The following is a 57,671-nucleotide window of genomic DNA, read 5'->3' on the forward strand; positions in this document are numbered from 1 at the left end:
ACGATAAATCCATTGGCCTGCAGCGCGGTCTCGTAATGGATCACATGATCCTTCGGAACGCCTGCATTGAAGAGCGCGGCGCTCAGGGCACTGACACCGCCGACTACAACCGCGCCTTCGAGCGCGGATACCACGATGGAGGCAAGATAACCCACTACGACGACCGGTCCGATGATCGGCAGCGTCAGGAAGACACCGCCGAACAGGGCGCCCCAAAGCGCTCCCCAGAAAGCACCGTACTTGCCCCATATCTTCATGCGGTCGCCGGTGTTGTAGAAACCGACCACTTTTTCTTCAGTGTGATAGCCCTTGCCGACCACACTGAAATGTTTCATGTCAAAACCGTTTTCAATGAGCTTTCGCACAGCCGCATCGGCTTCGGTGTGGTCATTGAACGTGGCGATCAGAACGTCGTTACCAGTCATTTGCTTCTCCTTTTAACGCGTTGAATAGGGTGCAGAAAGGTTCGCGGGTGCAAACCCTTCCGCGCCAGTGTGTTTCGATGGTACCCACATAGCCCGCACGCGCGCAGGCTCGGAAACTACTCAGTGCGTGCCGTGCGTAGTGCGGCGATAAACGCGCCAGCTGGTCCCTAGAGGTCGTGCAGGGCCTCGAAGGCCTTGAACAGGACGCGCGGATCGAACTTGCCTTTATAGACGGCCGGCGGCGACTGCGCGATGTCAAGAAGACGATAGACCGCTGCCTGCGCCGAGCGAATCGAATACTCGACGGTGAAGACAACGTCATCCGGCAATTCGCAAAACTGTCCGGTAAAAGCCAGATTCACCGATCCCTGCGGCACGACCTCCGGCCGGTCGCCGTGTTCGCGCGGCATGAACTGGCTGGTAATGAAGGGCATCAGACATGGGATGCACACGGCGTGGTCGAGAACCGGAGCCGCATTGCCAGCCCGCAGATGCCCGAGTACCTCGGTCATGATCTCGCGGCCTGTACACTCGACCATCGGTTTCTTCACGAAGTCGCCTGGGCGATCGATATAGAGGCCGTATCCCCAGAACACCTGCACGTCGCTTGGCTGATCGATGAAATGCGGTTGATGCGGCAGGACGATCGACATGAGCCAGTTCGAATCCGCGAAGGTGATGAGGCCACCTTCGCCGGGCACATTGCCGGTGAAATCTCGGACCAGCTTGAAGAACGCAGGATCATGCAAGGTGGTCGTGAACGACAGCCACTTTGATTCATCGACGTGATCGGCGAATACCTCCGGGTGGCCGAAAGCGGGGCGGTTCAGCGCGATTTTGTTCCAGAGTGCCCAGGAATCGGTGCCTGAGCTGCTGTCCCGCACGGCGGCGCGATCCATACCGCCGAGCGTCGAGCCTTCGGTCATTGAACCCAGCGTGACGATCACCGCATCGCGCGGCCCGACGGGGATTGAAACGCTACGCCCTTCGCGCTCGCAGACGATTCCTTCCACGCGCGTTTCGCCGTTGGCTTCGTTAAGCACCAGATCGTTCACACGCGTGCCGAACTGGAACTGGACACCATGGTCGTCGAGCCATTTGCTCAGCGGCCGGACCATCGAGTCGTGTTGGTTGTAGACCGTGCGCATGATCCCGTGCAACTGGTTGAATCCCGACACCATGTGCACGAACCGCAGCAGGTAACGTTTGAATTCGACCGCGCTATGCCATGGCTGGAATGCGAAGGTCGTGCACCACATCAGCCAGAAGTGGGTCTTGAAGAAGGCTGGGGCGAAGTGGTCCGCTATGCGGCTGCGGCCGAGCATGTGCTCCGGTTCGATCGCAAGGCGTTCGAGCGTGAGGATGTCGCTTTCAGTAAGCCCGAACTCGGGTTTGTCGATCCGGTGGCCGTCGCGTACCAGACGAGACTTCGACGAAGTCTTCATCGTTTCATTCCAGTCCAGGATTTCCTGCGTGACCGTCTTGCTTTCATCGAGCGTCGGGATCGATGAAAACAGGTCAAACGTACATACGTACTTGCTCTCGAGCATGCGGCCGCCCCGCAGTACATAACCTTCTTGCGCGGAGCCCGCTGCGTCCAGACTTCCGCCTGCTACGCCAAGCGCTTCAAGGATCGTGATATTACGGCCCGGAACATCGGCATCGCGGATCAGGAAAGCGGCCGCGGCCAGCGATGCAATGCCGCCGCCCACCAGATAGAACTTGCTGTCTTCGGAGGAGAACGGCTTGGCCGAGCCGCCCGTGTACGCACGTTGCATGGAATCACCCTCATTGAGGTTGTGTTGAGCGATGTTGACCGATGGGCAGGAAAGCACCGCTTTGAAAGGTAGCGGTCCCACTTAAACCCGAGTTGATACAGATCAACGAGCGGGGCCATGCGGTCCCTATGCTGAAACAGGTTCAACGTCGAAGAGCCTTGGCAAGCGTATGGACGCAACACTGACGGCACACCAGCAGCAGGGAGAAAAAGCCTCATGGACCAGACACATAGCAGTTTGCCGCTCAAGCCCGTTGCCGCCGATACGGTCATTGCTCAACCCGCTGCTCAACCCGGAGGCCGCAAGCTCAGCTTGCCACTTCTTACGGGTGTTGTGATCGCCTCGATGATCGGCGGGGGCGCCTTCAATCTGCCGCAGAACATGGCGCAGGGCGCAGGACTGGCGGCAATCGTGATTACATGGATGATTACGCTTGTCGGCATGTTCTTTCTTTCGAATACGTTCCGCACGCTTGCCGACAAACGCCCTGATCTGAAGGCGGGCATCTACTCGTATGCGAAAGAAGGTTTCGGCTCGTTAGCAGGCTTCGAGATGGCCTGGGGATACTGGCTGTCTGCCGCTTTCGGCAACGTTGCATTCGCCGTGCTGATCATGAAGACGGTCGGCTATTTCTTTCCCGTGTTCGCGGCGGGCAACACCTGGCCGTCGATCGTCGGCGCGTCGCTGCTGATCTGGGTCATGCATTTTGTCGTGCTGTATGGCGTAAAGCGGGCAGCAATCCTGAGCGTGATCTCGAGCGTATTGAATATTGGCACTATCACGGTGGCCCTGTGCGCGATGGCGGTAGCGATCAAGGGTGGCATGTTCTCCTACGACTTCTGGGGTGCTCAGGAGCATTTGGGTAGCCTCCTTGGGCAGGTCAAGAGCACGATGCTCGTTACCTTGTGGGTGTTCATCGGCATCGAGGGCGCTGTGGTGGTTTCCGACCGCGCCAGCAAGACCTCGCAAGTAGGGATCGCGACTTTTCTCGGCCTGACGGTTTGCACGATCCTCTATTTCCTGTTGTCGGCGCTGCCGTTCGGCGTGATGCATCAGGCGCAACTCGCGGGGCTCGCTTCACCGTCGGCAGCCTATGTGCTGAAGGCAGCGGTGGGCGACTGGGGCGCGGTGTTCATCGTTGTCTCGCTGCTGGTGTCGTTGCTGAGTTGCTGGCTTGCCTGGACCATCCTTGTCGCGGAGCTGCCGTTCGAAGGCGCGAAGGACGGCGTATTCCCGAAGTTCCTCGCTAAGGAAAACCGTCACCATGCCGCGGCGCCATCGCTGTGGGTATCGAGCGCGACCATGCAGCTCGTGATCTTCGTGGTGCTGTTCGCCAACGATGCCTGGATGTGGCTGATCTCGATCACCGGAATCATGATCTTGCCGCCATATCTAGCCAGCACCGTCTTCCTGTGGCGCTTCGCGACTCAGTCAAAGTACGCGCCGACCGCCGGCGAAACATCGAAAGAATCAATCTGGACCGGCGTGCTTGCGACCGTCTATTCCCTCTGGCTCGTCTATGCCGCAGGACTGCAGTTCCTCCTGATGTCCACCATTCTCTTTGCACTCGGCTTCCCCGTTTTCTGGTGGGCTCGGCGCGAACATGCGGCCGGAGAGCGCGTGTTTACGGGACGTGAGGCATCGGTCGCGGGCGTGCTCGTGGTCGTGGCGGGTGTGGCTATTGTCTTGTTCAGCCGGGGTGTAGTGAAGATCAGTTGAGGTCGCGAATGACGCAATACGATTCCCAATACAAGGATCAAGATGCTATATGACCAGATGTTCGGCTTCCTGTTTTGCTGCGCGTTGCCCTTGCCACCGGCGTTGCCATCGTCACGCTTTCAGCGCCTCGTCGATGAACTCGAACGCCTGCGGTACGCGACCAAGGTCACGGTCACGGTGGCGGAAGCATCCTCCGCGATCCGCAGCGAGGCTGCAGTTGGCTGTGTGATCGTGGAATGGTCGCTGACCGAGTCAGAGACGGACGTTGAGGCTTTCGTGCGCTTTGTCCGGGAGCGGGGTCTGGACGTACCCATCTTCATCCTGGTCGAGCGCCATCTGCTCGCGGAAATTCCGGTTGCAGTGCTGGGGCATGTGACGGGTTATGTGTTCATCGAAGAGGATACGCCTGAGTTCGTCGCCCGCAATCTAGTGAGCCATCTGCGGACGTACGCGGACTCGCTCAAGACGCCGTTCTTCGGTGCGATGGTCGACTATGCGGAGCAGGCAAACCAGATGTGGACCTGTCCGGGCCACAACGGCGGCGTGTTTTACCAGAAGAGTCCGATCGGCCGCGCGTTCATCAAGCATCTGGGCGAAGCGGTATTCCGTAATGACCTGGATAACTCCGTTGTCGAACTGGGTGACCTGCTGGTTCATGAAGGCCCCGCGCTCGCTGCGCAGAAAGCGGCAGCGCGGATCTTCGGCGCTGAGCGAACCTACTTCGTGCTGAACGGTACGTCCACGTCCAATAAGATTGCATTGACCGCACTCGTGACACCGGGTGACCTGGTGCTCTTCGATCGCAACAACCATAAGGCTGCACATCATGGCGCGCTGCTGCTCGGCGGGGGCATCCCCGTCTATTTGCAGACGCAACGCAACGCGCACGGGATGATCGGCCCGATCGATTTCGACGCGCTCGACGAAGACCGCATCCGCGACGGCATTCGTTACAACAAGCTCGTCACCGATCCCAAGGCGTGGCAGCGTGAGCGGCCGTTTCGTGTTGCGGTGATCGAGCAATGCACCTACGACGGCACGATCTACGACGCGCAAATGCTGATCGAGAAGATCGGGCATCTGTGCGAATACATTCTCTTCGACGAAGCCTGGGCCGGCTTCATGAAGTTCCATCCGTTGTTCAAGGGACGTTTCGCGATGGGCATCGAGGGACTGGATGCCAACGCGCCCGGCATCCTTGCCACGCAGTCGACACACAAGCAACTCGCTGGTTTCTCGCAGGCGTCGCAGATCCACGTGAAAGACGCGCACCTTGACGGCCAGCGTCGGCAGGTAAGTCACCGGCGCTTCAACGAGACCTTCATGCAGCACTCGTCCACGTCGCCGTTCTATCCGTTGTTCGCCTCGCTCGATGTGGGCGCGCAAATGATGAAGGGCCGCTCTGGCGAGGTGCTGTGGGACGACACGATCAAGCTCGGGATCGAGATGCGCAAGAAGATCCGCGCGCTGAAACACGACTACGAAGCGACGGAGACGGACCCCGCTCGGCGCTGGTTCTTCGATCCGTTCGTGCCTGACGAGGTCACAGCCACGGGCGGCATGCGACGCTGGGAAGACCTGTCGACAGATGAACTCGCGAGCAACCCACGTTACTGGGAGCTCGCGCCGGATGCGAAATGGCATGGCTTCGGCCACCTTGCTCCGGGCTATGCGATGACAGACCCGAACAAGCTGACGCTCATCACGCCCGGGTTTGATCGAACCACGGGCGAATACGCGCAGCGCGGCATTCCGGCGGCGGTGCTCGCCGAGTTCCTGCGCGAACGGCGCATCGTGCCTGAGAAGAACGACCTCAACAGCATCCTGTTCCTGCTGACGCCTGGGCTGGAGTCGAGCAAAGCGGGCACGCTGCTTTCGGCATTGGTGCGTTTCAAGCAATTGCACGACGAGAACGCGCTTCTCGACGATGTCATTCCCACCTTCGTCGCCGCGCATCACGAGCGTTACGCAGGAATCGGCTTGCGTGAACTTTGCGCCGACATGCATGCGTTCTATCGCGAGCGCAATGCGAGCCGCCTGCAGCGCGAGCAGTTTCGCGCAGCGCACTTTCCCGAGATGGCGATGACGCCGCAAGCCGCCATGCATGAACTGGTACGCAACAACGTGGAGCTGTTGCCGATCGACAAGATCGAGGGACGAATCGCGGCAACACTCGGTCTTGTCTATCCGCCGGGTATCGCGGTGGTGGTATCCGGCGAGCGTTACACCGAGCGCGCGATGCCGACGCTCGATTACTTCCGGATGTTCGAGGAAGGCGGCAACCGTTTCCCTGGTTTCGAGAACGAGATCCAGGGCATCTATCGAAAGAAGGAGACCGACGGCAGCGTGCGGCTCTATACCTACGTCGTTAGTGGTTGAAGAGCATGAAGACATGAAGGGGAATCACTGATGGCTCTGGGCGTTCATTCGGAAGCGGGCAAGCTGCGCACGGTGATGGTCTGCCGTCCTGGTCTTGCACACCGGCGGCTGACTCCCGCCAACGCGGCATCCCTCTTGTTCGACGATGTCATCTGGGTCGACAAGGCGATCGAGGACCACGATGTTTTCACGGGAGCGATGCGCGAACGGGGTATCGAGGTACTCGAGTTTCACGATCTGCTTGCAGCAATATGCAGCGACCCGGTCGCGCGGGGCTGGATTCTTGATCGACGAATTGTCGAGGAGGAAGTCGGCACGGGGATGCTGAAAGAGTTGCACGCGTGGCTCGAACAGATGCCGGCGGCACAGCTGGCCGAGGTGCTGGTCGGCGGCGTGGCAAAGGCCGAAATGCCCTTCGACGCCCGCGGCCTTTTTGGCGGCTATCTGGAGCAATCGGATTTTGTGATCCAGCCGCTCGTGAACCTGATATTCCAGCGCGACACCAGCGCGTGGATCTACGGCGGTGTGACCGTTCACCCCATGTATTGGCCGGCGCGCCGCAAGGAGGCATTGCTGGTCGCCGCCGTGTACCGCTTTCATCCGCGCTTCGCCGGCCGAGTGAATACATGGTGGGGTGACCCGGATCGCAACTTCGGCGTGGAAACCATGGAGGGCGGTGACGTCATGTCCATTGGCAACGGCGTGGTGCTGATCGGCATGGGCGAGCGCTCGAGTCCGCAAGCGGTGACGCAGGTCGCGCGGCATTTGTTTGCGGGCGGCGGCGCCAAGCGGGTGATTGCGTGTGAGTTCCCGAAGCGGCGCGCCTCGATGCACCTGGACACGGTGTTCTCATTTCTCGATATCGACTTCGTCAGCATCTATCCCGAGGTCGCCGACGAGATCCGCTGCACTAGCCTATATCCGGGTGATGCACCCGGCGAAATCCACTATGAACGCCATGACGCCAAATTCCTGACGGTCGTGAGCAATGCCCTCGGGGTGGGTTCGCTGCGCATCCTGACAACCGGCGGCGACGCATACGAAACCCAGCGTGAACAATGGGACGACGGCAACAACGTGCTGGCACTCGACCGGCGCGTGGTGGTTGCGTATGACCGCAACACTTACACCAATCGCAAGATGCGGCAGGCGGGCGTGGAGGTCATCGAGATCCCGGGCGGAGAACTTGGACGCGGACGTGGCGGCACGCACTGCCTCAGTTGCCCGGTCGAGCGAGACGCTATCGACGCCTGAAACACTCACCCGCCTTTCACCCATTCTCAACCGGATCTCATCGTGTTCAATGTACATAACCGCAGTTTCCTGACGCTGATCGAATACACGCCGCGTCAGATTCGCTACCTGCTGGATCTGTCGCGGGATCTTAAACGCGCCAAATATGCCGGCACGGAAATCGCGCGGCTAGTGGGCAAGAACATTGCGCTGATCTTCGAAAAGACCTCGACGCGTACGCGTTGCGCATTCGAAGTTGCGGCTCATGATCAGGGCGCCCATGTCACCTATATCGATCCAGGCGCATCCCAGATCGGTCATAAGGAGTCGATGAAAGATACCGCCCGCGTGCTTGGTCGCATGTACGACGCGATCGAATACCGGGGCTACGGCCAGGAGATTGTGGACGAACTCGCCAAGTACGCGGGGGTTCCCGTCTACAACGGGCTCACTGACGAGTTTCACCCGACCCAGATGCTCGCGGACGTGCTGACCATGCACGAATTCAGCGACAAGCCGATCCACGATATCAGCTACTGCTATATAGGCGATGCCCATAACAACACGGGCGACTCGTTGATGATCGTGGGCACGAAGCTCGGCATGGACGTACGCCTGTGTGCACCGCGCCGGTTGTGGCCGCACGACGACTTGATCGCGCAGTGCCGCACGTTCGCGGCGGCTAGCGGAGGTCGTTTGACGCTAACGGAAGCACCGGCGGAAGCGGTGAAGGGTGTCGATTTCATCTATACCGACGTCTGGGTATCGATGGGTGAGCCGTTCGAAAAATGGGGCGAACGGATCGAGGAGTTACTGCCCTTCCAGGTGAATGCGGCCTTGCTTGCGGCCAGCGGCAATCCGCGTGTGAGGTTCATGCATTGCCTGCCCGCGCTTCACGACACCAACACCGAGATCGGCAAGCAGATCGGCGATAAATACGGCTTGCTGAATGGCGTGGAAGTGACAGACGACGTATTCGAGTCGGACGCATCGATTGTCTTCGAGCAGGCAGAAAACCGCCTCCATACGATCAAGGCAATTCTTGTCGCCACGCTGGCCGAGTGAGGAGAACACAATGCTGATGGTAATCGCATTGGGCGGTAACGCATTGCTCAAGCGCGGTGAGGCGGTCAGCGCCGAAGCACAGCGCAACAATGTGCGGATCGCTGCCGCACAACTCGCGAAGGCAGCGGCCGGCAACGACCTCGTGATCGTGCATGGCAACGGACCACAGGTTGGCATGCTCGCGCTGCAGGCGGGTAGCTTCCCGCTTGATGTCCTCGATGCGGAAACTGAAGGCATGATCGGTTACATGATCGAGCAGGAAATGCGCAACCTGCTGCCTGCAGGACGGGCTTGCGTGACCTTGTTGACCATGGTTGAAGTGAGCGCGTCCGATCCGGCTTTCCAACACCCCGACAAACCGATCGGGTCCAGGTATACGGTCATCGAAGCGGCGGTGGCGTCGCAGGGGAAAGGCTGGACCCTGGCGGCACAGGGAGACAAGTTACAGCGTGTCGTACCGAGTCCAAAGCCGGTGCGTATGCTCGAGATAGAGCCTGTACGCTGGTTGCTTGAACACAGTTGTGTGGTCATCTGCGCCGGGGGTGGCGGGATTCCGGTAGTCGCTGACGCTGAAGGGCGGCATCGGGGTGTCGAGGCAGTGGTCGACAAGGACCGCAGCGCTGCGATGCTCGCGGCGGAGCTCAAGGCGGATCTGTTCGTCATCGCAACTGACGTGCAAGGGGTTTATCGCGACTGGGGCAAGCCGTCGTTGCGCTTGCTCGCGCGTGCGAATCCAGCAGCGCTTGGCGAGCTGGCTTTCTCGGCTGGATCAATGGCGCCAAAGGTCGAAGCGGCGTGCGACTTTGCAAGCCGCACGGGTCGACGCTCGGTCATCGGTGCGTTAAGCGACATCGAGGCAATGATCGCCGGCAATGCCGGGACATCTATCGATGCAACGGCAACCGGCATTGAAGAGGCGGTAGCTACGCAGCCGTCTTGATGAGCGGCTTGACCTCGGCACCGGGCAGATCATGTCCAGCGATCGCAAGCGCGAGCGGCGGATTCAGGCTGTCGACCATTGAGGTCGGCATGAGGATGGTCGCCCCGCGCTCCTTGGTCGTTTCGTAGATGATGTTCATCGCGCGCAACTGCAGCGCACCCGGTTGCGACTCATACACCTTTGCCGCCTCGACGAACTTGGCCGCAATTTCGGCTTCTGCCGAACCCAGGATCACGCGGGCTTGTTTTTCGCGTTCAGCCTGCGCCTGGCGCGACATCGCATCCTGCAATGCCACCGGGATTGCGACATCGCGAATCTCGACAGAGCCGACGGTCACGCCCCATTCAGCTGTCTTGGCGCCAATCTCGTCGCGCAATTGGGCATCCGCTGCTCGCCTGTCCGACAACAGTGCCGCAAGCATAGATGAACCAATCATCTCCCGCAGCGATGTTTGTGCTACCCGGTCGATCGCCTGCCGATAATCGGTGATAGCCAATGCCGCCTTTTGCGCATCGTGGATGTGCCAGAAGATGATCGCGTCGACATTCACGGGTACCGTGTCTTTCGTGAGCGCTTGTTCGGCATTGAACGAGGTGGTCTGGATCCGTTCATCGATGATAGCGACCACGTTATCGATGAACGGGATGATCATGAAGAACCCAGGTCCCCTGACACCCTGCAGCTTGCCAACACGCAACACCACGAATTTTTCCCATACGTTCGCGACCTTCACGGACAGGAAGACGAGTACGGCAGCAACAAAGAACAGCGGAGCCAGCCACACGCTTACAAATTGGCCGGTAGCGAGCCCGGCGAGCAACAGTACGACTGCAAGGAACAGGGTGATGGGATTCATGATGGTCACTTCCTGAAAGGCTACCGCCCACGACTATTAAATCAGAGCGAATTTTCGACGGATTCAACTGCAGCAGGCGCTGCGGCGTTGAGGGCACCTGGATGACCCGGATGCGGAGCGGGGACGAGCAGGACTGGACACGTTGCCATTCTGACGAAACGCTCGGCAACGCTTCCCAGCAAGAATCTCTGGAAGCCTCGGCGCCCGTGGGTACCCATCACCACAAGATCGGCTTTCAGCTCGTCTGCCGCAACCAGCAGGCGTTGTGCAATGCCGTCGCCATACAGGTCGACCTCGGCGATCCGCGCGACGCCTCTGGTTTTTTGCAGATGCATTTTCGCGAGCGCTTCGTTCGTTACTCGCGTTCCTTCTTTGGTCAACGCCGCGCGCAGGATCGACGGATCGTAGCCGGGTGCGTCGTAGGCCATCAACGGTGCGTCGATGATATAGACGGGCTGCAGTTCGGCGTCGGTATCGCGGGCGATCTGCAAAGCTGCGTCGAGCGCCAGGACGGACGTCTCGCTTCCGTCGATTGCAACCAGGATGCGCTTATACACGGTGTTCTCACTTGGGTAGTACACAATTCACGCAATGCTTGCAGCCGCGGTGTTCGATAGATGCGGGCTGGACGCGAACATTAGGTCTATGCTTCCATAGGCGAGGGTAGCGCTTCCATGCGACGCAGCGCCAGCCTCGGAAACTACTCAGACGACGCCTTGCGGGCGGCTGCGGTGGCACTGGATTCGTCTGGCGGAAGTCCTTCTTTGAGGTCCGAAAGCGCGACAGCGGTTTGATAGGCGAGTACGATGGTTAAATCGAATGCACGGACTGTTACGCGGATAACGCGCGCAAAAATCCATAAAGAAAACCGCTCCGGGACCGGTTCGTGCGCTGACTGAAGAGACGCCTAGAGAAACCCGGACAATTTCCCCGTTGGCCTCTTTATTCTTTGATCTTCACACCAAAGAATTTATTAACCGCTTTAATTATCCGTTGCTTACAAGCGAACCCGCTACGGCGTACTGCCGGGGTGATCCGGATGATCGTCGAATGCTTTTGATCTACCACGGGATCCACCAATTACGCTCGCTGACCGGCTTGCATTTGTAAGCCAGGAAGACTCGAGGAGCGCTGGCCGCTTCGAAGCAATTCTCTCCGGATGCACAAAATGCCTGCAAGTATCGTCCGTCAGGCTAGCCTTTCTCGACCCAGGTCGAAGCGCAAGCCACTTTCAGACGTTGGTCTCCCTTCTCCGAGTGACGAGCTTTTTGTCGTCGGAGTCGGCGCATCGGCGGGCGGGCTCGACGCGTGCCGCAAGCTTGTCGAAGCGTTGCCACCGACAACGGCCGCAGCATGGATCTTCGTCCAGCACCTCGATCCGGCTCACGAGAGCATGTTGGTGAGTTTGCTCGCCAGTCATACACGGATGACTGTCCTGCAAGCGGCAGACGGTATGTTGATTGAGCCGGAGCACCTTTACATTATTGCCCCGGGTACCTATTTATCCGTGGCCGACGGAGTGTTGCGCAGTTCCATTCCACAAGCGCGTCATGGTGCACGGCTGCCCTTTGACTTCCTGCTGCATTCACTCGCGAAAGAGTACGGCCCACAGGCAGCGTGCGTTGTCCTGTCCGGAACCGGTGCGGATGGCAGTCTCGGTTTGAAGGCGATCAAGGAGCAAGGCGGAATGATCATCGCCCAGGATCCGCACGAAGCAGCATCCGATGGAATGCCGCTGAGCGCGATTGCCACCGGCGCGGTGGACCGGGTGCTGCCGTTAGCAAAAATCCCGGAAGCGCTGATGGAGTACCGGCGGCGAATGCCAAGCCGGGATCTGGCTGGCGAGGAGTCAGGCCAGGGCGCCGGGCCGGCGTGGCTGGCTCCGATCATTGAGCTGTTACGCACCAGAACTGACCACGATTTCACACTCTACAAGCGCGGCACGCTGGAGCGTCGAATCGAGCGCCGCCGCGCGATGGCCGCAGTCGAGACGCGCAACATGGCGAGCTACATTGAGGTTCTTGTTAACGACCCTGTCGAACTGGAACTTCTCGCCAAAGACATTCTGATCAACGTCACGCAATTTTTTCGCGATCCAAAGGTTTTTGAATTACTGTCGAAAACCGTTGTGCCCGAGCTTGTTCGCCTTCATGCGCCGGGTCAGGATATCCGCATCTGGATCGCGGGGTGCAGCACGGGAGAGGAAACCTATTCGCTTGCCATGCTTTTTCTCGAGGAGATCGCAGCCTCGAGACGCGGCATCAAGCTGCAGGTCTTTGCTTCGGATGCCGATCCGGATGCGCTTTCCAAGGCTCGCGAAGGTCTGTATCCGGAGACCATTGAGGCCGATGTCTCACCAGTTCGTCTGGCCAATTACTTCATCAGGGAAGGGAGCAACTATAGGGTATTACCCGATCTCCGGTCGATGGTGGTGTTCACTGCCCATGATGTGCTCGTGGACCCGCCATTTTCCCGGCTTGACATGGTCTCGTGCCGCAACCTGCTTATTTACCTGAATCCTGAAGCCCAGACAAAGGTCGTGTCCCTTTTCCACTTCGCATTGCGCGACGGCGGCATTCTTCTGCTCGGTAGTGCAGAGACTGTCGGAAAACCTGACGGCCGTTTCGAGATACTTTCAAAGTCAGAGCGTATTTACCGGCATACGGGTCATGGCAGGTCGCACAACGTCGGCTTTTCGATGAACTCGACCAACGCGGTCCGCATCGCCTCCCGGCAAGAGCAGGGACACGCCATCTCTCGCCAGTCCGTCATGGCGGAGCTATGCCGGCGGCTGGTCATACAGTCGCATGCGCCGGCCACCGTCCTGATCAGCCGCAATCATGAGTGCATTTATTCCGTCGGACCCACCGACCGGTATCTGCATGTCGCGTCAGGCCCTCCCACTCAGGACATCCTGGCAATGGCCTCGCAGGATGTGCGCAGCAGGCTCAGGCTCGCCCTTCAGCGTGCGAGGCAGGGAAATGCGCGTGTCGTGGTGGTGGGGGGCACGACGGTGCAAAACGGTAACGTGGTGAGTTTCAAGCTGGATGTTCAGCCTGTCTCGAACGATGGCGAGGAGATGTTCCTGGTGTCCTTTGTCGATGACCCGCATCACGATCGTCAGATCAGGACGACCATCACCATCACGCCGGAGGACGTGCCTCGGGTTGCAGAACTTGAGAGTGAGCTCGAGGCGACGAAAGCGGAGCTCGCGAGTGCAATCCGAAGCCTCGAGATAATCAGCGAGGACCACAAGGTGGTCAACGAGGAGGCGTTGTCGGTTAACGAGGAATACCAATCGACCAACGAGGAGCTGCTGACATCAAAAGAGGAATTGCAGGCGTTGAACGAGGAGCTGACTGCCCTCAACAGCCAGCTGCAAGAGACCCTGGAACGGCAGCGCACGACGTCTAACGATCTTCAGAACGTCTTGTATAGCACTGAGGTAGCTACGCTCTTCCTGGATATGCAGCTCAATATCCGATTTTTCACCCCTGCGACAAGATCGCTGTTCAACGTCCTCCCGGGCGACATAGGCCGGCCATTGCGAGATCTTAGTTCGTTGGCCGCAGATGACGATCTTATTGCTGACACGCGAACCGTGCTGGCGACGTCCGTGGTGTCGGAGCGTGAGATACAGGCTCAAACCGGTATATGGTTTATCCGTCGGATCTTGCCGTACCGAACGGAGGACAACCGGGTGGAGGGCGTTGTCATAACGTTTACGGACATCACCGAGCGCAAGCTGGTAAAGAACTCGTTGAGGGAAGCCAAACGGCTTGCGGATCAGGCCAATAATGCGAAGTCGCGATTCCTGGCTGCGGCGAGTCACGACCTGCGCCAGCCGCTGCAAGCGCTTGTGCTGCTGCAAGGTTCCCTGGCGAACGCAGTGGAGGGCGACGTCGCCAAGAAGATGGTCGAGCGTCTCGAGCATATCCTGAGTTCAATGTCCGGCATGTTGAACGCGTTGCTGGACATCAACCAGATCGAAGCCGGAACCGTTCACGCGGAGCTCGTCAGTTTTCCGATTGGCGAGCTTCTCGATCAGATGAAAGATGAGTTCAGCGATCGTACGCTTCCGTCGAACCTCACCTTCCGTGTTGCCCCCTGTAGTCTCTTGATTAAAAGCGATCCGCATTTGCTGATGCAGGTGATTCGTAACCTGCTGTCCAACGCCTTCAAGTACACGAAGCGAGGGCGCGTGTTGTTGGGTTGCCGCCGCAAGGGCGATAGACTGCGCATCGAAATCTGGGACACAGGTATTGGCATTCCGAACGATGAGCTAAAAGCAATATTCGACGAGTACCACCAGTTGGACAACGCGGCGCGTGAACGCAGCCGGGGATTGGGTCTTGGTCTGTCGATAGCAAATCGCCTGGCCGATCTCCTGGGCGATCGGATAACCGTGCGTTCCCAGCCTGGCAAGGGCTCCGTTTTCTCGATCGAAGTCGCGCTTGCACCGGTCGAAACGAGTGCACCGACGAAGGGCGATGATGCGTGTATTGGCGAAGTTTCAATACCCGAGGCGAACGCACACAACGGCTCAATCCTCGTTATCGAGGACGACCCTGAGGTGCGAGACTTGATTGGATCGATACTCAAGGCGCAGGGTTATGACGCAGGGACGGCATCGGACGGTGTAGAGGGGTTGGAACTCGTGCTACAGCACACCATGCAACCCGACCTCATCCTGGCGGACTACAACCTGCCCGGCGGCATGAATGGGCTTCAGGTTGTCGCCGGCGTTCGCAAAATCGCCCAACGGGAGATCCCGGCGATCATCTTGACGGGTGACATATCGCTGGAGACACTGCGCGACATTGCCCAGGGGAAATGCCTTCACCTTAACAAACCGGTGAAAGTAGGTGATCTCATCAAGGCGATCGAAGGTCTCATGGATGCTTCCCGCGATTCAATCGCACAGCCGGCTTCAGCGCCTTCTGCGAGGCCGGCGGGATCGACGTCGTCCGTCGTATACTTAGTCGATGACGACCAGTTTGTCCGGGCGGAAATTCGGCAAACCCTTGAGGACGACGGACGCGCTGTTGAGGACTACGACTCCTGTGAGGCTTTTCTGGAAGCTTACAAACCGGGAAGAGAGGCATGTCTTCTGGTCGATGCCTATCTGCCGGGTATGAAAGGAGTCGATCTGCTTAAGCTACTGCATGGCAGGGGTGACCGCTTGCCTGCGATCATGATCACGGGGAATAGTGACGTCAGCGTGGCGGTACAGGCGATGAAGGAAGGTGCTTCAGATTTCATCGAAAAGCCGATAGGCACAGCCGAGTTGCTCGAAAGCGTGGGACGTGCGTTTGAACAGTTGGTAAATTCACAAAAACTGTATGCATGGCGTGAGGCTGCGGCGAATCACATCTCCGGCCTGACACCAAGACAACACCAGATAATGGATCTAGTGCTTGCGGGATGCCCTAGTAAAATTATTGCCGCGGACCTTGGTATTAGTCAGCGTACGGTCGAGAATCATCGGGCGTTGATCATGAAAAAAACCGGCTCAAGGTCTCTGCCGGCTCTGACTCGGCTCGCGCTTGCAGCGCAACTGGCGCAGACCAATGGGGTAGATGAACCGCCTTGCACTGGGTAGATGGGCCCGCTCGCGCGAGCGATAACCCACCCGCGAGTCTCATTTCGTGCCATTGCGCTTAAGCACTACTCTCCGAGGTTCCAGCATTTTCTGCCCACGCAAAAAAAGTGCTGCAAAAAATAGCGCTGTCATGCCACCCAAAACGCTCCAGATTGGTAGTGCCATGGCAATACTCCCAGTGTTATGACTTTAGGGTGACGCGTTCGCACGCTAATTCGCGCCCTACTAAGCCGCACGTCCGTCGACGAAAGGGTCAAAGGGTCAAAATCGATCCGTGATGATCGGCTCTTTTCAATGTACTCCGCAAAACAATGCTTTGGCAGGATCGGAAACTACTCAGTTAGCCAAGACCAGATCTTGTGGAAACCATCTACCCTGGCAGGCGAGGATAGTCGTTTCAGCCACCAACTCAAAAGATATTCGGCAATCAGATCCGCGCTCGAAAATCGTTCGTGCACGAGCGACGACGATATCTGCCTGAGTAGTTTCCGAGTCTGCCTTTGCCTTGCGCTCCGCGCTATTGTGACCATGAGCCGGAGACGTTCGCGGGATCGAAATTTCCACCACGGTTGGATCGGGACAAAGATCCGAAACCCGCAGAGAGAGCATGTCGCAGGAGCGCGTCGAAACGCAGGAGCGCGTCGACACCCGTATTCAGATTTACGCCGAGCAGCTGAGACGACACAACTGAGACGCAACGAGACAAACCATCACGCAGCGTGTGATCTAGCGAGACTGTCATGGAAAAGCGATCTTTTACCGCGGAACAAATTCGTCAGGAAGTGCTTAGGCGCTTGATTCAAGGAGCTCCCGTGCCCGGAGAGCATTCGGAGATGTCCGTCCCGTTGCCGATAGGCCATTCGCCCGATGCCGAGGAGCGGAACTGGGATATGAAGCACGAAGATCACGCCCAGCACAACGACTACGTTCGTCGGGTAATTAATGAGGCACGACGAGACTTTTTGTTATCGGATTCCGCCGAACGCGACGAGATACTGGGAGACTCCTTTGCTCATAGTTGAAGCCGGGGCCTTAGGGTCGCATCGAGAAGGTCGAAGGGACGTGTCGGCTTAAAAGCTTTGCGTTTCCGCTCTATCCGTGCTTTTTCATTGCGGTCGCCCGGCGCGACGGGCTCGCCTGCTCAGAATGCGCGGTGGGGCTGACCTCCGCCAGAATGGCAGCATGTCCATATTTAATCATTAGGATAACGATGATAATAATAAAATATTCACATGACGTGCGGTGATGCGCAGACGGTGCTTATCGGATGATCGAGGCGGTCAGCGGCCTGAATTTGCCTGCGGTCGCGTAAAACGCCATATACATTTAACCGAGGGAAGATCATGAAAAGCAAAATGCAGGCCGCTGTTGTCGAAGCGTTCGGCAAGCCACTGGTGCTGAAGGAAGTCGACATCCCAACGCCCGGGACGGGACAGGTGCTGGTCAGGACCGAGGCCTGCGGCGTTTGTCATACCGATTTGCATGCGGCAAACGGGGACTGGCCTTTGAAGCCGACGTTGCCTTTCATCCCGGGTCACGAGGGTATCGGCATAGTCACCGCCATCGGCGCGGGTGTCACGGCCGTGAATGAAGGGGACCGCGTTGGCGTGCCCTGGCTCTATTCCGCTTGTGGACATTGCGAATATTGCCTCGCGGCACGCGAACCCGTTTGTGCGGAAGCGCAGTTCGGCGGCTACACTAAAAACGGTGGCTTCGCCGAATACATCCTCGCGGACCCCAACTACGTAGCGCGCATACCGGCGCATCTCGCCGCCCGGGACGCGGCCCCGCTTATTTGCGCCGGCATCACGTCTTACAAGGGCATCAAGGAAACGCAGGCCCGTCCGGGCGAATGGGTCGTCATTTCAGGCGTCGGAGGCCTGGGACATTTAGGTATCCAGTACGCCAAGGCCATGGGTCTGCACGTGTGCGCGGTCGACATCGACGACGGCAAGCTCGCCCACGCCAAACGTCTGGGCGCGGACGTGATGGTCAATGCTCGGGACGAAGATCCGATCGCCGCCGTCAAGAAGGCCACCGGTGGTGGCGCTCATGGTGTGTTGATTACCGCACCATCGCTGGGAGCGTTCAAACAGGGTGTAGGCATGACCCGCAAGCACGGAACCTGTGTTTTGGTGGGCTTGCCGCCGGGCGAATTCCCGACCCCGTTGTTCGACGTGGTAGCCAACTGCATCACGATCAAGGGCTCGTTCGTCGGCACTCGCCGCGACATGGCCGAAGCACTCGCCTTTGCCGCCGACGGCAAGGTGAAGGCGGATATCGAGTTGCAGCCGCTATCGGCGATCAACGACGTGTTCCATCGGCTGGCCCATGGCGACGTTCCTTCGCGCGTGGTGCTAGAGTTTAATAGTCACTGAGTGCTGCGCATGGCGAAGCTCAGGCTTTGAATAGCCGTCAAACAGGGAAGGGGTCCACGCTGCGCTCGAGGTCGTGCAAAGGAGAGATCGATGCATGCAATGGTGCTCAACAAGGTCGGCGGTGCGCTTGAATGGACCGAGCTCGCCGACCGGGAACCTGGCCCGAACCAGATTCGCGTGAAGGTGGGCGCGTGCGGTGTTTGCCGCACGGACCTTCATGTTGTCGACGGTGAACTGGCGCACCCGCAGGTGCCCATCATTCCTGGCCACGAGATTGTTGGGCGCATCGATGCGCTTGGGGCGGATGTCGAAGGCCTGCAGTTGGGTGAGCGGGTCGGTATTGCGTGGCTGGGTCACACCTGTGGCGTCTGCCCGTTCTGCGCCGCGCATCGCGAGAACCTGTGCGATCAGCCGCTATTCACCGGGTACACACGCGACGGCGGTTTCGCCACCGCAACGATTGCAGACGCACGCTTTGCATTTCCGCTAGGCGAGTCCGACACCGACGAGTCGCTCGCTCCCTTTCTCTGTGCGGGACTCATCGGCTGGCGCTCATTGACCATTGCGGGCGACGGCAAGCACTTGGGGCTTTACGGCTTTGGGGCGGCTGCACACATTCTCGCCCAGGTCGCTAAATGGCAGGGCCGGTCGGTCTTTGCTTTTACCCGTCCTGGAGACCTGGCGACGCAAGCCTTCGCCCGTAGCCTTGGCGCAACCTGGGCGGGCGGCTCGGACGAAACGCCGCCACAAGAGCTCGACGCAGCCATCATCTTTGCACCCATAGGCAACCTGGTACCGAGCGCCCTGAAGGCCGTCCGCAAAGGCGGACGCGTGGTATGCGCGGGCATCCATATGAGCGACATTCCTGGGTTCCCCTATAGGTTGCTATGGGAAGAGCGGCAGTTGCTGTCGGTTGCCAACCTGACGCGGCAGGACGGGGTCGATTTCCTGCGTCTGGCGCCGCAGATCGGCATTGTCACCAAAACCACTCGATATCACTTGCAAGAGGCTAACCAGGCATTGGCCGACCTACGCGCTGGCCGCTTTGAAGGTGCCGCGGTTCTCGTCCCCTGAGTGACAAAGCTGGCGAGCCGGGCGTTTCGGTGGACGCTGCTACCCAGTGGCCGGTTGGGATCCAGTCGAAAAAGACGACCCCGCGCACAACTCGAAGTCGTCGAATTTCAAAGGAATATCTGTCGAACCAATAGCGCGAAACACTCGGAAGCTACGCCGGTCAATTTGACCCTGCGCGAACTCATTGGTCGAATAGATTAACGGCATCTGATCTTGATCTGGCGCAAGCCAAACACGCGTGTTGGGGATATTGTTGTTATCACGAACTTACACAAACCCGTGACCAGAAACTGAAAACACTGCCCAAATGCAAGCAACCACGGACGGGCCACTGTAAGGATGAACTGCGGAGTGGAATATGAACAGGCTCTATGGAAATGACCCCGTTCCGAAAGGGTTTTCACCCGAATCGATCGTGGGTACCCCTGCGCGCATCGCGGCCCATAAACGATCCTCAGGCGGTGGTCCGGTTTCACTAACCGAGGCCACGTTTGATCAGTATGTCGGTGCGTCCGGCCTGCCGATCGTCATTCATTTCTGGGCCCGATGGTGCAATGTGTCGAAGACGATGTTGCCCCATTTTTCCGTTGGAGCTCGTAAGCTCGCCGGGCGCGCATTGTTCGCAAAAGTGGAAACGGGCAAGGAGGCGTCGCTCGCCCGGCGCTACGGAATTGAATGCGTCCCCACGCTTGTTGTTTTCAAAAGTGGACAGGAAATAGAACGCCACTGCGGCGCGATGACCGCGGGGCAGCTCGATCTTTGGCTGCAACCGCATCTCCAGAAGACAACGTAGAAAAAGTGTCGTGTTGGCCTGGAAGAGCACTGTTGCCTGAAGATCATCGCGTCTCGATGGTGACGATCGACGACAGTGTCAGCGACGCGCGAAGCTTATTCTGGCCGTTTTCGCAACCTGGGACCGAGGTATTGCAAGCTCTAACTATGAGGGAGTATCGAACATGTTGAGAAGCATAGAGAGTCTTAAGGGTAGCGCGGTTGCTGCACGCGATGGAGTACTGGGTAGCGTCGATGAAGTCTATTTTGATGACGAGGCATGGGGTGTCCGTTATCTCGTCGTTGACACGGGAAACTGGCTCAATGGTCATCGCGTATTGATTTCACCCTATTCCGTCAAACATACGGATCCAGGCGCGAGCACGGTGTCTGTGGATCTGACGCGCGAACAGGTGAAGAACAGCCCCGGTATAAACACGCAACAACCCGTGTCTCGTCAGCATGAACAGGACTATCTCCGCTACTACGGTTATCCAGAGTACTGGGGCGGGCGCGACTCGTGGGGAATGGGCGGCTTCCCTATGCTCGGTCCAATGCAGATCGGTCCGGGTATCGAGCCAGAATCACTCGAACCGGATGAACTGGAGGCCGACGCGCTATCGCAGGATGTACATCTGCGAAGTTCCGAGGCTGTAACGGGTTATCACATCGAGGCGCGTGACGGAAGCATAGGCCACGTGTCGGGCTTCATCTTCGACGATGAATCGTGGATCATTCGTTACCTGACAGTCGACACCCGAAACTGGTGGCCTGGAGGGAAGACTGTGCTCTTGGCGACCGAATGGGTGGACACTGTCGATTGGTTCGGGTCCAGCATTGTCACCGACCTCACGCGTGAGGCAATCAAGAAGTGCCCGGACTACGACGATCTGGTGCCGCTGAGCCGTACCTATGAAACGGCGCTGCACACGTTTCATAGCAAAGACGGGTACTGGACGAAAGGCAACCGTGCTTCGCGGTGAGAAGACGCTTGACGCGACTCCCTACGGCCGGCGAACGAGACTGAAACTCTTGAAAATTTTGCGTGGTCGTTCGTTTCGGGGTATGGGTACGGTCCGGCAGAGGGCTGGTGGCTCGGTGAAGTCGCCGGGACCGTTCGCAGTTTGCGTAATCGGATCCGCATGATTTCCTACCCGGTCGTCACGCTATCGCCGCGCGATTACGACGCCGTCCTGTTCGATCTGGATGGAGTACTGGCAAAGACAGCAAGCTTGCACGCTTGTGCCTGGAAACAAGTGTTGGGAGATTTGCTTGGCGCGCGGGAAGTCTGTGCAGGTGCGCCATCCATTCCGTTTGACATCAATGCCGACTACGCGCGCTATGTGGACGGCAAGTCTCAACGCGACGGCGTTGCAGCGTTCCTTGCGGCGCACGAGATCCAGTTGCCGATCGGCGCATCGGGTGACGGGGCCGAGGTGAAAAGCCAACGCTCATTGGGTCCGCTCGAAAGCCGTTACTTCCTTCAGAATTTGAAAGCAGACGGCGTCGAGGTCTACGAAGCCACTATCGAGTTGGTGCGCAAACTACGCGCGCTGGGCATCAGGACAGTTGCTATATCCTTTACCGGCAACTGCGGGGTAGTGCTCGAAGCAGCAGGTATTGCTCAGTTGTTCGACGTGCGACTGGACTGTCTGGAATCTGATAACGGTGGCCCGAACTCAACGCCAGAATCAGATGCCTGGCGAGATGCAGTGCAGAACCTCGGCGCAGATATTTCAAGAGTGGCAGTTGTCAGCCAGTGGATCGCAGGAATAGACGCTAATCGTGCAGCCCGGTTCGGGTGTGTCATCGGCGTTGATCGAGGTGGGCGCACGCAGGAACTGCGCGATGCTGGCGCTGACGTCGTTGTCACCGACTCGTCCCAGGTGCAGGCGACGGCGGAGCCTCCTCCCGAATGGTCACTGGTATTCACGGGTTTCGAGCCCGCGCATGAAGGCGTCAGGGAGACCTTGTGTACCCTGGGCAACGGCTACTTCGCGACGCGTGCGGCCGCGCCATGGAGCATTGCCGACGACGTGCATTATCCCGGGACGTACCTCGCGTGCGGGTATAACCGGTTGCACACCGACATTGCCGGAAGAGTAGTTGAAAACGAAGACCTCGTTAATTTTCCCAACTGGCTCGAACTCAAATTTCGCATTGGCACAGAGGACTGGTTCGACATACGGGCCGTGACACTCTCGTCTTATCGCCAGGAGCTTGATCTTCGTCGCGGTTTGCTCCTGAGATCGATATCGTTTGAGGACGCCAACGGGCGCAAAAGCACGCTTGGCGAACGCCGCTTCATCTCGATGAGAGATATGCATCTCGGCGCGCTGGAGCTTACGCTGACCGCGCACGATTGGTCGGCGCCGGTCACCGTGCGCTCGGCCATCGACGCGCGTATTGTCAACAGCGGCGCCAAGCTATACCGCAAATTCAGCAACAAGCACATTGAATCGCTGGCGGCGGAGGTCGTCGTGAAGGATGGTGTCGCGATGACCGTACGCACGAGTCAGTCGCATGTGACTATGACGCAAGCCTCGCGTACCCAGGCAAAGCAGCACGGCAAGTTGCTGGACCTGCCACGGCGAGTGATCGAAGAGCCGGGGTATATCGGCCAGGAATTTTGCATGGATCTGGCTCCGGGCGAGTCGCTTGTCGTGAGCAAAATTGCCGCGCTCTATTCGTCGCGCGACCCGGCTATTTCCGAGTGCGGATTTGAAGCGCGCAAGGCTATCTCGCGGGCAGGGCCTTTCGATGAACTCGCAGCGGCTCACGCGTTGACATGGAAGCACCTGTGGCGGCGTTTCGACGTGCGCATTGAACCCGCGGACCCAAGCTTTAAGTTGAACGTGTCCATGTTATTACGCTTGAACATGTTTCACCTGCTGCAGGCGGTATCGCCCAATTCCATCGGCCTTGACATTGGTGTACCGGCACGGGGTTGGACCGGAGAAGGGTACCAAGGGCATATCTTTTGGGACGAGTTATTCATCTTTCCGTTCTTCAACTATCGCTTGCCGGAAATCACGCGGTCGCTGCTGATGTACCGCTACCGGCGCCTTGGGGAGGCTCGTGCGGCTGCTGCCGCGGCGGGCTACGCGGGGGCGATGTTCCCGTGGCAGAGCGGAAGCGATGGCAGCGAAGAAACCCAGGCGTTCAATCTCAACCCGCGCTCGCAACATTGGGTGCCCGACAACTCTTACTTGCAGCGTCACGTAGGCAGCGCTATCGCGTATAACGTCTGGCAATACTTTCAGGTAACGCACGACGTCGAATTCCTGTACGCCTACGGCGCGGAACTGATCCTCGATATTGCTAAATTCTGGTCGAGCATTGCGATGTTCAACCCTGCGCGTGGGCGCTTCGAGATCCACGGCGTTCTTGGACCAGACGAGTTCCACGACGGTTACCCCGGGTCCACAACGCCCGGCGTCAATAACAATGCTTACACGAACGTCATGGCGGTCTGGGTGCTGCGCCGAGCCCGGGACGTGCTCGATCTTTTGCCCGAGATACGGCGCGCCGAGCTCATGATCGACCTTGACTTGACGGCGAGCGAGATAGACCGCTGGGACGAGATCAGCCGGAAAATGGTCATTCCGTTTCATGATGAAGGGATCATCAGCCAGTTCGAGGGCTATGAAAAATTACGCGAACTTGACTGGGATGCCTACCGCGTTCGCTACTCAAATATTCAGCGGCTCGACCTGATCCTTGAAGGCGAGGGCGACAGCGCGAATGGCTACAAACTTTCGAAACAGCCTGATACGCTGATGTTGTTCTATTTGTTTTCCGCCGAAGAGCTCACTGAACTATTCCTCCACCTCGGCTACCCGTTTCCGAAGACCACTATTCCACGGAACGTTGACTACTATACGGACCGGTCATCGGATGGTTCCACGTTGAGCCGGGTCGTCAATGCCTGGGTACTCGCGCGATCGGACCGGCCACGGTCCATGCGGTTCTTCGCGCAGGCGCTGCAAAGCGACGTGGTTGACATTCAGGATGGCACGACGGCTGAGGGCGTCCATCTCGGGGCAATGGCCGGAACGGTCGATATCGTGCAGCGTGTCTGGACCGGTATCGAAATCAAGGATGACCTCTTGCGGTTCAACCCTCAATTGCCGGTTGATATTGAGCACCTCGAGTTGCGCATTCGCTACCGAGGGCACTCGATCGATCTAAGGCTCGATCACGACACATTGACGCTGCATGCCCATACGGGGACTACAGCGCCCATCGCTCTGCTTGTGGGCGAAGAAAAGTATGAATTGCAAAGCGGCACAACGCGGGAGTTTCCACTGACCGCAGCGGCAACGGACTGTACAACGGACGAGGCAGCCCAGTGAAACATGTCATTGTCTGGACTCGGATCGGCGCAGTTGTCCTGGCGGCAATCGCTGTTTTCACGGTTACCGAGAAAATCAACAGCGAAAGCAACGCGTGGCAAACAAGTATCGGGGATGCCCCGCTCGACGCGCGTCATGCGACAGCGCTGGGAACGAATCAAACTGCAGTAACACCAGACCCGCACGCGCTGCACAAATCCGACCAGATATCCAGCGCTGGAGCGATGCGAACACGCTGGGTTTTGCAGGATTCGCGTCTCTCTCTTGCGGCTGATGATCTCTATTCATCGGAGAGCGATCTGGCGTCGGGGCGAGCGGTACCTGATCGGTCCGCTGATCCGTCCGTACACCGTACCTCAATGCATGGAACGATCGTCGCCGGGAGCAGTTTGGCCGTCGAAGCCTCCGGCGCGGAGGAAGCGGACTCTGCCGCGCCCAACGTCGCGCAGTCGGAAGCGCTTGACCCGGCAGGCGCCCTTGACATGGATAAGACTTTCGCGAACGAAGTACAGAGACGATTGAACGTGCCAACGGCCGCTCAATTGTTGTATGGCTCAAAGCTGCAACAGGCGTTGCAGGAAAAGTCCCTTGGCGCAATCGCGAACGAGTATGTCGTGCTGGTCGATCGCAACCAAAATGTGCAGGTCTTGTTCATTTACTTCCGGGCAAAGGTAGACAGCATTTGGCATATGATCGGAGCGACCCCTGTGTCGACCGGGCTTCCAGGAACCTACGATCATTTCACCACGCCAATCGGTATTTTCGAACATACGCCGAACAATATGGACTTCCGCTCGGAAGGAACACTGAACGAATTCAAGATCCGCGGCTACGGTGCCCGCGATATGCGTATCTATGACTTCGGCTGGGCTCAGGGGGAACGTGGCTGGGGTAAGGGAGGGATGTCCCAGATGCACTTCCAGATGCATGCGACCGACCCGGACAAACTGGAGCCCGTCCTCGGCGTTCGCCATTCAAAGGGTTGCGTTCGCATCCCGGCGGCGCTCAACGTATTTTTTGATCACCACGGCATCCTCGACGCAGACTACGAAGCCCGTGTGGCTGCGGGTGAATCTCTATGGATCCTGAAGCCCAGACGTGACCCGACACCATGGGCGGGACACTATCTCGTGGTCATTGACTCCGCGCAGAAAGCGCGTCCCGCATGGTCACCGCTTCCGGACGGAAAGGCCCGCTCGCAGTTTCCTGCCCACGGAAACTCGGCCGACTAAATTGTGTCCGTTCGCGCGTACGCCCAGCGTTTTTCATCAACCGCTAATCCACTTCCTATTCAGTTGACAAATGTCAGTGGAGCGGATTATGTCGTGGTTATGCTGGACTATGCCTCGTTGAGACGAAGGTTTGGCGAAGTCCGTCAAGGTCGCCAGTCCGGCTCACGACTTCGCAAACTCGCCTCAAAAAATGCAGATAAATCGATCGGTGAACCACCATGAAAATCACTTTTCCGCTTGAAACGCCCGCGTACATCGAGGTTGACCCGGCCCTGGCGTTTCCCGCCGTGGTAAACGGTACGCGCCTAGAATGTTCGATCACGGCTGAAGCTCTCGAAGATCATTTCGGTGCTGCGTCGATTAGTGAAGAGGATCTTCAACATGCATTCGACGCGCATAACCATACTATCCACGTGGCGACCAGGCGGATCCTGACCGAGCTCGGTGCGATGCCTGTCGTGCTCCACAGCGGCTACTTCCGGCTTGCTGAATGAAGTCCGCGCGAGAGGCTGCTGTCCCGAACCTTCTCGCTAGTCCTACAGGCGTAACAGACCGGGACGGTTGATAATTCGAATTTGCTTGCCGTGGGCATCAACAAGTCCTTGCTTATGCAACTTCGAGAACATTCGGCTTACCGTTTCCAGTTTGATTCCCAAGTAATTGCCCATTTCTTCCCGCGTCATGCGGAGGTTAAAGTCGACCGCCGAGTATCCGCGCGCTTTCATCCGGTCCGACAGGTCTAGAAGAAACGTGGCCAAGCGCTGTTCCGCAGACATCGTTCCAAGCATCATCATGTGACCGGACTCTCGCACGATTTCACCACTCAGTACACGGTAGAAGTGGTGCTGGATTGAACTGACCTGCTGACACAGCGAAGCGAGAACCGTAAAGCGCATGACAGATACTTCACTGTCTTCGAGCGCAATTGCGTCGCAGTTGTGTCGCTCGGTGCAGAGGCCGTCAAGGCCAAGCGTCTCGCCCATGAACTGAAAGCCGGTCACCTGCACTTTGCCGTCCCGGTGAGTGATGACAGTCTTGAAGCAACCGGCGCGCACCGTATAGATACTATCGAATGGGTCATGCGTACGGTACAGCGCATTCCCGCGTTTGACTTTGCGCGTCGTGCATATAATCGATTGCAAATGACCGAGGTCCAGCAGGGCAACGGCTTTCGCTACAGGAACGACAGGAGGCGAGTGCTCGATGCAGCCCGGCAGGTAATGCGAAAACGTGGGCGACAGGACGCTCGACCGCTGACCAGACGTTGCGGGATGTGTGGCGGGTTTGAGTTGGACGGAAGGCATGATCGGCTCCTGATCCCGGAGAGAAAATATCCGCAATAAATTTCAATACAGTGAGGAATACGATATATTTGTCTGCAATATTCCCCGTTCACATCCATCTAGCGGTTTTGTCACAGTGAGATGGTCAGGTCGTTCTCTACGGCGGACGCGCCAGGAGCAGACCAGGCGATTGCGACTGCCAGATCCCGGTCATGCGGCGTGCGGACGGTCCCGGTCAACGTCACTGTCCCTCCATTTGCCGTTACCGTAATGTTGCGGGCGTCAGACCACGAGCGATCCAGCGCATGCATGAGGTCGCCGCGCACCTGTACGACATTAATGGCGGCCCTCAGCGTAATCTGGTTCGTCACGCCGGTTACGCCGAGCAGTCGTCGAACGTCCTGAACGGCAGCTTCTCTCTGGAAGTGCCAGTCCACTTTCCCGCTAAGCGTTATCCAGCCGTCGTCTACTTTGACCCCGACCGTGTCTCGCGGTACCGAGACGTCCCACGCAAGCCGATTCACGATTGCCGCTGCTATGTCGTCGTCGCTGCGCTTTGCATCGAAGGCAAGCCGGACTTCGATATTGTCCGCGACCGCCTCGACTCCCTTGACACGCAGGGCAGCGGCCTCGGCCGCATGTTTTTCCGCGAATGTTTCGACGTGCCCCGATAACGTCACGATGCCCGCAATCGCCGTCACACCGATGTGCGCAGCAATCACGCTGGGCTCCCAGGCAAGCTCGGAAAGAACGGCCTGTTGCAATTCGCGGTCGTTATAAATGACTCCCATGATGTCTCCGGGGTGAGCATAAGTAATTTGCGCGGAGGGAGAAACCGCACGCGCCAGGCGCGTCCGGCCGACGGACACACTCTTCCGGGCAGTCCCTTCCGCAACGATAGAGGCTTTGATATTGATGCTTCCGATGATAGGAGGTTGAAAGCGGGTCCGATAGACTCGGAAACTACTCACCTTGATGCGCGCGATGCGTGCCTGCCGACGGCGTCAATTGCCGGCTGTCCTGATTCTTTTCATCACTATTTTTCTGAAGGCGATTGATTCACTCTGAGTATTTTCCGAACCTGCCTTCGTTGGCTTTTACGCCCGATACTATGATTTTTTGCGTCGATATGAATGTGTGCAGGTGCTCGGGCTCAACCATGATCAACTCCACTTTGCCGGACGCAGTCTGATTTCTACGGAGCTTCGATATGTGTTCAACTCGCTGTGGCAGTCACGGTCCCTCTGGCGCTGAAAACACCCCGGATTCTGGCACTTGCGTTTTCGGCGTGCCTCGAGCATGACCCATGGCACAGCACCTATTCCTGCATCACAAGGGAGCCAGACCTTATCGGCGGGAATCTTTGACGTGGACGGCATCCTGCTTGCCTCGCCTCATGAGCGCGCGTGGCGTGAAGCGCTGGAAGACCCGGCCGATGAAGCTCGCTTCACTACGGCAATGTACCAGTCCCAGGTCGCTGGCAAACCTCGCCTCGACGGTGCTCTAGCGGCCTTAAAGGCGCTGGGCCGGCCCCACGCTGATCGGCAGGCCGCAGACTACGCGCAGCGCAAGCAAAGGCGGCTGGAGGAGCTGATTCGTGCGGGGGCGGTGAGCGCATTTCCCGACGCACTGCGCTTCGTTCGGGCCTTGATGGCGTTAGGGTGGCCCATGGCCGTTGCGTCGTCGTCGAAGAACGCTAACGAAATGATGAAGCTCGTTCAACTGGACGCGGACTATAGCCTCCTTGATGTCTTTGGTTCGAATGTCTGTGGCCGGGATTTAAAGCGAGGCAAGCCAAACCCGGAAATCTTCCTCCTGGCCGCTGCGGATTTGCCGGCCGCGCCGGCAAACTGCTTCGTGGTGGAGGATGCGCCAGCCGGTATCGAAGCCGCTTGTGCTGGCGGAATGACTGGGCTCGGTGTTGCCCGGCTTCATGATGCAGCCTCGCTCCGGGCTGCGGGGGCAAGCCTCGTCGTGACCAGTCTCGACGAAGTTTCCATCGATGAACTTTCGAAAGGGCGGCTTTGCCGACGCGCAGCATGACCGCCACTGCAACCCTGGCGGGCGCGTTAACCTCAACGGGCGAGCGCGACTGGATCATAGAAGAAGCTGGATACGATCCGCTGCGGGAAGGCAGCCGCGGGTCACGCTTCGCAATTAGTAACGGCCTCCTCGGCGTACGCGGAGCACCAGCGATACATCGGGAGGGGAGATGGGTTGGCGCATCGCGTACCTTGGTGGCCGGACTGCTCGATACGCCAGACGAAGAGCATGGTATCCCGGGTTTGATTGCAGCCTCGAACTGGCTTCAAGTGCGGGTATTGCTCAATGGAGGTCCGTTGACACACAAACCGGGCGATGGAAGTCTCAGCATCGGGTGCTGGACCTGCGCAGGCTCTGGTGCAAATGGAGAGGATGAGTGAGTTAGAGTTGTCGGACTGCACGAATTGATGACCGATAGTGAGTAAGCTGAAGAGCCTGGACAGGCTGTTCGATGGGCGACACTTCGATCGCGAGATCATCCTTCTGTGTGTTCGCTGGTACCTGCGCTACAAGCTTAGCCTGCGGTTTGGAATTTGGTCCTCTCAGCTCAATAAGGCATCCTACGAAAACCAACTTCCTCGACAAGCTCTGCTATTTGCACCAGAGCCTACAAAAGTGCCGGAAGGCAGAGATCTGCTCAGATCGCGCTCCGATCACGACTTGCTGTAATTGATGCGACAGCTCTTTGCCATCAGCCAGCGATTGCCCCACATCTTCCGGCCAGCTCTCCAGTTGGTCGCTCGAACTGGCAGAGCTCGGCAATGTCCACTTCTGCCCAATTACAGTCCTTCCGTGTTGGGTCCGTCACGATGTGTGCCATTGATGATCAATCGTCCCTCAGCGAAACCGGCCTGTTCCGCGGCTTCTGCCGTGACCAGATCGGCGACCGGATGGGCAAAGCTCACCCGGTGCGACAACGCGTAACGAACGTCGGCGCCGGGGCGCGCGGGATCAACGATCACCATCAGCTTGATCCGGCTTCGCCGTGGGGCGGCTTCAAGAACAGCGGCGTGGGACGGGAAACTGGGATCGAATCGTTCGATCATTTCAGCGAGCTGCGCGCGGTGACTGTCAATACCAGCGGCATCGCGGTCGACTGGTACGCCGATGACGGTCAGTTGAAGCGACTCGATTAAGGGTTTTGTCACCGCCAGGAGAGCGGGCCGTCTTATTACCGTATCCGTGTATCAGCTTCGGACAATGACGCTTGGATGAATTGTAAAACGGTCGGCCGCCCCAAAAAACCGCTGTCGCGGAGCCGTTTCATTTAGCGAATTTCCCGGCCACTCGCACGCTCTTCTAAAGTTGCGATCTCGATCGCCGATATATCGATATTAAGGCAACACTGAACAAGTACCTGAGTTCTCCGATGGTCACGTCGCCACAGGCTTGACGGCAGAAAAGGCAAATCAGCGGGGTCTTAAAACAGGAGCATACAAACCAACTCACTTTGTGTCTGTAACAGGCTCGATAACCCATGCAATGTAGAAAAAGAACATCCTGCCTAGCCTTGGCGGCGTCCGCGTTAATTTCCTGCCCAGCAGTCGCGGACGAACCGTCTACCGGTGGCAAACTCCTGCTGACAGGTGGCGTGTCTGAGATCGAAGGTGCCGCAGGCGGTGGCCTCACTCCATGGGCCGTGATCGGTGGCTATGGAACCGCCTCCCAACTCGGGGGCAACGCCCACGGCACCTATGTCAGGACGCAGGATTTCGCGCTGTCGACGTACGGGGTGGCCGTGGGTGTCGCGAACCGCGTCGAATTTTCACTCGCACGCCAGACGTTCGACACGCGTGATGCCGGCGCGAAGCTCGGCCTCGGCTCGAACTTCACATTCAATCAGGACATCATCGGCATGAAGGTTCGACTCTTAGGCGACGCGGTGCTCGATCAAGACACGTGGCTGCCCCAAGTCGCCGCCGGGATTCAGTTCAAGCATAACGAGCAGGGCGACATCGTCAGCGCGGTGGGCGCTGCCAGCAATTCCGGTACTGATTTCTATTTGTCGGCCACGAAACTGCTGCTCGCGCAAAGCGTGCTGCTCAACGGAACCCTGCGATTCACCAAGGCCAATCAATTCGGCTTGCTCGGATTCGGCGGCGACAAATCGAATGCATACCATGCAGAATTCGAAGCGTCGGCGGCTTACATGCTGTCGAAGTCCCTGGCCATTGGCGGCGAATACCGTACCAAACCCGATAATCTCAGCTTCGCGCGCGAACAGAACGCCTACGACGCCTTCGTTGCCTGGGCGCCAACCAAACACGTCTCGTTGACGGCTGCTTACGTCGCGTTGGGTGATATCGCGACCTTCAAGAATCAGCGCGGCGCCTACATTTCATTGCAAGTGGGGTTCTGATGGGCACGACGTCAAAAAAAACACTGCTTCGGGTCGCCCGGGTTGCAGCTCTCGTGCTGCCAGTACTGATGAGTGCAGGCGCGCATGCGGACGATTCACTCTATCGCACGTTCGGCGAGAAGCCGGGCCTCGTAAAGATCACCGACGACCTGTACGCGAACCTGCTTGCCGATCCGCGCACGGCACCGTATTTCGAGAATGCACCGATCCGGCGGATCAAGGAGAAGCTTGTCGAGCAATTCTGCGTGCTGCTGGATGGCCCCTGCCAATATACCGGCCGCACGATGAAACGCGCTCACGAAGGCCAGAACATCGACCGCGCGGCATTCGATGCGCTGGTCGAGGACCTGCAGAAGGCAATGGACAAGAACGGCGTCCCGTTCCACTCGCAAAACAAGTTGCTAGCGAAGCTCGCACCCATGTACCGAGATATTCAGGATCGCGAATAGGTAAAAATTTCCAGGTTCCGGGGTGCACATAGGTGGCTAAAGTTTTTCCGCGACAGGCCGATAAACCTGTCGGCATGCCACGCACTTATGCGATTGCTTTACTGGGAAAACAGTCGAATGGGACTCAACAGAAGGATCATTTCAGCGCTTCTTTTCAGCGCTTCGAGCATCCCATCCATAGGCGCAAACGCTGCCAATGTTCACGTGCAGGTCGCCGACTCACTTGGTGCGCCGGTCAAGGACGCCATCGTCTACGCCACGCCCGTGAGCGGGAAGCTGCCGGCGACCAAGCCAACCGGCGCGGTCATCGACCAGATCAAGCGGCAATTCGTCCCGCTTGTCTCAGTTGCACAGACCGGCGCCGCCATTACGTTCCCGAACAAGGACAACATCGAACACGACGTCTATTCATTCTCGCCTGCCAAGCGCTTCGAACTGAACCTGTACCACGGCATTCCCGCGAAACCAGTCGTGTTCGACAATCCTGGTCTTGTGGTGATGGGCTGCAACATTCACGACACGATGGTCGCCTATCTGCTTCTCGTTGATACGCCTTACTTCGCCAAGACCGACGCGAACGGTCGCGCAGACATCGATAACCTGCCCGCTGATAATTACAAGGTGACAGTGTGGCACTACCGGATAACCGAACCGAACACACTGCCAACCAGCCAAGTCAGCGCCGGTAGCGACAGCTCCGTCAGGTTCACACTACAGTTGAAACCGGAGTAATTCGCCCGTCATGCGACTCCACAGCCTGCGCGCCCGAATCGCCGTCATCTTCGTTCTCCTGATGCTTGTCGTCCAGGCGGCGGCCTTCCTCGTCACCGATTCGGTGATCAGTTCGAATGCGCGCAGCAATGCGCAGGAGCAACTGTCTGTCGCGGAACGTGTGTTCAGGCAAGTGCTACGTTCCAACGGGGAAAAGCTGGCGCAGGCGGCCAGTGTCGTCGCAGCCGATTTCGCCTTTCGTCAGGCGGTGGCTACGCACGACGAAAACACCGTGGCCTCCGCGCTCAAGAATCACGGCGACCGCGTCAACGCGGATATCGTGATGCTCGTGGACCTTGAGGGCAATTTGGTCGCCGACAGCAATGGGCCCGCGCCTGAAGGCGCGAGCTTTCCCTTCCCTGGGCTCATCCATGCGGCCGAGCGCAATGGCGACGCATCATCGATTGGCATGATCAGCGGGCGCCCCTATCAGCTCGTCGCGGTCCCGGTCAAAGCTCCCGTTACGATTGCATGGATCACGATGGGGTTTCTGATCGACGACAAGATGGCGAGCGAGATGAGCAAACTGACTTCGCTCGACGTCTCATTCCTCGATGGCCGCGCCGATGGCCAGTGGACCGTGCTCGCGAGTTCCCTGCATCCCGCAAAACGACCGAAGCCACTGAATGCTGCCGGTCTCGCCGACGAGAACTACGCCAGCCGACTCATCAAGCTGCAGTCGTCGGGCGAACCCATGGCTGTCCTTCTGCAGCGTTCGCTGCGCGATGCACTTGCTCCGTTCCAACGCCTGCGCACCGCCCTGTGGCTCATCACCTTATGCGGTGTGCTGGTGTCAGTCATCGGCAGTGTGTTCACCGCGCGTAGCGTTACACGTCCGATCGCGGCATTGACGCGGTTCTCGCGGCGCATCGGCCAGGGAAACTATGCCGAACCGCTCGTCGTCTCGAACAATGACGAGATTGCCGAGCTTGCAACCTCATTCAACCAGATGCAGGAAGGCATTGCCGATCGCGAGCAGCGGATCACCGAGCTGGCGTACATGGATCGCCTGACGGGTCTTCCAAACCGGGCGCTATTCAGCGACCGGCTGCAGCAGGCTATCAACGTTGCACTCAGGGCCGGCCATCCTTTGAGCGTGATGATGATGGACCTCGACCGCTTCAAGTATGTCAACGACACGCTGGGTCATCCGATCGGCGACCTGTTGCTCTGTGAGGTCGCCCAGCGCCTGCGTGCATCATTGCACCGGGCATCCGACACCGTTGCGCGCCTTGGTGGTGATGAATTCGCAGTGCTGCTTCCAACCGACGATATGGAGGCTGCGAAGATGATCGCAGCGCGCATGCTCAAGGACCTCGAAGAGCCGACCATGATCGAGGGCCAACTTGTCGATATAGGCGCGAGTATCGGCATAGTCAGTTTTCCGCAAAATGGTACGGACATGAACGTGTTGCTGCGGCGCGCGGATATTGCGATGTACACCGCCAAGCGCACGAACACCGGCTTCGCTCTCTACGACGAGAAGCACGACCACAACAGCGCTGAACGCCTTTCGTTGATGAGCGAGTTGCGCCAGGCTGTCGAGCGCGACCAGTTGACGCTCTACTATCAACCGAAAGTGGATCTTGCAACGCATACCGTAAAGTATGTCGAGGCGCTCATTCGCTGGGACCATCCGACGCGAGGTTTCGTCGCGCCCGATCAGTTCATCCCGTTCGCCGAGCAGACGGGTTATATAAAAACGATCTCACGCTGGGTCGCCGATAAGGCGATTCACCAGTGCGCGATGTGGCGCGAGCAGGGCATTGAACTCGCCGTGTCGGTGAACGTGTCGGCCCGCGAACTCATTCAGTCCACGTTGCCCGAAATGTTTCAGTCGATGCTACAGAAGCATGGCGTCCCCGCCGAATGGATCTGGGTGGAAATAACGGAAAGTGCCATCCTGGATGACCCAGATCACGCTATCGAAACGCTCGAACGCCTTCGCGCTCTCGGGATACGAATTTCCATTGATGACTTCGGCACCGGCTATTCGTCGCTGTCGTATCTCAAGCGCATGCCGGTCGACGAATTGAAGATCGATAAGTCGTTCGTGATAGGCATGGCAAATCACAAAGACGACGAGACCATTGTCCGCTCGACCATCGACCTCGGCCACAACATGGGCCTTAAGGTCGTAGCCGAGGGTGTGGAAACAGAGGAAATGTTGGAACAACTGAAGGAGATGCGCTGCGATCTGGTGCAGGGCTATCATCTCAGCCGTCCCCTGCCACCCGCGAAACTGGAACTCTGGTTGCTTGGATGGGAGTCGAACCAGCGCCAGGGGGTCAACTTCAACGCTAATCTTCCCGAATCCATTCAACCCGTTTGAACTATGGCCTGCTGCGCGGACTCAGTTCTGTGTCCGTCGCTACGCTGTGACGGTCCTTCGTGAATCGCCAGCCAGGAAAATGAGCATTCTTAAAGCCTTTCAACCAGGTTATCGGCCTCTTGGCCGCGAGCGTATACGATTAGCTAACTGACAAACTATCGAGACTCAAAATTCTTCTTGAGCTTCGCTTAGTTTGTCGCGGATTTGCTCGTCTCCGACTTAAGCGAGGCGGTAGACGTCTGTCACCGTACCTCGGAATAGGGCCTCCCGGTCTTCCGCACTCGCTTGTGCGGTCAGTCTCTTAAAGGCGTTCCACCCATTGCTGAATGGATAGGAACCTTTGTCCACCGGAAAATTGCTTTCGAACATGCAGCGGTTCGCGCCGAAGGCTTCGATGCAGGTATGCATCCACGGCTTCCACGTTTCCGCGAGTTCGACCGAGGACGGCGGACGCTCACCCTTCTCAAAGTCGAAGCCGTTAAGATGCATACCCAGGCCGCCGACCTTCACATAGACGTTCGGCAATTGCGCGAGCTCGCGCATTGAGCGGGCCCATGTCTCGAACACCTCCTTGCGTTGGTCAGCGTAGCTGGCGATTCGCACAACACCGCCGCAGTGATTGACGACGAAGCGCGTGTCAGGAAACGCCTTGGCCAAATCGAACAGCTCGGGAAGCTGTGGGAAAAACAGCCACGCGTCGTACGAAAGCCCCAGCGGACCAAGTTGGGCTACGCCCGCGCGATAGTTCGGATCGAGCAACAGTCCGCGCGGTACTGCTGACGAGGGATTAACAATTGTTTTATCGACGTCCCACGTCACAATGTGCCGCACGCCACGCAGGCGACCATCGCCCGCATCAAGTTCGGCCTCCAGGACATCGCGAACTGCGGCTCCGCGCCTGAGATCAGCGTACCCCACGATACCTTTGGCGACCTGTGGTTTTTCTTTCTGTAACGGTGCGGTGACTTGCTCAACGTACTCGACTTCGCCAACAGGACGGAGCTGCTCGGGGCCCGATTGCCGATAGCGCGTATCCGCCTGCATATACACCGACGCGGTGATGTTATGTCCAGATCGCGCGTCTTCGAGATAATCATTCAGCAGATATGTCCATCCGTTGCGCTCAATAAAGTGATGATGCGCATCGATGATCGGAACCTCAGGTTCCAGCGCTGCCTCAGTGCCGGACGCGAGCCAGTCTGATCGCACAGGAATAAAGAAATTGCCGGTCGTGCTCTTGCTGCGTGCTTCCTCTTTTGCAAAGCTCTGCAACGGCGTCATTGCGGGAGCAATTAGCGATGCGGCGAGCGCGCCTAGAATCTGACGCCGCATGGGTGAACGAAGCAACTTCATTTTAAGTACTCCTTCTTAAAAATGAACAGCGGGAGCGTCAGCATGGTTCTGACGGATGAGTTAAGGTTTGAGCCTGGACAAGGCGGCGTAGGCTAGACCCAGCTTGTCCATAGTGCCGCTTTTGAAGTTCTCGCTGAAGATGTCGGTGCCGGAAAACAGCTTTTGCATGTTTTCGACACCGCGCAGATCTTTCACATCGACAGCGATATTTTTCTTGTTGTGGTTGAAGGTGCTAAAAACCCCAGCGCTCCTAACAAACAGCCTTCCGGTTGAGGCGCGCTCGGTACTCGCCCGTCCGAATAGATGAAACCCTTTGGTAATCCTTCGTCTCGCACGTGTCCATAAAGCGATTCGCTGGGAAGCGCTTCCGGAAGCACCCACTCAGCCGTTCTCGTTTTCCGGGCGACGCTCCAGATCGGCGATCGACCGGTCAATCGAGTCCATATGGGCGGTCATCGCGGCTTTTGCACGTCTCGGATCCTTGGCTGCAATTGCTGCGTAAATGGCTCGATGCTCTTCATGGGCTTGTAATCGCCTCTGGGGCAATCGCGCTGCCGTAAAAGCTTCCTCTTCGACCATCGTCCGCAAATTTCCAACGATGTTCGCGAGCAGTGGATTTCCCGTGGCGAGCGCGATGGCCACGTGAAAGTCCGCGTCCAGCTTGTTGCGACGTGCCGGATCGTCTTCGGCTTCCAATCGCTCGATAATCGATGCGATTTCGGCCAGCTGCGCCTCGGTGCAACGCCGCGCAGCCTCTTCGGCCGACGGAATCTCGACGTAGCGTCTGACCTGGTTCAGATGGGCTGGGGCATAGCCCCCAAACATGAGTTCGGCTTTGACCTGCGTGGCAACAACGAACGTCCCGGACCCGTTTTTCGCAACTGTCAGGCCCATCGCTTCGAGACTCACGAGTGCTTCGCGAATGGCCGGACGGCTCACGCCAAAAAGGCGCGCCAACTCGTTTTCCGAAGGCAGCCGTTCGTTGACTCCCAGTTCTCCGGACTGAATACTCGTGATCAGCCGTTCACGCACCTCGTCAACGACGCGGCGGCGGCCGACTTTCTCGATCGATTCCGAAAATGATGGCGAACTTGACACGGACGGCTCCAATGCGCAGCGCACCCGTTATATCGGGCTGAGCACCACAGGGTTCTGGACAACGGGCGCAACGTGGCGATGGGTGTAATACTTCATTGAGTGTGTTCAATGATAGTGTTCGACAAGATGCCAATGCGGGATATCTCTACCTCTATTGTATCTCCTGGCGTAAGCCACACCGGCGGCTCACGAAAGGCGCCGACCCCTCCGGGGGTGCCCGTGATGATCACGTCGCCCGGCTGCAACGCGGTGAACGACGAACAATATTCGACAAGTTTTTCGATACTGAAAATCAGGTCACTCGTGTTCGCTGACTGCATCACTGTTCCGTTCAGACGTGTGATCAGCGAAAGGTTGGATGGGTCGCCAATCTCGTCCGCAGTGACAAGCCAGGGGCCAAATGCGCCCGTCGACGGAAAGTTCTTGCCCGGCGTGAACTGGATTGTATGACGCTGCCAGTCACGAATACTGCCATCGTTGTAGCACGAGTATCCCGCGATATGCTCGAGCGCCCGAGCAGCCGGCACACGATGCGCGTACCGGCCGATAATCACGGCAAGCTCGCCTTCGAAGTCCAACTGATTCGACTCTGGCGGACGCACGAGCGCACCACGGTGGCCACACTGTGAGTCAGCAAAGCGCGTGAAAATCATCGGATACTCGGGCAACGCACGGCCGGTCTCCTTCACGTGCGCGTGGTAGTTGATGCCGACGCACAAAATCTTGCCGGGGTCAGGAATCACAGGCAACATGTCGACCGCTTCGATGGACAGGCGTTCGGTGGTTGATTCCGCCCATTGGGCGATCGCAGACAGACTCTGCGATGCGATTGCCTGCTTCAGCGTTGTGCCGACCTCGGCTGAAATAGGCGAGGTATCGATGAGTTGGTCCCCGTCAACAATGCCGAACGACGAACGTCCGTTGACGCGAAAACTGGCTAGTTTCATAGGGTTACGGGTGCAGTAAAGGATGAAGGAGATGCCTGTTCAGGCCGAGCGCTGAACAGCTTTGGCAATCCGAACGCGAGTCGGCGCACTGGCGAACCATGCGCAAATCGAGGCAAAAATAAGACATGAACCCATCAGGACGAGCCCGGACGCAAACGACGACGACACCGACCGAGCGTAACCAACGAGATAGGGTCCGGCGAATGATCCGATGACGCCGCCGACATTGACGATCCCCAGCACGACGCCGGTGACGCCAGGCGGTACCGCATCAGTTGCGATTGACCAGACGACCGGATACACGCCATAGATACCGCAGGCTGCAATGGTCAGTAGCAGCATCGCGATCCCGAAGGATGTGTGTCCGTACGTGGCTGCTCCAACGAGCAGTGCGAGAGCCGCAACAATCAGCGGCCACACGACATAGCCACGGCGGCTCGCGGCGCGGTCGGCGAGATTCGACAGGACGATTAGCGAGAGTACGGACACCGCGAACGGCAGCGCGCTGTACCAGCCCAACGCGACCGAATCCAGTTCCGTTGCATATTGCTTGATCACACTCGGCAACCAGATCACGAAGCCGAGAAAACCAATGTTCCAGAACAGCAGCACAAAGAACATCAGTATCACGACTGGAGAACGCAATTGTTCGAACACGACGTCTCGTGTGGCCTCGCGTGCCACAATGGCTTCGCTCGAAGACGCCGACGCTGTGAGGTGTCTGGAAAGCAACGTGCGGTCCTGTTCGGACATCCATTTTGCCATCGTCGGCTTTTCGGCCATTCCCCACAGCCAGACCACCGACCAGACCAGCGGCAGGATGCCTTCGGCGATGAAGAGTGTTTCCCACGTTCCGTGTTGCAGAATCAAACCGGCCATCGGTCCGCTCACCGCAGCGGAAACCGGGTAGCAGAGCTGCCAGATCCCGTTCGCGCGAGCTCGTTCATTTTCATTGAACCAGGCGCGCACGATCACGAGGAAGGCGGGAAAAATGCCACCTTCAGCAAGACCAAGCAGGAAACGCACGACTACCAGCTGCGTGGCATTAGTCACAAAACCCTGCGCAATCGCGATGATTCCCCACGCGACCATAAGGACCGCGACCAGCGACTTCGTGTGACCGCGATCGGCCAGCCAGCCGCCAGCCGCCTGCGTAATCGCGTAGCCCAAAAACAGCACGCCCGACGAGAACCCGAGCACCGCAGGGGTCAGCCCAAGCTTTAGACCCATGGTTGGTATCGCGAAACTGATGTTCGTGCGGTCGAGGAAGGCGATCAGAAAGGTCACCATCATGATTGGTAACAGGATGATCCAGCGGCGTTTCATGCTTGTCTCCGTTTTGCGTGTGTTGTATTGGGTGTTCAGTCGATGTCGCGCAAGAACACGTCGGCAATGCTGGCCACTAACTCAGGGTCCTCGAGGTGCGGGAAGTGTCCGAGACCGGGCAACGCGCGTAACTCGACTCGCGCCGCGTTCGTCAGAGCGTCGCGCGCAGCTTCGACCATGTCCTGCGACACGAGCCAGTCTTCCGTGCCGCGTGCGATCATCACCGGGCAACGCACATTGGAAAGCAGTTCGCGAGAATCGCAATGCGCATACGCGCGCAAGTCGCTTTGCTGCGCGATCGGAATGACAGACAAAACGCCCCATTCTGAAAACGCGCGTGCGTCGTCTGACGCGGCCGACCCCACAAGACTCATCGAGAAATCGACATTCGCATGCATCAGACTCACTTGCGGATGCGTCATCATGTCAAGGGCCGTTTCGGTAAACGTCGGCGTGTAAGCAGCACCTTGCAATGCGATCGCCGCGCGCACCTCAGGATGCCGCGCGGCCAGCAGCAATGACAGATTGCCGCCGACCGAACATCCCATCACTGCCGGACGTTCCAGGCCGAGCGTCTGGGTGAACCGCCACAGCCATGCCTGAATTGATTCGATATCGCTTAAGCACGCATTGCCCTCCAGCGGCCAGCTTTTGCCGTGACCCGGCAAGTCCGGTGCCACGCAATGATAGGTTTTCGCCAGCCGCTCGATTACCCCCTGCCATTGACGGTTATCGCGTCCCGCGGTGTGCATCAGCAAAAGGGGTTTCCCTGTCCCGGCGCTTTCGTAGTACGAGCGCACACCGTCCACTTCGACGTATCGCCCAACGATCTCAACCATCTAAGTCTCCTGAGGCGACAATGCGCCGGGTCAGTCTGAACAATTGCCAGAGGGGTCGGTTCGCCCATGTGGACGCAAGCGCATCGCCACTGACTCTAAGCTTGCCGTGTACGACGTTGGTAGCTTCGCCGTACGCCTTGTCACCAGCGACGAGGCTCGACCATTCCTCGACTGGGCCCGACAGTACAAAGGACGGCGTGTCCTTCATCACAAGCGCCAAGGTTCCTTGATCAATCTGCAGTCCGATTCGACTGTCACCGATCTGGAAGGCGAAAGAAAAGTCTCGCAGGTGTGAGCTCCGGTTGTGGAAGTCGTCATCCGCGTTGGCCGCGGCCGCGACCTGCCGCCAGAATGCTTCGCTGCAGACGGTCTCATGTTGTACGGTCATTTGATGTCTCCGATGATGCCAAGCTTGCGTAAGAGTCGATCCGCGTTCCGATAAAGCACCCCTTCGAGCGCTTCATCCGAGAACGGATGTGCACGTACGCGATCAAGTGCGGTGGGAATCGGAACAACAGGAAAACCGCTTGCGAAGAGGATGCGATCGGGAATGCACGTGTTGGCGGCTTCAGCGAATTGCGCGCAGCCCGGGAGATGAAAATAGAACGACGTATCGATGTACACATTCTCGTGACGGAACGCGAGTGCAATCGTTTCGGTGACCCATGGCCAGCCGGAATGGTCGATGATCAGGGTCAGTTCAGGGAAGTCACACGCCACGTCATCAATGGGCAACACGCTACCGTGCTCCAGACGAGGACCTGCAAACGGCAATGGTCCGCTCGTGATCACGACCGGCACCCCAAGTTCGGCGCATTTCGCGTAGATCGGATAGAGTCGTCGATCATTCGCCGCAATGCGACCTCCATAGGGGTCGAGCGCTACGCCTTTCAGGCCGAGCTCCTCGATTGCACGGCGCACTTCTCGCACCGAACGCATGCCTAGCAACGGATCAATACCAGCGAGCCCAATGACCCGATCCGGATATTGATGCATCACGTCGGCCACGTATTCATTGGTGACATCGTTGGCGCTTGTTCCACTGGACTGACGTCCGGCGAACACGACCCGCTCGACGTCGAGTCGTGTCAGATCCTGCATCCACTCGTCGAGGGTGCGGGGTTGGGGTTGCGGGGAACCGAGTTTGCGCATGACGGTTTGCGTCAACGGCAACTCCAATGCGCGCAGATATTCGGGCGTAGGTGGGCGAGCCCGGAAGTCGATGATGGCCATCAATCAGTCCTTGCATGAAAGTTAATCAGTCGCGAAAACGCGCGATGACATCGGGATCGGGATCGAGCCCGAGTCCCGGGCCTTGCGGAACTCGTAGGGAACCTTCAACCGGATGAATCCAGTCGCCGTAGAGGTTGTCCGCGAGATCAACATAAAGCCGCTCGAATTGCACGTCGTCGTGACCGGATGCGGCAATCAGATGTAGCGTGGCGAGAAAGCCGGGCCCGAAATAGGGTGAGTGAGGCGCGATGCGTACGTTCGCGCTATCGGCGAGCGCAAAGATCTTCAACATTTCCGAGATGCCACCACACTTGATGACGCTCGGCTGAACGAAGTCGAGGGAGCGCGCATCGAGCAAATCAGCGAAGCCACGCGCATTCGGCACGTTTTCGCCGGCCGCGATCGGCGCAGCGCCATCTATGCGCAACGCTGCCAGCGATGCTCGGTCCTCCGGCGGCCAGATTGGCTCTTCGAGCCAATAGAGGTTTGTCGCGCGAAGACGGTTCGCGATGTTGCGCGCGGCATCGAACGTCCATGCGCAATTGGTGTCGACCATCAGGCGTGTCGCGGGGCCGGCGGCACTGCGCGCTGCCTCAATATTGGCGACCTCGATCTCATGTAGCTTCAATGAACGATAGCCCTCACGCAACGCGCGCGAGCAATTGAGCTCGACATCTTGCACATTTCCATATCGCAGCAGGCTCGCGTATGCCGGCAGGCGCGAAACGTTCGCACCGGAATTGATGAGTTTGTAGAGCGGCATGCCGGCGATTTTTCCGGCCAGGTCCCACAGCGCAATGTTGACGCCGGAGATGCCATACGTGACCGGGCCGTTGCGTCCAAACAGATGAAGTTTCTTCTCCAATGTTTCGCAGATGGAGTCGATTTCCACCGGGTTCGCGCCCAGGACAAGAGGCGTGATCATGTTGTCGATCACCGCTTTGGTTGCGGGATTGACATTAAAACCGAACGCTTCTCCCCATCCACTCAGGCCTTCGTCAGTGCGAACCTCGACCAGGAGAACATCGATCGTGCCCCATACGGCCCCGCCAAAGCCTGTCGGCGACCCTCCGTGAGAGAACGGCAGGCGGACGATAGTCGTCTCTATCGATGCGATCTTCATGTGCGGTACTCCTCTTGTCTTATGTGACTGGCTGTCAAGCTGTCTTACAGCTAAGTATATGTACGCTTTTTCAGAGACGCAAGGAGTTTCCGTCGAAGGTTAGCGGCTCGACATCTATCAGGCCGCGACCCGTGGCTTTGCAATCTCAATCGACCTGCAGTACCGTGCTGCGACAGCAGCTACCGATCCGCGCGGCTTGCCTATTCTTGCGCTTCCCGAAGCGGGGTCGGACTATTTCAGCGGGCCGACGGGCGATATTTGCTCCGCACGGTTAGTGCAATTCCCGCCGTCGCAGTGCTCGGCCGAATCCGTCTCCACCTTCAGCTCGCACATACATCCGCCAAGGCTTTCACCCGTCCAATTTTATTAAGGAGGGTCTGCATAACTCGAGGCGCGACAATTTTTTGTTGCTGGCACGGTGACAGCCCGTGCTCAATCGCGACCCTTCGAGCCTTCCGATGGCGGCAGGGCGAAGGCTTTGCCAAGTTAACGGTTGTAAATTACTTTTTCACTTAAGCATAGTTATCCTTATTAGATAGCTCTCTGAAATGCGGCAGTGACGCTCCAACCATGCCATGTGACGCCTGGAGCACGACAAACAAAACGAACGCAAGAGAGCTGTCGTCTCGAGGTCGCAAAACTACTACCGGTACATAGTCAATTCGGAACGGGTGCGGCCAGCAGAATCAAAACAGTGTGCACGAAGTGACACGACAACTACGTTGACAAACGCCGCGTGCGCGACACTTAACAAAATTGAAATGGACTCTTCAAAATAGTCCAGTGAATCACCGTTGGAATGCCGAGGCATGGCTCGCAGGGCCAGAGGCCCGCGCCTTGCAGCGTCATTCGCTCTTGTCTACTTGATCAACGCAGAATGGCTCGGTGCCCGTCGGCCAGATCGGACTCAGTATGCCGCTCGCCTGCAATCCAAGACTGATAGTATTTACGGCGGGAGCACTACTTTATTAGTCAAGCACACCGGCGATACTCGGGATCTCGAGACAAGGCCCGCGTGAACCGCGTCGGTTATGATAGATGCCGACGAGATTCCGAGTAAGACGGTATGTCCAAACAACCCACCACCGAAAAAATGTCGTCTCTTGACGCGCTGAACGACGCTGCCGAGACCACTGAGGATACCGCCGCCAGCACGTCCTATCTCGTCCCGGGCCTCGAGCGCGGGCTGCGAATCCTTGGGGAGTTTTCCGCTCGCGAGCCGATCCTGGGTGCGCCGGAATTATCGAAGCGTATCGGCATCCCGCGCACGACAACATTCCGATTGCTGCAGACGCTCGAGTCGCTGGGTTTTCTGGAGCGAGTCAATGACGATCGCAATTTCAGGCTCGGCGTCGCGGTGCTGCGACTCGGATTCGAATACCTGAGTTCGCTCGAGCTCACCGACTTCGCGGCTCCCATCCTCGAACGTCTTCGGGACGGGACCGGCCTGAATGCCCACTTGCTTATCCGCGATCAACGCGATGTGGTGTTCGTCGCCAAGGCCCAGAGTCACGACGCCATGTTCAGCTCGGTGAGGGTGCATGTAGGCACGCGTTTCCCCGCGCATGCAACCACGCACGGACACGTACTGATGAGCGATCTTGGTTTGCCGCAACTGCGCACGCTTTATCCGGAGAAACGTCTCGAGCAGTTCACGGATCGCACGCCGGGCACGGTGAGCGAACTGGAAGAGCGGGTGCGCATGTGTGCATCGCAGGGATATGGCTCGAGCGAAGGGGCATTCGAGCGGGGAATCTCGGTGGTGACGGCGCCGGTGCGCGAGCGCTCGGGCAGCATAGTCGCCGCAGTGACGGTCACGGTGCCGCGTTCGGAATTTGGAACGGCACGTGAGAAGGACGACCTCGTTACTGCCGTGTGCGGCGCGGCGATCGAGCTATCGGTGCGAATGGGATACCGGCCCTACGATGGAGACCCCACCGCCCAGCTGGCTGCACGACGCGCCGAAAAAACGGAGTGAAAGAGCCGCGTCGCGTGGATGCGCGACGCCTCTTGGCGGCCCCGCTTAAACCCGCCTTAGAACGCGTGATGAATGCCTGCGAGCACTGCCACCTGATTGCGATTACTCGATACACCCGCCGTGAACAGCGCTGCATTCGCCCCTGAGCTGGCGCGCTCGTACAACGCATTCACATATACCTGCGTCATCTTCGACAGCAGATAGATGTCGCCAATCTCGAACTGCGTATAGCGCGCGCCGGCGAATGTCGTCGTGGCTGCGCCGCCCGCGATCCAGTTGTCCGGAACCATCTTCCACGTCGCGCCCGCATCGTAGCTCTGGAACAGATTGGACACGCCATTCGATTGCAGTTTCACACGCGTGTACAACGCGTGCGTTACCACGTTGCCGATCGTGTAGGAAACACCTGCGCCCATGTTCTCGACTTTATCGGCGGTATAGGTTGCGGCCGGCTGGTTCTGGAAAGTCGCAAGCCCAAGCGTCGAGACGGAGACTGTGCGGTTATGTTCGTTCGAATAGGTCGCCGCTGCAGTGAAGGGACCGTTCGCGTAACTCACGCCGAAGCTATCCGACTTGCCCGTGGAGAAGTTGGTCGTGTTACCCAGACCCAACATCGCGCCGAAGCTGAGCCCGTGATAATTCACCGAGGTGAACTTCACTGAGTTGTCGTAGGGAACCACGCCGGTATCCGCGAGTTCGTCAATATTGCCGGGATGGAACGCGTACCAGCTTGCCGCTTGATACCCCGTGGACAGCGGCCCGAGGTAGTCAAACGAAAACGGCGTTTGATGTCCCAATGTGACTTTGCCGAACTGGTCGGAACTAAGGCCCACGTAAGCCTGCCTGTTCCACTCGACACTGCTCTTCGCAAAGGCGCCGGTGTTCGTATAGAAGCCGTTCTCCAACACCACGATCGACTGCAGTCCGCCGCCCAGATCCTCGACTGCGCGAATACCCCAACGGTCCGGCTGCATGTTGCCTTGCTCTTCCATCCATTTTGCGTGGCCGCCGCTGTTGCTGATGTACGCAATACCGGCGTCCAGGCTGCCGTAGAGCGTCACGGTACTTTGCGCCCACGCGCCCGATGCAACGCCGGCCCCAATCAACCCCGCCGCGATGATGTGTTTCACCTTACGTTCTCCTAATTGTTCGATTGATTCGCGGGCCCTGATTTCCCTGCCACGCATTCCCTTTTCCTCAAGTCGTGTGATCGTTACGAGTGTTCCACCTATGGATCAACGTCTTGCCTATGGAAAGTATATTGAGTTTTCAAGCTGGGAAAAAAATAAATTCGTGCAGTTGCAGATTGTGGGAAACAGATCTGACGTGCACCAAAATTGGTCTGTAAATGACTGTTTTGAAAGAAAAAGCTCAGTAGGGGTGATAGTCCTGCCGGAGCCATAAATCCGCCAATCTTCAGTTCACTAAGTGTTTTCACCGAGAGCGTCATTTTTCTTTTTGATCAGCGAGAAACCACTTCTATAATGACCACATGTAAATCAACGTTCCTTATATGGAACAAACAAACCCCGGAGGAAGTAAGCAATGGCTGAGCAATGGCGTTGCGCCGGACAGGCCGGTGATCTGTCGGAGGACTCTCCGATCGAATACAAGATCGAGGGCGGCGCGGAGGTCGGTATTTATCGCGTGGGCGATGAGCTGTATGCGCTCGAAAACGTGTGTCCGCATGCTTATGCGCTGCTGACGCAAGGTTTTGTCGATGGCGACACGGTCGAATGTCCGTTGCATGAAGCCGTTTTTCATATTCCGACGGGCAAGTGCCTGAAAGAGCCCGGTGGACGCGACCTGAAGACCTACGCGGTTCGACTCGCCGGCGAAGAAATCCAGATCAAGGTGGAATGACATGGCAACGAATGACGCTCCTCGCGAAGTAACCGTGAACTTCAATCCCTCGCTCAAGCCGTGGCTGGCGCCACAGCCGAACAACGTGGCCGGCAAAGGCGTGATCGAAAAGCCGGGTGAGACGGAAAACTTTATCTGGCAAACGCGCAAGGCCGAGCCGACGCAATACGAAAACGACTTCGGCGATGCGCTTGAGCGCGTGTTCGATGCCGGCGCGGTAGAGCTCGATCAGATTGCCGACGGCTTGAACGGTATCGGCTTTCGCACGCCCGAAGGTGCTGCGTGGACCGAAGAGCGGCTCGTCGCCGAGTTCCGCACGCTGGCTGATTGAACGCCGCATCAACCGATATCAGGAGTAAAGCTAAATGACGTCTCCCAATACAGATAACGTGACCGCTGGCATTGAACTGGTTCAGGCGTACCTAGATCGAGGCTTGCGCAATTATTGGTATCCCGTGGCGCCGAGCTGGCAAGTGGCGAACGCGCCGATCGGACTGACCCGACTGGGAGACCAGATCGTGTTGTGGCGCGATAACGATGGCCAGATTCATGCGCTTGAAGACCGCTGTCCGCATCGCGGCGCGCGTCTGTCGCTCGGATGGAACCTTGGCGGCAGCGTGGCATGCTGGTATCACGGTATCGAGGTGGACGGCAGCGGCACCGTGCAGAAGGTGCCGGCCGTGTCGGCGTGTCCGCTTGAAGGGCAGAGGTGCGTGAAGTCGTATCCCGCACAAGAACATGCGGGCGCGATTTTTCTCTGGTTCGGCGATGACGCGAACAAGGAACCCGCACCGCTGCAATTGCCGGAAGAGCTGGTCGCCGAAGAGTACGCGAGCTTCCTCTGCATGTCGCACTGGAAGTGCAATTACCAGTACGCAATCGACAACGTCATGGACCCGATGCACGGCGCGTATCTGCACGCCACGTCCCATTCCATGGCCGATGGCGACAAGCAGGCTGACATGCGCGTGCGCAAGACGGACACCGGCTTGATGTTCGAAAAGGTCGGCCAGCGCGACGTGAATTTCGACTGGGTCGAGATCGGTGAAACGGGTTGCCTGTGGATGCGCCTGGCGATTCCCTACAAGAAGAAGTTCGGTCCGGGCGGCAACTTCGGAATTATCGGCTTCGCTGTTCCTGTCGATGAAAACAATTGCCAGGTCTATTTCTGGCGCACTCGCAAGGTCTCGGGCTGGCAGCGTGATGCATGGAAATTCATGTATCGAAACCGTCTCGAAGGACTGCATTGGGCGGTGCTGGAACAGGATCGATACGTACTCGAAAGCATGGCGCCGAATGCGCGCGACCATGAGTTCCTGTATCAGCACGATGTCGGCATGACGCGGGTGCGCCGCATGTTCAAGCAACGCGCGCAACAACATCTTGCCGCACTCGATGCGCTGAAGGCCGAACAGCCGGAGCACGGTCATGCATGACGCGCTTGCCGGACGCCGCATTCTTGTCACGGGTGGTGCGCGCGGATTGGGCGCGGCGTTCGTGACATCGCTGGCGCAAGCGGGTGCGCATGTGGCGTTCGGCGACGTGCTGGAGGACGAAGGCCGGACGCTCGCGAAGACGCTGAACGAAGCGGGTCATCGCGTGGACTTCGTGTCGCTCGATCTGAACGATACGGCGAGCATTCAGGCGTGCGTTGCGGCGAGCGCCGAGTTGATGGGCGGTATCGATGGGCTGATCAATAACGCGGCGATCACGAATTCGGGTGGCAAGGCAGCCGACGAACTGAGCACCGCGACGTGGGACGCAGTCATGAACGTCAACGTGCGCGGCACCTGGCTCATGAGCACTGCCGCCATGCCGCATCTTCGTGATTCAGGGCGGGGCAGCATCGTGAATATTGCCTCCGATACAGCCATGTGGGGCGCACCAAAGCTGCTCGCGTATGTGGCGAGCAAGGGCGCCGTCATTTCGATGACCCGCTCGCTCGCCCGCGAGTTTGGTGCCCACGGCATTACGGTGAACACCATTGCGCCCGGCCTGACCGAAGTCGAGGCGACTGCGTACGTGCCGGCTGAACGCCACGAGTATTACCTGAAGGGACGCGCGCTCAATCGTGCGCAGGTTCCCGACGACGTGAACGGTCCCGTCCTGTTTCTCTTGTCCGACGCAGCGCGCTTCGTTACCGGCCAGTTATTGCCGGTGAACGGCGGCTTCGTCATGAATTAATTCGTGAACTAACTCAGTCACTCAAGCAGCAACACACTCAACCTGTTGAAGGAGCAATCAATGGCCGATGCGGACATCGAACGCAAGTCGTGGGAACAGCCCGAAGAAGCGAGCTTTGCTCAATGGATGGACTCGCGCGTCGCGCGTCTTGAAACGCGCAAGTATGACTGGGACGCACTGAAGTTCCAGGCGGATTACGACCCGAAGTATCGCCGGGCGCAGATGCGTTATGTCGGCACGGGCGGCACTGGCGTGGCAAAGGACGTGAACACGGTTCCGGCCGGCGGCTTCACGTTCTCCACCATGGTCATTCCGGCCGGAAACATTGGTCCTAGCCATATTCATATGGACGTCGAAGAAATTTTCTTCGTGATTCGCGGCAAGATGAAAGTGGTGTGCGAGAAGGACGGCGAGTCGTGGGAAACGATCGTCGGCGAGCGTGACCTGATCTCGATTCCGCCGGGCGTGTATCGCACGGAGATCAATATTGGCGACGAGGACGCGCTCATGTGCGTGATGCTCGGCGCGGCCAAGCCGATCACGCCGACGTATCCGCCCGATTCCCCCCTGGCCAAGCTGAAGCGCTAAGCCGATGACATCGCCCGCTTTCATGCTCACTCACGCTGATGCGCTTGCTCGGTTCGCCGAGCAACGCGTCGATACCGCACAGCGCACGATCGGTTATCGCGAGGCAGGTGACAAGCACCTGCACACCATGCCGATCGTAATGCTGCACGGTATTGGCTCGGGCGCCGCGTCCTGGGTTCGCCAGATGGAAACGCTCGGAGACGCACATCACGTGCTTGCTTGGGACGCGCCAGGGTATGGAAAGTCGACGCACGTCGAGCCTGCATCACCCGTGGCATCGGACTATGCAGACGCTCTGAGCGACTGGCTCGATGCACTCGGAATTGAACGCTGCATCCTCGTAGGCCATTCGCTTGGCGCAATCATCGCGGGTTCGTTTGCGAGCCGTCAGTCGGCGCGGGTTGCGGCACTGTTGTTGTTGTCGCCGGCAGGCGGATATGGCGCGGCCCCGGAGCACGTGCGTGAAGAAAAACGTGATGCGCGTCTTGCAATGCTCGCTGAACTCGGGCCGCAGGGCCTGGCTGAAAAGCGCAGCGCGAACATGCTGTCGGCCGGCGCTGTTGAAGACGCGAGGGAGTGGGTGCGATGGAACATGGCGCGTATCAACCTGGCGGGCTACGCGCAAGCGACGCATCTTCTCGCCAACGCCGACCTGGCGTCTGACCTGAAGCACTTCAAAGGCCGCGTAGCGGTTGCGGTTGGCGCTGAAGACACGATCACGCCGCCCGCCGCGTGCGAGCAGATAGCGAAAGCCGCCAACGTCAGCCTACAGGTGATTCCCGGTGCGGGTCATGCGGGTTACATCGAAGCGCCGCTGCGCTACAGCGCCTTGATCGAGGCGTTCAGCACGCCGTGCAAGCAGAGTAAGGGAGTGATGCAATGACACCAGGAACCCTCGCCAGGGTAGCTGACGACGCAGACAAGGACGACGGCAATTACATCGTCCCTGGACTCGAGCGCGGCCTGAAGATCCTGGCCGAATTCTCTCCGCGCGAGCCGGTGCTCGGCGCGCCGGAATTATCGAAGCGCCTGAAGATTCCGCGCACCACCGTGTTCCGGCTGTTGCAGACGCTTGAATCACTTGGCTTTCTGGAGCGTGCGGACAAGGACCGCAACTACAGACTGGGCGTTGCCGTGTTGAGGTTGGGTTTCGAGTATCTCAGCTCGCTGGAGTTGACCGATCTCGGCTTGCCGATCATAGAAGGCTTGCGCACCTCGACCGGGCTCACGAGTCACATCCTGATCCGCGATGGTCGCGACGTCGTGTTCGTGGCCAAAGCCCAAAGCCAGGAGCCGATTTTCAGCTCGGTGAAGGTCAACGTGGGTACACGGCTGCCTGCCCACGCGACCACGCACGGCCACGTGCTGATGGGAGATCTTTCCCTCGATGAACTGCGCACGCTGTATCCCGAGCGCGTGCTCGAGCGTTATACGCGGCTCACGCCGGAAACAGTCGAGGCGCTGTACGAGATGGTTCGTGCCGATGCCGAACGCGGTTATGCGATCAGTCAGTCATCGTTTGAGCGTGGAATATCTGTCGTCACGGCGCCGGTGCGCAATGACACGGGGCGCATTGTTGCGGTGATCACGACGACGATTCCGCGGCCGGAAATCGATGCAACGCTGCTGGATACCGGCCTGGTCGACAAGGTGCGTCATGCGGCCGCCGAGTTGTCTTCGCGCCTGAACTACCGGCCGGGTGCGCAAAGCCAATATCTGAAATCGCTAGGACTCAAATCATGATCCAGATCGACCTCACCGGCCAGGTGGCCGTGATCACGGGCGGCTCGTCGGGCATCGGCCTGGCGACAGCGGAACTGTTTCTGCGCGCCGGGGCATCGGTAGCCATTTGCGGACGTGACGCCACGCGGCTCGAAGCCGCGGAAGCGCAGTTAAATAGTCAGTTCGCCGATGCCGAATTACTCGCCGTGCAATGCGATGTACTAAATGCGCAGGATATCGAAGCATTTGCGACGAAGGTATCCCAGCGTTTCGGCCGCGCCGGCATGCTGCTGAACAACGCAGGTCAGGGCCGCGTATCCACCTTCGCCGATACCACCGACGAAGCCTGGCGCGATGAACTCGACCTCAAGTATTTCAGCATCATTCGTCCCACCCGCGCGTTCCTGCCCATGCTGCGCGACGCACCGGCGCCGTCGATCGTCTGTGTGAATTCGCTGCTCGCGCTGCAGCCCGAGCCGCATATGGTCGCGACATCGTCGGCACGCGCCGGGGTGTTGAGCCTCGTCAAGTCGCTCGCCACCGAACTCGCGCCGCAACGCATTCGCGTCAATTCGATCCTGATCGGCATCGTGGAATCGGGTCAATGGCGCCGCCGGCACGCGGCGCAGGCGCAGGAAGGCCAGAGCTGGGAAGCATGGACGGCCGAACTGGCGCGCAAGAAAAACATTCCGCTTGGCCGCTTTGGACGTCCCGAAGAAGCGGCGCAGGCGCTCTTTTATCTGGCCACGAACCTGTCGTCCTATACGACGGGGAGCCATATCGATGTTTCCGGAGGATTTGCACGTCATGTCTAACACGACTACCGTTGGCGAAGTGATCGCCGCCTTTCTCGAACAATGCGACGTTCGCACGGCCTTTGGCGTGATCTCGATCCACAACATGCCGATCCTCGATGCCATTGGTACGCGCGGCAAGATTCGCTATGTCGGCGCGCGCGGCGAAGCGGGCGCGCTGAACATGGCCGATGGCCTGGCGCGTGTCTCCGGCGGCCTCGGCGTGGCGTTTACATCGACGGGAACGGCCGCCGGGAACGCCGCCGGTGCAATGGTCGAAGCGCTGACGGCGGGCACGGCGCTGCTGCATATCACCGGCCAGATCGAGACGCAATTTCTCGATCAGGATCTGGCTTACATTCACGAAGCGCCGGATCAGCTTTCCATGCTGGCGTCGATTTCCAAGGCGGCGTTTCGCGTGCGTTCGGTCGACACTGCACTTGCCATTGTGCGTGAGGCCGTGCGTGTCGCGTTCACCGCGCCGAGCGGGCCGGTGAGCGTCGAGATTCCTATTGATATCCAGGCTGCTGAAATCGAATGGCCGGCGGATCTTGCGGCCCCTCACGTGAGCACGCTCACGCACGACAGCGCGCGGGTCGAACAACTGGCGCAGGCGCTGAAACGCGCGAAGCGTCCGTTGCTGTGGCTCGGCGGCGGAACGCGGCACGCAGGTCCTGCCGTGAATCGGCTCGTGGCATTGGGATTCGGCGTGGTGACGAGCGTGCAGGGACGCGGCGTGCTGCCCGAAGATCACCCGGCCACGCTCGGCGCGTTCAACGTGCACCCGGCCGTGGAAAGTTTCTACAAGACCTGCGATGCAATGCTTGTCGTTGGTTCACGTCTGCGCGGCAATGAGACGCTCAAGTACAAGCTGGCGTTGCCTAGTCCGTTGTATCGGATTGACGCCGATGCGTGTGCCGACAACCGCGGCTACAGGAACGACATGTTCGTGCATGGCGATTCGCTGTCCATCCTCGATGAACTCGCGACGCGACTTGAAGGTCACTTGAAGATCGATCCGTCATTCGCCGGCGATCTCGCGGCCGCACGCGAGACCGCAACAGCCGATGTGGCTAAAGGCCTGGGCCCGTACAAGCGCCTCGTCGAATCGTTGCAGCGCGTGATCGGCCGCGATTACAACTGGGTGCGCGACGTGACGATTTCCAACAGCACATGGGGCAATCGCCTTCTGAAGGTTTTCGAGCCGCGCGCAGGCGTGCATGCGCTTGGCGGTGGCATCGGCCAGGGCATGCAGATGGCGATCGGCGCGGCGTTGGCTCATCCGCCGAAGAAGACCGTGTGTCTCGTCGGTGACGGCGGTTTGATGGTGAACGTCGGCGAACTTGTGACGGCCGTGCAGGAAGACGCGAACGTGATGATCGTGCTGATGAACGACCAGTGCTATGGCGTGATCCGCAACATCCAAGACGCGCAATACGGCGGCCGGCGCATGTTCGTGGATCTGCATCAACCTGACTTTGCGCAGTTCTGCGCCAGCTTCGGCATGACGCATCACCGCATTAGCTCGCTGGATCGCGCGGAAGAAATCATCCGTCAAGGCTATGAAAAAACCGGCCCGGTGATGATCGAAGTGGACATGGTGTCTGTCGGCTCGTTTGCAACGGCATTTGCGGGTCCGCCGGTCAAGAAGGAAGAGCCGAAGGAGCCCGAATATGCGTGACGCCAACGGCCGCACCGTACCCGTCGATGTCGCGATGATCGGCTTCGGCGCGGTCGGATCGACGGTGTTTCGCGCGATGGCGTCCGATCCAATGGTGCGCGTGTCGCACGTGATCGTGCCGTTGCGCTATGCGGACGACGTGCGCGCGCAAGTCGGTCGAGATGTAGATGTCGTGTCGTCCGTCGATGCGCTCAGCCGGCGTCCTCATTTCGCGCTGGAATGCGCAGGACACGGCGCGCTGCTCGATCACGTGGTGCCGCTGCTCAAGGCGGGGACGGACTGCGCGGTGGCATCGATTGGTGCTTTGTCGGACGGGCAGTTGCTCGATGCATTGTCGAGCGCCGCCGATGAAGGGCAGTCCGTGCTGACGCTGTTGTCCGGTGCGATTGGTGGCGTCGATGCGCTGGCTGCCGCCCGCGAAGGCGGCCTCGATGAAGTCCTGTACACGGGTCGCAAACCTCCCTCGGGCTGGCTCGGTACGCCGGCAGAAGGGTTGTTCGACCTGCTGAGCCTGACTGATGAGCGCGTGATTTTCGAAGGCAGTGCGCGTGATGCGGCGCGTCTCTATCCGAAGAACGCGAATGTTGCGGCGACCATTGCGCTGGCCGGTCTCGGTCTCGACCAGACCATCGTGCGGCTCATCGCTGACCCGAAGGCGGAGCGCAATGTGCATCGAATCGTGGCACGGGGCGCGTTTGGCGAGATGTCGTTGGAAATGTGCGGCAAACCGCTTCCCGACAATCCCAAAACGTCCGCCTTGACGGCGTTCAGCGCGATCCGCGCTTTGCGCAACCGTGCAGCGCGCTGCGTGATTTAAACAAGCTGAATGTTCCGAAGGACACACTGATGAACTCTCCCGAATCCAGTCTTCTCGCATCGAGCGACATCCTGATCGGCGGCGAATGGCGCCCGGGTCGCGGCGCGGTTTATGCGAGCCTGTACCCGGCCGACCAGTCGATCAACGCCGAGATCAGCGCTGCCAATGCGGACGACGCCCGCGAGGCCGTCGAAGCGGCCGATGCGGCGTGGCGCAAGTCGAACTGGGCGGGGTTGAAACCGCATCAGCGCGCGGCCGTGCTGCATCGCATTGCGGACCTGATCACAGCGCGCCATGAAGCGCTCGCGCAACTGCAACGCCGCGACAACGGCAAGCCGATCACGGAGACGCGCGGACTGGTCACGAGCGCGGCCAACACGTTCCGCTACTTCGCTGCGTGCGTCGAGACGCTTGAAGAGTCGATCACGCCTTCGCGCGGCGACTTCATGACGATGAGCGTGCATGAACCGCTCGGCGTGGTAGCGGCGATCACGCCGTGGAATTCACCCATTGCTTCCGATGCGCAAAAACTTGCACCGGCCTTGGCCGCCGGCAACGCAGTCGTTTTGAAGCCCGCTGAAGTGACGCCACTGGCTTCGCTGGCGCTTGCCCGTATCTGCGAGGAAGCAGGCGTGCCGAAGGGCGTGCTGAGCGTTCTGCCGGGCAAGGGATCGATTGTTGGCGACGCACTGGTGCGTCATCCCCTGGTTAAAAAGATTGCGTTCACCGGCGGTACGGAAGTGGGGCGCGGGATCGCGCGGTTGGCAGCGGACAAGCTGATGCCGGTGTCGCTGGAACTGGGCGGCAAGTCGCCGACCATCGTTTTCGCCGATGCCGATATCGACCACGCCGTGAATGGCGTGCTGTACGGCATCTTCAGTTCATCGGGCGAGTCGTGTATCGCGGGTTCGCGTTTGTTCGTACAGCGCTCGATCTACGACACGTTCGTCGCGCGCCTGGTGCAGGGCGCAAACCGACTGCGCGTGGGTGATCCGTCGCGCGAGGATACACAGATGGGACCGCTCATCACGGGACAGCATCGCGACTCGGTTGAACGCTACGTGACGCTCGGACTGGAAGAGGGCGGCAAGCTGCTGTGCGGCGGAAAACGTCCCGCAGGCGACAACCGCGAACAAGGCTTCTTCTACTCACCCACTATCCTCAGTGGCCTGACCAATGAGGCGCGCATCTGCCAGGAAGAAATCTTCGGGCCGGTACTCGTCGTGCTGCCTTTCGACGATGAAGCGTCTCTCATGCGTGAAGCCAACGACAGTGTCTTCGGGCTCGCTGCGGGCATCTGGACGAACGACTACAAGCGCGCCTGGCGGGTGGGCCGCGCGCTGGAAACCGGCACCGTCTGGATCAACACGTACAAGCAATTTTCGATTTCGACGCCATTCGGCGGCTGGAAGGACAGCGGCATGGGACGCGAAAAAGGCCATCTCGGCATCCGCGAATACATGCAGCAGAAGAGCCTTTACTGGGGCATGAACGACGCTCCGCTGCCGTGGGCCAACTAGGAAACGAGTCATGACTATTCTCGGCATTGAACAGGTTACCTACGGCGTGACCGACCTCGCAACGTGCAGGACTTTCTTCAGCGACTGGGGCTTGAAAGAAGTCGCGAACGACGAAACTCATGCGCGTTTCGAAGCGCAGAACGGCTGCACGATCATGGTCGTCGATGCAAACGATCCAGCGCTGCCGCCCGCTTTCGAGGCGGGTCCGACGCTGCGCGAAGTGACATGGGGTGTGGCGACCGCGGCAGAACTCGACGCGTTGCGCGGGAAGTTCGCAGGTCAGCCGGGCCACTTCGAAACCAGCGATGCGGTGGGTTGCATCGACCCGAACGGCATGGCGATTCGCGTTGAAGTCACGCGCAAGCGCACGCTCGATATCAAGGGCTCGCCCTCGAATGTGTGGGGTCAGAACCTGCGAATCAATACGCCGAGTACGGTATATGAACGCGCCGAACCCATCGAAGTCGGTCACGTCGTGTTCTTCACGAATTGCGTGGCCGAACAGGAAAGGTTTTATCACGACCTGCTTGGCTTCGAGACGTCGGATCGCTATCCGGGGCGTGGCGCGTTCATGCGTTGCGCACCGCACGGCGGTCATCACGACCTGTTCCTGCTGCAACTCCCTGACGGCAAACGCGGCCTGAATCACGTCGCGTTCACCGTGCGCGATATCCATGAAGTCTTCGGCGGCGGCCTGCATGTCAGCCGATGCGGCTGGACGACGCAACTCGGACCCGGCAGGCATCCGGTGTCGTCGGCGTACTTCTGGTACTTCCAGAACCCGGCAGGCGGCTTGATCGAGTACTACGCCGACGAAGACGTGCTCACGCCCGACTGGCAACCGCGCGATTTCGAACCCGGTCCGACGGTGTTCGCCGAATGGGCCGTCGATGGCGGTCTGGACGGCAACACGCGGCGGCAAAAGAACGCGAAGGCGCCGGAAGGGAAGTTCATGACGGAGCGCAAGAATGGCTGACGATCTGGCATTGGGCGAGCCGCATACGGTCGTGGTGATCGGCGGTGGACAGGCGGCGGGATGGATCGTTAAGACGCTGCGCAAGGACGGTTTTACCGGCCCCCTCGTGATGATCGCCGATGAGATTCACTTGCCCTATGAGCGCCCGCCGCTCTCGAAGGCAGTGCTTTCAGGTGATGCCGATATAGACACCGTTCGGCTGGTTTCATCGGATGACTTCGCGGCGCTGAACGTTGAGGCATGGCAACCGGATCGTGCGGTGGCGATCGATCGCGAACAGCGGATCGTACGTACATCGCAGGGCCGCGAGGTGCGGTATGACCGGCTGGTGATTGCGACCGGCGGTGCCGCGCGGCGCTTACCGGAATCGCTCGTGAAGACATCGCACATTGCCTATCTGCGTACGCTCGACGACGCCGTGTCGCTCGGTGCGAGACTGCGCAAGAGTATGCGTGTGCTCGTGATCGGCGGCGGCTGGATCGGTCTCGAGGTGGCGGCGACGGCGCGCAAGCTGGGCGTGGAGGCAACCATCATTGAAGGAGCGTCGCGTCTGTGTGGCCGTTCGTTGCCGCACACGGTGTCGGA

At 58.8% G+C, this 57,671-nt stretch carries 50 protein-coding genes and 3 pseudogenes (2 of these 53 cut by a window edge); 36 read left to right on the top strand and 17 right to left on the bottom strand.

The features are described 5' to 3' along the window. Positions 1 to 425, bottom strand: the 5' portion of a protein-coding gene (locus SBC1_RS37805) for a general stress protein (RefSeq protein WP_165107111.1). 130 nt of this gene lie to the left of the window's left edge; only the first 425 of its 555 coding nucleotides appear in the window; it begins with the start codon at positions 423 to 425; its stop codon lies beyond the left edge, outside the window. A gap of 167 nt (positions 426 to 592) precedes the next feature. Continuing rightward, positions 593 to 2,203 (bottom strand): oleate hydratase, encoded by a 1,611-nt coding sequence (locus SBC1_RS37810; RefSeq protein WP_165107115.1) that lies wholly within the window; start codon positions 2,201 to 2,203, stop codon positions 593 to 595. A 216-nt stretch (positions 2,204 to 2,419) separates the two neighbouring features. On the opposite strand from SBC1_RS37810, the gene SBC1_RS37815 reads away from it, so the two are divergent. Genes SBC1_RS37815 through SBC1_RS37835 form a run of 5 tightly spaced genes read left to right on the top strand, consistent with a single transcriptional unit; the run spans position 2,420 to position 9,539 of the window. Next, positions 2,420 to 3,922 carry a basic amino acid/polyamine antiporter gene (locus tag SBC1_RS37815; protein WP_165107118.1) on the top strand — a complete coding sequence of 501 codons (1,503 nt, stop codon included), beginning with the start codon at positions 2,420 to 2,422 and terminating at the stop codon, positions 3,920 to 3,922. A 42-nt stretch (positions 3,923 to 3,964) separates the two neighbouring features. After that, positions 3,965 to 6,301: an ornithine decarboxylase gene (gene speC / locus SBC1_RS37820; RefSeq protein ID WP_165107121.1), complete on the top strand. Its 2,337-nt coding sequence runs from the start codon at positions 3,965 to 3,967 to the stop codon at positions 6,299 to 6,301. 27 nt (positions 6,302 to 6,328) lie between these two features. After that, on the top strand, positions 6,329 to 7,555 hold the full coding sequence (locus SBC1_RS37825; protein WP_165107485.1) for an arginine deiminase: 1,227 nt from the start codon (positions 6,329 to 6,331) through the stop codon (positions 7,553 to 7,555). 39 nt (positions 7,556 to 7,594) lie between these two features. Beyond that, positions 7,595 to 8,599, top strand: a complete 1,005-nt coding sequence (locus SBC1_RS37830) for an ornithine carbamoyltransferase (RefSeq protein ID WP_165107489.1) — start codon at positions 7,595 to 7,597, stop codon at positions 8,597 to 8,599. Positions 8,600 to 8,609: 10 nt separating this feature from the next. Beyond that, the gene (locus tag SBC1_RS37835) at positions 8,610 to 9,539 is read left to right on the top strand and encodes a carbamate kinase (protein WP_165107123.1); all 930 of its coding nucleotides are present in this window, start codon (positions 8,610 to 8,612) and stop codon (positions 9,537 to 9,539) included. Here the strand turns inward: SBC1_RS37835 and SBC1_RS37840 are convergent. Together SBC1_RS37840 and SBC1_RS37845 are read right to left on the bottom strand one after the other, a co-directional pair. Beyond that, on the bottom strand, positions 9,523 to 10,395 hold the full coding sequence (locus SBC1_RS37840) for a slipin family protein (protein WP_165107125.1): 873 nt from the start codon (positions 10,393 to 10,395) through the stop codon (positions 9,523 to 9,525). The two genes, SBC1_RS37835 and SBC1_RS37840, sit on opposite strands and share 17 nt — an antisense overlap. Positions 10,396 to 10,436: 41 nt before the next feature. Then, entirely contained in the window at positions 10,437 to 10,952 is a 516-nt protein-coding gene (locus SBC1_RS37845) for a universal stress protein (RefSeq protein ID WP_165107127.1), read from the bottom strand. A gap of 611 nt (positions 10,953 to 11,563) precedes the next feature. Here SBC1_RS37845 and SBC1_RS37850 point away from each other — a divergent pair. From SBC1_RS37850 to SBC1_RS37890, 9 genes are all read left to right on the top strand, one after another. Then, positions 11,564 to 15,997: a chemotaxis protein CheB gene (locus tag SBC1_RS37850; RefSeq protein WP_165989218.1), complete on the top strand. Its 4,434-nt coding sequence runs from the start codon at positions 11,564 to 11,566 to the stop codon at positions 15,995 to 15,997. A gap of 740 nt (positions 15,998 to 16,737) precedes the next feature. Next, on the top strand, positions 16,738 to 17,019 hold the full coding sequence (locus SBC1_RS37855; RefSeq protein ID WP_165107132.1) for a hypothetical protein: 282 nt from the start codon (positions 16,738 to 16,740) through the stop codon (positions 17,017 to 17,019). A 321-nt stretch (positions 17,020 to 17,340) separates the two neighbouring features. Beyond that, entirely contained in the window at positions 17,341 to 18,375 is a 1,035-nt protein-coding gene (locus SBC1_RS37860) for a zinc-dependent alcohol dehydrogenase (protein WP_165107135.1), read from the top strand. 90 nt (positions 18,376 to 18,465) lie between these two features. Further along, positions 18,466 to 19,449, top strand: a complete 984-nt coding sequence (locus tag SBC1_RS37865) for a zinc-dependent alcohol dehydrogenase family protein (RefSeq protein ID WP_165107137.1) — start codon at positions 18,466 to 18,468, stop codon at positions 19,447 to 19,449. Between the two features lie 358 nt (positions 19,450 to 19,807). After that, on the top strand, positions 19,808 to 20,242 hold the full coding sequence (locus SBC1_RS37870; RefSeq protein ID WP_165107139.1) for a co-chaperone YbbN: 435 nt from the start codon (positions 19,808 to 19,810) through the stop codon (positions 20,240 to 20,242). Positions 20,243 to 20,405: 163 nt separating this feature from the next. Next, positions 20,406 to 21,203 carry a PRC-barrel domain-containing protein gene (locus SBC1_RS37875; RefSeq protein WP_165107140.1) on the top strand — a complete coding sequence of 266 codons (798 nt, stop codon included), beginning with the start codon at positions 20,406 to 20,408 and terminating at the stop codon, positions 21,201 to 21,203. A 159-nt stretch (positions 21,204 to 21,362) separates the two neighbouring features. Continuing rightward, positions 21,363 to 24,575 (top strand): HAD family hydrolase, encoded by a 3,213-nt coding sequence (locus tag SBC1_RS37880; RefSeq protein WP_165107141.1) that lies wholly within the window; start codon positions 21,363 to 21,365, stop codon positions 24,573 to 24,575. Beyond that, a complete protein-coding gene (locus tag SBC1_RS37885; protein ID WP_165107142.1) occupies positions 24,572 to 25,807 on the top strand; it encodes a L,D-transpeptidase in 1,236 nt (411 codons plus the stop codon). Before SBC1_RS37880 ends, SBC1_RS37885 begins: the two co-directional genes overlap by 4 nt. A 218-nt stretch (positions 25,808 to 26,025) precedes the next feature. Continuing rightward, entirely contained in the window at positions 26,026 to 26,301 is a 276-nt protein-coding gene (locus SBC1_RS37890) for a DUF1488 domain-containing protein (protein WP_165989220.1), read from the top strand. Between the two features lie 42 nt (positions 26,302 to 26,343). Here SBC1_RS37890 and SBC1_RS37895 read toward each other — a convergent pair whose 3' ends face one another. Next, complete coding sequence (locus SBC1_RS37895) at positions 26,344 to 27,111, bottom strand: Crp/Fnr family transcriptional regulator (protein WP_165107144.1); 768 nt, start codon at positions 27,109 to 27,111, stop codon at positions 26,344 to 26,346. Between the two features lie 110 nt (positions 27,112 to 27,221). Then, positions 27,222 to 27,881, bottom strand: coding sequence for a BON domain-containing protein (locus SBC1_RS37900; RefSeq protein ID WP_370469752.1), 660 nt, complete (start codon positions 27,879 to 27,881; stop codon positions 27,222 to 27,224). 508 nt (positions 27,882 to 28,389) lie between these two features. Here SBC1_RS37900 and SBC1_RS37905 point away from each other — a divergent pair. The 8 genes and pseudogenes from SBC1_RS37905 to SBC1_RS37940 all read left to right on the top strand — a co-directional run bounded on the left by SBC1_RS37905 (position 28,390) and on the right by SBC1_RS37940 (position 35,044). Then, a complete protein-coding gene (locus SBC1_RS37905) occupies positions 28,390 to 29,133 on the top strand; it encodes an HAD family phosphatase (RefSeq protein WP_165107145.1) in 744 nt (247 codons plus the stop codon). Next, entirely contained in the window at positions 29,130 to 29,513 is a 384-nt protein-coding gene (locus tag SBC1_RS37910) for a hypothetical protein (RefSeq protein ID WP_165107147.1), read from the top strand. Before SBC1_RS37905 ends, SBC1_RS37910 begins: the two co-directional genes overlap by 4 nt. 46 nt (positions 29,514 to 29,559) lie before the next feature. Beyond that, positions 29,560 to 29,658 (top strand): annotated as a pseudogene (locus SBC1_RS37915) (IS6 family transposase); the annotation flags it as partial. Positions 29,659 to 29,894: 236 nt separating this feature from the next. Then, positions 29,895 to 30,269 (top strand): aldehyde dehydrogenase family protein, encoded by a 375-nt coding sequence (locus SBC1_RS40350; protein WP_241202519.1) that lies wholly within the window; start codon positions 29,895 to 29,897, stop codon positions 30,267 to 30,269. Between the two features lie 341 nt (positions 30,270 to 30,610). Further along, the gene (locus SBC1_RS37925; RefSeq protein ID WP_165107149.1) at positions 30,611 to 31,492 is read left to right on the top strand and encodes a DUF3034 family protein; all 882 of its coding nucleotides are present in this window, start codon (positions 30,611 to 30,613) and stop codon (positions 31,490 to 31,492) included. After that, entirely contained in the window at positions 31,492 to 31,941 is a 450-nt protein-coding gene (locus SBC1_RS37930; RefSeq protein WP_165107151.1) for a group 1 truncated hemoglobin, read from the top strand. Before SBC1_RS37925 ends, SBC1_RS37930 begins: the two co-directional genes overlap by 1 nt. A gap of 117 nt (positions 31,942 to 32,058) precedes the next feature. Continuing rightward, on the top strand, positions 32,059 to 32,673 hold the full coding sequence (locus SBC1_RS37935) for a methylamine utilization protein (protein ID WP_165107153.1): 615 nt from the start codon (positions 32,059 to 32,061) through the stop codon (positions 32,671 to 32,673). A gap of 10 nt (positions 32,674 to 32,683) precedes the next feature. Continuing rightward, positions 32,684 to 35,044, top strand: coding sequence for an EAL domain-containing protein (locus SBC1_RS37940; protein ID WP_165107155.1), 2,361 nt, complete (start codon positions 32,684 to 32,686; stop codon positions 35,042 to 35,044). A gap of 219 nt (positions 35,045 to 35,263) precedes the next feature. On the opposite strand, the gene SBC1_RS37945 is transcribed toward SBC1_RS37940, so the two are convergent. The 10 genes and pseudogenes from SBC1_RS37945 to SBC1_RS37985 all read right to left on the bottom strand — a co-directional run bounded on the left by SBC1_RS37945 (position 35,264) and on the right by SBC1_RS37985 (position 42,963). Further along, complete coding sequence (locus SBC1_RS37945) at positions 35,264 to 36,397, bottom strand: amidohydrolase (RefSeq protein WP_165107159.1); 1,134 nt, start codon at positions 36,395 to 36,397, stop codon at positions 35,264 to 35,266. 63 nt (positions 36,398 to 36,460) lie between these two features. Then, positions 36,461 to 36,670: pseudogene (locus SBC1_RS40355) on the bottom strand (CoA transferase); the annotation flags it as partial. Further along, a pseudogene (locus tag SBC1_RS40360) lies at positions 36,589 to 36,783 on the bottom strand (hypothetical protein); the annotation flags it as partial. The pseudogenes SBC1_RS40355 and SBC1_RS40360, both read right to left, overlap by 82 nt. Then, complete coding sequence (locus SBC1_RS37955) at positions 36,779 to 37,519, bottom strand: FadR/GntR family transcriptional regulator (protein WP_370469753.1); 741 nt, start codon at positions 37,517 to 37,519, stop codon at positions 36,779 to 36,781. The pseudogene SBC1_RS40360 and the gene SBC1_RS37955, both read right to left, overlap by 5 nt. Positions 37,520 to 37,587: 68 nt before the next feature. Beyond that, positions 37,588 to 38,442 (bottom strand): fumarylacetoacetate hydrolase family protein, encoded by an 855-nt coding sequence (locus tag SBC1_RS37960; protein WP_165107169.1) that lies wholly within the window; start codon positions 38,440 to 38,442, stop codon positions 37,588 to 37,590. A 39-nt stretch (positions 38,443 to 38,481) separates the two neighbouring features. Continuing rightward, positions 38,482 to 39,768, bottom strand: a complete 1,287-nt coding sequence (locus SBC1_RS37965; RefSeq protein WP_165107172.1) for an MFS transporter — start codon at positions 39,766 to 39,768, stop codon at positions 38,482 to 38,484. Between the two features lie 35 nt (positions 39,769 to 39,803). Then, positions 39,804 to 40,607: an alpha/beta fold hydrolase gene (locus tag SBC1_RS37970; protein ID WP_165107175.1), complete on the bottom strand. Its 804-nt coding sequence runs from the start codon at positions 40,605 to 40,607 to the stop codon at positions 39,804 to 39,806. Continuing rightward, a complete protein-coding gene (locus SBC1_RS37975; protein ID WP_165107179.1) occupies positions 40,600 to 40,995 on the bottom strand; it encodes an SCP2 sterol-binding domain-containing protein in 396 nt (131 codons plus the stop codon). Before SBC1_RS37975 ends, SBC1_RS37970 begins: the two co-directional genes overlap by 8 nt. Next, the gene (locus SBC1_RS37980; RefSeq protein WP_165107183.1) at positions 40,992 to 41,840 is read right to left on the bottom strand and encodes an amidohydrolase family protein; all 849 of its coding nucleotides are present in this window, start codon (positions 41,838 to 41,840) and stop codon (positions 40,992 to 40,994) included. Before SBC1_RS37980 ends, SBC1_RS37975 begins: the two co-directional genes overlap by 4 nt. A 25-nt stretch (positions 41,841 to 41,865) precedes the next feature. Next, on the bottom strand, positions 41,866 to 42,963 hold the full coding sequence (locus tag SBC1_RS37985) for a mandelate racemase/muconate lactonizing enzyme family protein (protein ID WP_165107186.1): 1,098 nt from the start codon (positions 42,961 to 42,963) through the stop codon (positions 41,866 to 41,868). A gap of 1,093 nt (positions 42,964 to 44,056) precedes the next feature. Here SBC1_RS37985 and SBC1_RS37990 point away from each other — a divergent pair. Further along, positions 44,057 to 44,941: an IclR family transcriptional regulator gene (locus SBC1_RS37990; protein ID WP_241202544.1), complete on the top strand. Its 885-nt coding sequence runs from the start codon at positions 44,057 to 44,059 to the stop codon at positions 44,939 to 44,941. 56 nt (positions 44,942 to 44,997) lie between these two features. Here SBC1_RS37990 and SBC1_RS37995 read toward each other — a convergent pair whose 3' ends face one another. Next, on the bottom strand, positions 44,998 to 46,071 hold the full coding sequence (locus SBC1_RS37995; RefSeq protein ID WP_165107191.1) for a porin: 1,074 nt from the start codon (positions 46,069 to 46,071) through the stop codon (positions 44,998 to 45,000). A gap of 415 nt (positions 46,072 to 46,486) precedes the next feature. On the opposite strand from SBC1_RS37995, the gene SBC1_RS38000 reads away from it, so the two are divergent. The 13 genes in view from SBC1_RS38000 to SBC1_RS38060 are tightly spaced (at most 60 nt apart) and all read left to right on the top strand, a layout consistent with a single transcriptional unit that may run on beyond the window. Next, on the top strand, positions 46,487 to 46,804 hold the full coding sequence (locus SBC1_RS38000) for a non-heme iron oxygenase ferredoxin subunit (protein WP_165107193.1): 318 nt from the start codon (positions 46,487 to 46,489) through the stop codon (positions 46,802 to 46,804). A 1-nt stretch (position 46,805) separates the two neighbouring features. Next, the gene (locus SBC1_RS38005) at positions 46,806 to 47,135 is read left to right on the top strand and encodes a recombinase-like helix-turn-helix domain-containing protein (RefSeq protein ID WP_165107195.1); all 330 of its coding nucleotides are present in this window, start codon (positions 46,806 to 46,808) and stop codon (positions 47,133 to 47,135) included. Between the two features lie 34 nt (positions 47,136 to 47,169). Next, positions 47,170 to 48,240, top strand: a complete 1,071-nt coding sequence (locus SBC1_RS38010) for an aromatic ring-hydroxylating dioxygenase subunit alpha (RefSeq protein ID WP_165107197.1) — start codon at positions 47,170 to 47,172, stop codon at positions 48,238 to 48,240. Next, positions 48,233 to 48,988 carry an SDR family oxidoreductase gene (locus tag SBC1_RS38015; protein WP_165107199.1) on the top strand — a complete coding sequence of 252 codons (756 nt, stop codon included), beginning with the start codon at positions 48,233 to 48,235 and terminating at the stop codon, positions 48,986 to 48,988. The genes SBC1_RS38010 and SBC1_RS38015 overlap by 8 nt, the downstream gene beginning before the upstream one ends. Before the next feature lie 60 nt (positions 48,989 to 49,048). Next, positions 49,049 to 49,576, top strand: a complete 528-nt coding sequence (locus SBC1_RS38020; RefSeq protein WP_165107202.1) for a cupin domain-containing protein — start codon at positions 49,049 to 49,051, stop codon at positions 49,574 to 49,576. Positions 49,577 to 49,580: 4 nt separating this feature from the next. Further along, the gene (locus SBC1_RS38025) at positions 49,581 to 50,459 is read left to right on the top strand and encodes an alpha/beta fold hydrolase (protein ID WP_165107204.1); all 879 of its coding nucleotides are present in this window, start codon (positions 49,581 to 49,583) and stop codon (positions 50,457 to 50,459) included. Next, positions 50,456 to 51,319 carry an IclR family transcriptional regulator gene (locus SBC1_RS38030; protein WP_165107206.1) on the top strand — a complete coding sequence of 288 codons (864 nt, stop codon included), beginning with the start codon at positions 50,456 to 50,458 and terminating at the stop codon, positions 51,317 to 51,319. The genes SBC1_RS38025 and SBC1_RS38030 overlap by 4 nt, the downstream gene beginning before the upstream one ends. After that, positions 51,316 to 52,113, top strand: a complete 798-nt coding sequence (locus tag SBC1_RS38035; protein WP_165107208.1) for an SDR family oxidoreductase — start codon at positions 51,316 to 51,318, stop codon at positions 52,111 to 52,113. The genes SBC1_RS38030 and SBC1_RS38035 overlap by 4 nt, the downstream gene beginning before the upstream one ends. Further along, on the top strand, positions 52,106 to 53,773 hold the full coding sequence (locus tag SBC1_RS38040; RefSeq protein WP_165107210.1) for a thiamine pyrophosphate-binding protein: 1,668 nt from the start codon (positions 52,106 to 52,108) through the stop codon (positions 53,771 to 53,773). The genes SBC1_RS38035 and SBC1_RS38040 overlap by 8 nt, the downstream gene beginning before the upstream one ends. Then, entirely contained in the window at positions 53,766 to 54,590 is an 825-nt protein-coding gene (locus SBC1_RS38045; protein WP_165107212.1) for an aspartate dehydrogenase, read from the top strand. The genes SBC1_RS38040 and SBC1_RS38045 overlap by 8 nt, the downstream gene beginning before the upstream one ends. A gap of 29 nt (positions 54,591 to 54,619) precedes the next feature. After that, positions 54,620 to 56,110 carry an aldehyde dehydrogenase gene (locus tag SBC1_RS38050; protein ID WP_165107214.1) on the top strand — a complete coding sequence of 497 codons (1,491 nt, stop codon included), beginning with the start codon at positions 54,620 to 54,622 and terminating at the stop codon, positions 56,108 to 56,110. A gap of 10 nt (positions 56,111 to 56,120) precedes the next feature. Next, complete coding sequence (locus tag SBC1_RS38055) at positions 56,121 to 57,086, top strand: VOC family protein (RefSeq protein WP_165107216.1); 966 nt, start codon at positions 56,121 to 56,123, stop codon at positions 57,084 to 57,086. Next, positions 57,079 to 57,671: the beginning of an NAD(P)/FAD-dependent oxidoreductase gene (locus SBC1_RS38060; protein WP_165107218.1), read on the top strand. 637 nt of this gene lie beyond the right edge of the window; only the first 593 of its 1,230 coding nucleotides appear in the window; its start codon is at positions 57,079 to 57,081; the stop codon falls past the right edge of the window. Before SBC1_RS38055 ends, SBC1_RS38060 begins: the two co-directional genes overlap by 8 nt.

Source organism: Caballeronia sp. SBC1, from assembly GCF_011493005.1.
In the GTDB taxonomy this organism is placed as follows: domain Bacteria; phylum Pseudomonadota; class Gammaproteobacteria; order Burkholderiales; family Burkholderiaceae; genus Caballeronia.

Excerpts from the sequence above, each read along its gene's own strand:
- SBC1_RS37990 (WP_241202544.1), top strand. The coding sequence starts at position 44,057 with ATGTCGTCTCTTGACGCGCTGAACGACGCTGCCGAGACCACTGAGGAT.
- SBC1_RS38050 (WP_165107214.1), top strand. The coding sequence starts at position 54,620 with ATGAACTCTCCCGAATCCAGTCTTCTCGCATCGAGCGACATCCTGATC.
- SBC1_RS37960 (WP_165107169.1), bottom strand. The coding sequence starts at position 38,442 with ATGAAACTAGCCAGTTTTCGCGTCAACGGACGTTCGTCGTTCGGCATT.
- SBC1_RS37810 (WP_165107115.1), bottom strand. The coding sequence starts at position 2,203 with ATGCAACGTGCGTACACGGGCGGCTCGGCCAAGCCGTTCTCCTCCGAA.
- SBC1_RS38020 (WP_165107202.1), top strand. The coding sequence starts at position 49,049 with ATGGCCGATGCGGACATCGAACGCAAGTCGTGGGAACAGCCCGAAGAA.
- SBC1_RS37940 (WP_165107155.1), top strand. The coding sequence starts at position 32,684 with ATGCGACTCCACAGCCTGCGCGCCCGAATCGCCGTCATCTTCGTTCTC.
- SBC1_RS37930 (WP_165107151.1), top strand. The coding sequence starts at position 31,492 with ATGGGCACGACGTCAAAAAAAACACTGCTTCGGGTCGCCCGGGTTGCA.
- SBC1_RS38025 (WP_165107204.1), top strand. The coding sequence starts at position 49,581 with ATGACATCGCCCGCTTTCATGCTCACTCACGCTGATGCGCTTGCTCGG.
- SBC1_RS38000 (WP_165107193.1), top strand. The coding sequence starts at position 46,487 with ATGGCTGAGCAATGGCGTTGCGCCGGACAGGCCGGTGATCTGTCGGAG.
- SBC1_RS37925 (WP_165107149.1), top strand. The coding sequence starts at position 30,611 with ATGCAATGTAGAAAAAGAACATCCTGCCTAGCCTTGGCGGCGTCCGCG.
- SBC1_RS37970 (WP_165107175.1), bottom strand. The coding sequence starts at position 40,607 with ATGGTTGAGATCGTTGGGCGATACGTCGAAGTGGACGGTGTGCGCTCG.
- SBC1_RS38005 (WP_165107195.1), top strand. The coding sequence starts at position 46,806 with ATGGCAACGAATGACGCTCCTCGCGAAGTAACCGTGAACTTCAATCCC.
- SBC1_RS37980 (WP_165107183.1), bottom strand. The coding sequence starts at position 41,840 with ATGGCCATCATCGACTTCCGGGCTCGCCCACCTACGCCCGAATATCTG.
- SBC1_RS38015 (WP_165107199.1), top strand. The coding sequence starts at position 48,233 with ATGCATGACGCGCTTGCCGGACGCCGCATTCTTGTCACGGGTGGTGCG.
- SBC1_RS37865 (WP_165107137.1), top strand. The coding sequence starts at position 18,466 with ATGCATGCAATGGTGCTCAACAAGGTCGGCGGTGCGCTTGAATGGACC.
- SBC1_RS37850 (WP_165989218.1), top strand. The coding sequence starts at position 11,564 with ATGCCTGCAAGTATCGTCCGTCAGGCTAGCCTTTCTCGACCCAGGTCG.
- SBC1_RS37860 (WP_165107135.1), top strand. The coding sequence starts at position 17,341 with ATGAAAAGCAAAATGCAGGCCGCTGTTGTCGAAGCGTTCGGCAAGCCA.
- SBC1_RS37905 (WP_165107145.1), top strand. The coding sequence starts at position 28,390 with ATGACCCATGGCACAGCACCTATTCCTGCATCACAAGGGAGCCAGACC.
- SBC1_RS37815 (WP_165107118.1), top strand. The coding sequence starts at position 2,420 with ATGGACCAGACACATAGCAGTTTGCCGCTCAAGCCCGTTGCCGCCGAT.
- SBC1_RS37880 (WP_165107141.1), top strand. The coding sequence starts at position 21,363 with ATGATTTCCTACCCGGTCGTCACGCTATCGCCGCGCGATTACGACGCC.
- SBC1_RS37875 (WP_165107140.1), top strand. The coding sequence starts at position 20,406 with ATGTTGAGAAGCATAGAGAGTCTTAAGGGTAGCGCGGTTGCTGCACGC.
- speC (WP_165107121.1), top strand. The coding sequence starts at position 3,965 with ATGCTATATGACCAGATGTTCGGCTTCCTGTTTTGCTGCGCGTTGCCC.
- SBC1_RS37870 (WP_165107139.1), top strand. The coding sequence starts at position 19,808 with ATGAACAGGCTCTATGGAAATGACCCCGTTCCGAAAGGGTTTTCACCC.
- SBC1_RS37900 (WP_370469752.1), bottom strand. The coding sequence starts at position 27,881 with ATGGGAGTCATTTATAACGACCGCGAATTGCAACAGGCCGTTCTTTCC.
- SBC1_RS37945 (WP_165107159.1), bottom strand. The coding sequence starts at position 36,397 with ATGAAGTTGCTTCGTTCACCCATGCGGCGTCAGATTCTAGGCGCGCTC.
- SBC1_RS38040 (WP_165107210.1), top strand. The coding sequence starts at position 52,106 with ATGTCTAACACGACTACCGTTGGCGAAGTGATCGCCGCCTTTCTCGAA.
- SBC1_RS37840 (WP_165107125.1), bottom strand. The coding sequence starts at position 10,395 with ATGAATCCCATCACCCTGTTCCTTGCAGTCGTACTGTTGCTCGCCGGG.
- SBC1_RS37975 (WP_165107179.1), bottom strand. The coding sequence starts at position 40,995 with ATGACCGTACAACATGAGACCGTCTGCAGCGAAGCATTCTGGCGGCAG.
- SBC1_RS37855 (WP_165107132.1), top strand. The coding sequence starts at position 16,738 with ATGGAAAAGCGATCTTTTACCGCGGAACAAATTCGTCAGGAAGTGCTT.
- SBC1_RS37935 (WP_165107153.1), top strand. The coding sequence starts at position 32,059 with ATGGGACTCAACAGAAGGATCATTTCAGCGCTTCTTTTCAGCGCTTCG.
- SBC1_RS38045 (WP_165107212.1), top strand. The coding sequence starts at position 53,766 with ATGCGTGACGCCAACGGCCGCACCGTACCCGTCGATGTCGCGATGATC.
- SBC1_RS40350 (WP_241202519.1), top strand. The coding sequence starts at position 29,895 with ATGTCCACTTCTGCCCAATTACAGTCCTTCCGTGTTGGGTCCGTCACG.
- SBC1_RS38035 (WP_165107208.1), top strand. The coding sequence starts at position 51,316 with ATGATCCAGATCGACCTCACCGGCCAGGTGGCCGTGATCACGGGCGGC.
- SBC1_RS37895 (WP_165107144.1), bottom strand. The coding sequence starts at position 27,111 with ATGCCTTCCGTCCAACTCAAACCCGCCACACATCCCGCAACGTCTGGT.
- SBC1_RS37910 (WP_165107147.1), top strand. The coding sequence starts at position 29,130 with ATGACCGCCACTGCAACCCTGGCGGGCGCGTTAACCTCAACGGGCGAG.
- SBC1_RS37965 (WP_165107172.1), bottom strand. The coding sequence starts at position 39,768 with ATGAAACGCCGCTGGATCATCCTGTTACCAATCATGATGGTGACCTTT.
- SBC1_RS38030 (WP_165107206.1), top strand. The coding sequence starts at position 50,456 with ATGACACCAGGAACCCTCGCCAGGGTAGCTGACGACGCAGACAAGGAC.
- SBC1_RS37985 (WP_165107186.1), bottom strand. The coding sequence starts at position 42,963 with ATGAAGATCGCATCGATAGAGACGACTATCGTCCGCCTGCCGTTCTCT.
- SBC1_RS38010 (WP_165107197.1), top strand. The coding sequence starts at position 47,170 with ATGACGTCTCCCAATACAGATAACGTGACCGCTGGCATTGAACTGGTT.
- SBC1_RS38055 (WP_165107216.1), top strand. The coding sequence starts at position 56,121 with ATGACTATTCTCGGCATTGAACAGGTTACCTACGGCGTGACCGACCTC.
- SBC1_RS37835 (WP_165107123.1), top strand. The coding sequence starts at position 8,610 with ATGCTGATGGTAATCGCATTGGGCGGTAACGCATTGCTCAAGCGCGGT.
- SBC1_RS37890 (WP_165989220.1), top strand. The coding sequence starts at position 26,026 with ATGAAAATCACTTTTCCGCTTGAAACGCCCGCGTACATCGAGGTTGAC.